This window comes from Stenotrophomonas sp. 17(2023), assembly GCF_030345315.1.
GTDB lineage: Bacteria > Pseudomonadota > Gammaproteobacteria > Xanthomonadales > Xanthomonadaceae > Stenotrophomonas > Stenotrophomonas acidaminiphila.
Genome location: NZ_CP128405.1, coordinates 3,392,942 through 3,449,274, shown reverse-complemented (window position 1 = coordinate 3,449,274; position 56,333 = coordinate 3,392,942). Strand labels below are relative to the sequence as shown.

General features: G+C 70.2%; 50 protein-coding genes (2 of these 50 running past the window's edge). 35 read left to right on the top strand and 15 right to left on the bottom strand.

Annotated elements, in window-relative coordinates; translation table 11 throughout:
* The 6 genes in view from QQA12_RS15610 to QQA12_RS15585 are tightly spaced (at most 50 nt apart) and all read left to right on the top strand, a layout consistent with a single transcriptional unit that may run on beyond the window.
* Nucleotides 1-34, top strand: partial view of a ketosynthase gene (locus tag QQA12_RS15610; protein WP_226049804.1) — the final stretch only. The gene continues 689 nt to the left of window position 1, outside the view; only the last 34 of its 723 coding nucleotides appear in the window; its start codon lies off the left edge, out of view; its stop codon occupies nt 32-34.
* A gap of 50 nt (nt 35-84) precedes the next feature.
* Nucleotides 85-381, top strand: coding sequence for a hypothetical protein (locus QQA12_RS15605; protein WP_226049803.1), 297 nt, complete (start codon nt 85-87; stop codon nt 379-381).
* Nucleotides 378-1,358 (top strand): acyltransferase, encoded by a 981-nt coding sequence (locus tag QQA12_RS15600; protein WP_226049802.1) that lies wholly within the window; start codon nt 378-380, stop codon nt 1,356-1,358. The genes QQA12_RS15605 and QQA12_RS15600 overlap by 4 nt, the downstream gene beginning before the upstream one ends.
* Nucleotides 1,342-1,962: a LolA-related protein gene (locus QQA12_RS15595; protein WP_233324839.1), complete on the top strand. Its 621-nt coding sequence runs from the start codon at nt 1,342-1,344 to the stop codon at nt 1,960-1,962. Before QQA12_RS15600 ends, QQA12_RS15595 begins: the two co-directional genes overlap by 17 nt.
* Nucleotides 1,959-4,298 carry an MMPL family transporter gene (locus QQA12_RS15590; RefSeq protein ID WP_226049800.1) on the top strand — a complete coding sequence of 780 codons (2,340 nt, stop codon included), beginning with the start codon at nt 1,959-1,961 and terminating at the stop codon, nt 4,296-4,298. Before QQA12_RS15595 ends, QQA12_RS15590 begins: the two co-directional genes overlap by 4 nt.
* Nucleotides 4,285-4,734 (top strand): phosphotransferase, encoded by a 450-nt coding sequence (locus tag QQA12_RS15585; protein ID WP_226049799.1) that lies wholly within the window; start codon nt 4,285-4,287, stop codon nt 4,732-4,734. Before QQA12_RS15590 ends, QQA12_RS15585 begins: the two co-directional genes overlap by 14 nt.
* Before the next feature lie 27 nt (nt 4,735-4,761).
* Here the strand turns inward: QQA12_RS15585 and QQA12_RS15580 are convergent, their stop codons facing one another.
* Nucleotides 4,762-5,391 (bottom strand): TetR/AcrR family transcriptional regulator, encoded by a 630-nt coding sequence (locus tag QQA12_RS15580; protein ID WP_226049798.1) that lies wholly within the window; start codon nt 5,389-5,391, stop codon nt 4,762-4,764.
* Nucleotides 5,392-5,524: 133 nt separating this feature from the next.
* Here QQA12_RS15580 and QQA12_RS15575 point away from each other — a divergent pair, with 133 nt between their 5' ends.
* From QQA12_RS15575 to fabG, 3 genes are all read left to right on the top strand, one after another.
* The gene (locus tag QQA12_RS15575) at nt 5,525-7,816 is read left to right on the top strand and encodes a TonB-dependent receptor (RefSeq protein ID WP_226049797.1); all 2,292 of its coding nucleotides are present in this window, start codon (nt 5,525-5,527) and stop codon (nt 7,814-7,816) included.
* 20 nt (nt 7,817-7,836) lie between these two features.
* A complete protein-coding gene (locus QQA12_RS15570; protein WP_226049796.1) occupies nt 7,837-8,964 on the top strand; it encodes a tyrosine-protein phosphatase in 1,128 nt (375 codons plus the stop codon).
* A gap of 113 nt (nt 8,965-9,077) precedes the next feature.
* On the top strand, nt 9,078-9,815 hold the full coding sequence (gene fabG, locus QQA12_RS15565; RefSeq protein ID WP_056930993.1) for a 3-oxoacyl-ACP reductase FabG: 738 nt from the start codon (nt 9,078-9,080) through the stop codon (nt 9,813-9,815).
* A 37-nt stretch (nt 9,816-9,852) separates the two neighbouring features.
* On the opposite strand, the gene QQA12_RS15560 is transcribed toward fabG, so the two are convergent.
* From QQA12_RS15560 to QQA12_RS15550, 3 genes are read right to left on the bottom strand one after another with little or no spacing between them, the layout of a single operon-like run.
* The gene (locus tag QQA12_RS15560; protein ID WP_054668313.1) at nt 9,853-10,638 is read right to left on the bottom strand and encodes a glycosyltransferase family 2 protein; all 786 of its coding nucleotides are present in this window, start codon (nt 10,636-10,638) and stop codon (nt 9,853-9,855) included.
* Complete coding sequence (locus QQA12_RS15555; protein ID WP_226049795.1) at nt 10,631-11,419, bottom strand: beta-ketoacyl synthase chain length factor; 789 nt, start codon at nt 11,417-11,419, stop codon at nt 10,631-10,633. Before QQA12_RS15555 ends, QQA12_RS15560 begins: the two co-directional genes overlap by 8 nt.
* Nucleotides 11,420-11,424: 5 nt before the next feature.
* Nucleotides 11,425-12,624 carry a beta-ketoacyl-[acyl-carrier-protein] synthase family protein gene (locus tag QQA12_RS15550; RefSeq protein ID WP_056930992.1) on the bottom strand — a complete coding sequence of 400 codons (1,200 nt, stop codon included), beginning with the start codon at nt 12,622-12,624 and terminating at the stop codon, nt 11,425-11,427.
* Nucleotides 12,625-12,859: 235 nt separating this feature from the next.
* Here QQA12_RS15550 and QQA12_RS15545 point away from each other — a divergent pair, with 235 nt between their 5' ends.
* Nucleotides 12,860-13,135, top strand: coding sequence for a YcgL domain-containing protein (locus QQA12_RS15545; RefSeq protein WP_054668310.1), 276 nt, complete (start codon nt 12,860-12,862; stop codon nt 13,133-13,135).
* Nucleotides 13,128-16,454: an ankyrin repeat domain-containing protein gene (locus tag QQA12_RS15540; protein ID WP_226049794.1), complete on the top strand. Its 3,327-nt coding sequence runs from the start codon at nt 13,128-13,130 to the stop codon at nt 16,452-16,454. Before QQA12_RS15545 ends, QQA12_RS15540 begins: the two co-directional genes overlap by 8 nt.
* A 94-nt stretch (nt 16,455-16,548) precedes the next feature.
* Here QQA12_RS15540 and QQA12_RS15535 read toward each other — a convergent pair whose 3' ends face one another.
* A complete protein-coding gene (locus QQA12_RS15535; protein ID WP_226049793.1) occupies nt 16,549-18,369 on the bottom strand; it encodes a monovalent cation:proton antiporter-2 (CPA2) family protein in 1,821 nt (606 codons plus the stop codon).
* Between the two features lie 330 nt (nt 18,370-18,699).
* Between QQA12_RS15535 and mgtE the strand changes: the two genes are divergently transcribed.
* The 4 genes from mgtE to QQA12_RS15515 all read left to right on the top strand — a co-directional run bounded on the left by mgtE (nt 18,700) and on the right by QQA12_RS15515 (nt 24,125).
* Entirely contained in the window at nt 18,700-20,070 is a 1,371-nt protein-coding gene (mgtE, locus tag QQA12_RS15530; protein ID WP_226049792.1) for a magnesium transporter, read from the top strand.
* 111 nt (nt 20,071-20,181) lie between these two features.
* Complete coding sequence (locus QQA12_RS15525; protein ID WP_226049791.1) at nt 20,182-20,559, top strand: helix-turn-helix transcriptional regulator; 378 nt, start codon at nt 20,182-20,184, stop codon at nt 20,557-20,559.
* A gap of 97 nt (nt 20,560-20,656) precedes the next feature.
* On the top strand, nt 20,657-23,371 hold the full coding sequence (locus tag QQA12_RS15520) for a bifunctional acetate--CoA ligase family protein/GNAT family N-acetyltransferase (RefSeq protein WP_054668303.1): 2,715 nt from the start codon (nt 20,657-20,659) through the stop codon (nt 23,369-23,371).
* A gap of 25 nt (nt 23,372-23,396) precedes the next feature.
* Nucleotides 23,397-24,125 (top strand): alpha/beta hydrolase, encoded by a 729-nt coding sequence (locus tag QQA12_RS15515; RefSeq protein WP_056930958.1) that lies wholly within the window; start codon nt 23,397-23,399, stop codon nt 24,123-24,125.
* A gap of 362 nt (nt 24,126-24,487) precedes the next feature.
* On the opposite strand, the gene QQA12_RS15510 is transcribed toward QQA12_RS15515, so the two are convergent.
* A complete protein-coding gene (locus tag QQA12_RS15510) occupies nt 24,488-25,444 on the bottom strand; it encodes an aldo/keto reductase (protein WP_226049790.1) in 957 nt (318 codons plus the stop codon).
* A gap of 155 nt (nt 25,445-25,599) precedes the next feature.
* Here QQA12_RS15510 and QQA12_RS15505 point away from each other — a divergent pair, with 155 nt between their 5' ends.
* Both QQA12_RS15505 and QQA12_RS15500 read left to right on the top strand, forming a co-directional pair.
* Entirely contained in the window at nt 25,600-26,469 is an 870-nt protein-coding gene (locus QQA12_RS15505) for a methyltransferase (protein WP_226049789.1), read from the top strand.
* A gap of 158 nt (nt 26,470-26,627) precedes the next feature.
* Nucleotides 26,628-27,170 (top strand): pseudouridine synthase, encoded by a 543-nt coding sequence (locus QQA12_RS15500; RefSeq protein ID WP_226049788.1) that lies wholly within the window; start codon nt 26,628-26,630, stop codon nt 27,168-27,170.
* A gap of 40 nt (nt 27,171-27,210) precedes the next feature.
* Here QQA12_RS15500 and QQA12_RS15495 read toward each other — a convergent pair whose 3' ends face one another.
* Nucleotides 27,211-27,564, bottom strand: a complete 354-nt coding sequence (locus QQA12_RS15495) for a hypothetical protein (RefSeq protein WP_054668294.1) — start codon at nt 27,562-27,564, stop codon at nt 27,211-27,213.
* Between the two features lie 153 nt (nt 27,565-27,717).
* On the bottom strand, nt 27,718-30,219 hold the full coding sequence (gene hrpB / locus QQA12_RS15490; RefSeq protein WP_226049787.1) for an ATP-dependent helicase HrpB: 2,502 nt from the start codon (nt 30,217-30,219) through the stop codon (nt 27,718-27,720).
* A 77-nt stretch (nt 30,220-30,296) separates the two neighbouring features.
* On the opposite strand from hrpB, the gene QQA12_RS15485 reads away from it, so the two are divergent.
* Complete coding sequence (locus QQA12_RS15485) at nt 30,297-31,112, top strand: TatD family hydrolase (protein ID WP_226049786.1); 816 nt, start codon at nt 30,297-30,299, stop codon at nt 31,110-31,112.
* Between the two features lie 49 nt (nt 31,113-31,161).
* On the opposite strand, the gene QQA12_RS15480 is transcribed toward QQA12_RS15485, so the two are convergent.
* The 5 genes from QQA12_RS15480 to QQA12_RS15460 form a co-directional block, all read right to left on the bottom strand.
* Nucleotides 31,162-32,661 carry an OmpA family protein gene (locus QQA12_RS15480; RefSeq protein ID WP_233324838.1) on the bottom strand — a complete coding sequence of 500 codons (1,500 nt, stop codon included), beginning with the start codon at nt 32,659-32,661 and terminating at the stop codon, nt 31,162-31,164.
* Between the two features lie 105 nt (nt 32,662-32,766).
* Nucleotides 32,767-33,669: an NAD-dependent epimerase/dehydratase family protein gene (locus QQA12_RS15475; RefSeq protein WP_226049784.1), complete on the bottom strand. Its 903-nt coding sequence runs from the start codon at nt 33,667-33,669 to the stop codon at nt 32,767-32,769.
* Entirely contained in the window at nt 33,666-34,604 is a 939-nt protein-coding gene (gene panE / locus QQA12_RS15470) for a 2-dehydropantoate 2-reductase (RefSeq protein WP_226049783.1), read from the bottom strand. Before panE ends, QQA12_RS15475 begins: the two co-directional genes overlap by 4 nt.
* Nucleotides 34,605-34,645: 41 nt before the next feature.
* Entirely contained in the window at nt 34,646-35,440 is a 795-nt protein-coding gene (locus tag QQA12_RS15465; protein WP_056930953.1) for an ABC transporter permease, read from the bottom strand.
* A complete protein-coding gene (locus tag QQA12_RS15460; RefSeq protein ID WP_226049782.1) occupies nt 35,437-36,390 on the bottom strand; it encodes an ABC transporter ATP-binding protein in 954 nt (317 codons plus the stop codon). The genes QQA12_RS15465 and QQA12_RS15460 overlap by 4 nt, the downstream gene beginning before the upstream one ends.
* A gap of 99 nt (nt 36,391-36,489) precedes the next feature.
* Here QQA12_RS15460 and QQA12_RS15455 point away from each other — a divergent pair, with 99 nt between their 5' ends.
* The 8 genes from QQA12_RS15455 (at nt 36,490) to QQA12_RS15420 (ending at nt 43,138) form a co-directional block, all read left to right on the top strand.
* Entirely contained in the window at nt 36,490-37,239 is a 750-nt protein-coding gene (locus QQA12_RS15455; RefSeq protein ID WP_226049781.1) for an FAD-binding oxidoreductase, read from the top strand.
* An 83-nt stretch (nt 37,240-37,322) separates the two neighbouring features.
* Nucleotides 37,323-38,504, top strand: coding sequence for a GGDEF domain-containing protein (locus QQA12_RS15450; protein WP_226049780.1), 1,182 nt, complete (start codon nt 37,323-37,325; stop codon nt 38,502-38,504).
* Between the two features lie 118 nt (nt 38,505-38,622).
* The gene (locus QQA12_RS15445) at nt 38,623-38,769 is read left to right on the top strand and encodes a hypothetical protein (protein ID WP_161809395.1); all 147 of its coding nucleotides are present in this window, start codon (nt 38,623-38,625) and stop codon (nt 38,767-38,769) included.
* A 3-nt stretch (nt 38,770-38,772) separates the two neighbouring features.
* On the top strand, nt 38,773-39,354 hold the full coding sequence (locus QQA12_RS15440; RefSeq protein WP_056930949.1) for a hypothetical protein: 582 nt from the start codon (nt 38,773-38,775) through the stop codon (nt 39,352-39,354).
* 10 nt (nt 39,355-39,364) lie between these two features.
* Nucleotides 39,365-39,562, top strand: coding sequence for a helix-turn-helix transcriptional regulator (locus QQA12_RS15435; RefSeq protein WP_054668278.1), 198 nt, complete (start codon nt 39,365-39,367; stop codon nt 39,560-39,562).
* 69 nt (nt 39,563-39,631) lie between these two features.
* Nucleotides 39,632-41,161: an alpha/beta hydrolase gene (locus tag QQA12_RS15430; protein ID WP_233324837.1), complete on the top strand. Its 1,530-nt coding sequence runs from the start codon at nt 39,632-39,634 to the stop codon at nt 41,159-41,161.
* Between the two features lie 31 nt (nt 41,162-41,192).
* On the top strand, nt 41,193-41,948 hold the full coding sequence (locus tag QQA12_RS15425; protein ID WP_054668275.1) for an ATP-binding cassette domain-containing protein: 756 nt from the start codon (nt 41,193-41,195) through the stop codon (nt 41,946-41,948).
* A complete protein-coding gene (locus QQA12_RS15420; protein WP_054668273.1) occupies nt 41,945-43,138 on the top strand; it encodes an ABC transporter permease in 1,194 nt (397 codons plus the stop codon). Before QQA12_RS15425 ends, QQA12_RS15420 begins: the two co-directional genes overlap by 4 nt.
* Nucleotides 43,139-43,233: 95 nt before the next feature.
* Here QQA12_RS15420 and QQA12_RS15415 read toward each other — a convergent pair whose 3' ends face one another.
* Complete coding sequence (locus QQA12_RS15415) at nt 43,234-44,229, bottom strand: energy transducer TonB (RefSeq protein ID WP_056930947.1); 996 nt, start codon at nt 44,227-44,229, stop codon at nt 43,234-43,236.
* 201 nt (nt 44,230-44,430) lie between these two features.
* Nucleotides 44,431-45,012 carry a TIGR00645 family protein gene (locus tag QQA12_RS15410; RefSeq protein ID WP_056930946.1) on the bottom strand — a complete coding sequence of 194 codons (582 nt, stop codon included), beginning with the start codon at nt 45,010-45,012 and terminating at the stop codon, nt 44,431-44,433.
* 107 nt (nt 45,013-45,119) lie between these two features.
* Between QQA12_RS15410 and QQA12_RS15405 the strand changes: the two genes are divergently transcribed.
* The 9 genes from QQA12_RS15405 to QQA12_RS15365 all read left to right on the top strand — a co-directional run.
* Nucleotides 45,120-45,809, top strand: a complete 690-nt coding sequence (locus QQA12_RS15405) for a glutathione binding-like protein (RefSeq protein ID WP_226049778.1) — start codon at nt 45,120-45,122, stop codon at nt 45,807-45,809.
* A gap of 305 nt (nt 45,810-46,114) precedes the next feature.
* A complete protein-coding gene (locus QQA12_RS15400) occupies nt 46,115-46,333 on the top strand; it encodes a hypothetical protein (protein WP_226049777.1) in 219 nt (72 codons plus the stop codon).
* Nucleotides 46,330-47,871, top strand: coding sequence for a hypothetical protein (locus QQA12_RS15395; protein WP_226049776.1), 1,542 nt, complete (start codon nt 46,330-46,332; stop codon nt 47,869-47,871). The genes QQA12_RS15400 and QQA12_RS15395 overlap by 4 nt, the downstream gene beginning before the upstream one ends.
* A 12-nt stretch (nt 47,872-47,883) precedes the next feature.
* A complete protein-coding gene (locus tag QQA12_RS15390; RefSeq protein ID WP_226049775.1) occupies nt 47,884-50,934 on the top strand; it encodes an RHS repeat-associated core domain-containing protein in 3,051 nt (1,016 codons plus the stop codon).
* Nucleotides 50,935-50,949: 15 nt separating this feature from the next.
* Nucleotides 50,950-51,240 (top strand): hypothetical protein, encoded by a 291-nt coding sequence (locus tag QQA12_RS15385; RefSeq protein WP_226049774.1) that lies wholly within the window; start codon nt 50,950-50,952, stop codon nt 51,238-51,240.
* A gap of 205 nt (nt 51,241-51,445) precedes the next feature.
* Nucleotides 51,446-52,453, top strand: coding sequence for a hypothetical protein (locus QQA12_RS15380; protein ID WP_226049773.1), 1,008 nt, complete (start codon nt 51,446-51,448; stop codon nt 52,451-52,453).
* Between the two features lie 69 nt (nt 52,454-52,522).
* Nucleotides 52,523-54,748, top strand: coding sequence for a S9 family peptidase (locus QQA12_RS15375; RefSeq protein WP_226049772.1), 2,226 nt, complete (start codon nt 52,523-52,525; stop codon nt 54,746-54,748).
* A gap of 19 nt (nt 54,749-54,767) precedes the next feature.
* Entirely contained in the window at nt 54,768-55,256 is a 489-nt protein-coding gene (locus tag QQA12_RS15370; RefSeq protein ID WP_226049771.1) for a cytochrome c oxidase assembly factor Coa1 family protein, read from the top strand.
* 38 nt (nt 55,257-55,294) lie between these two features.
* Nucleotides 55,295-56,333, top strand: partial view of a DUF885 domain-containing protein gene (locus QQA12_RS15365; RefSeq protein ID WP_056930940.1) — the 5' portion only. 752 nt of this gene lie beyond the right edge of the window; only the first 1,039 of its 1,791 coding nucleotides appear in the window; it begins with the start codon at nt 55,295-55,297; its stop codon lies off the right edge, out of view.

Below are 56,333 nucleotides of genomic sequence, written 5' to 3'. Positions count from 1 at the left end.
GGGCCCGGCGTTCTGGCGCGACCTGCTGCGCTGAACCGGCGGGGCCGCGGGTATCCTGTGGCCCCCGCCGCCACCCACCCTGCCATGCTGTTCAGCATCCGTCCCGACCATCCCTGCCTGCCCGGCCATTTCCCGGGGCGGCCGCTGGTGCCGGGCGTGGTGGTGCTGGAGCAGGTCATGCGCGCCGTCGAGGCCGCGGCCGGGGGACCGCTGGGCGCGCTGCGCCTGCCGCAGGTGAAGTTCATGGCGCCGCTGCTGCCCGGGCAGGAGGCACGGATCGAACTGGACGGCGGTGCGCCGCACTGGAAGTTCCGGGTGTGGCGTGGCGACGAACTGCTTGCACGCGGTGAGCTGGTGGCCGGCGGCGGACCGGCGGCATGAGCGATGCCGACTGGAAGCGCCGCCCCGAGGGCGGTGGCCGCGCCGCTATCCGCCTGATCGCGGCCATCGCCCGCCACGGCGGGCGCGGCATCGCCCGGCTCTGCCTGTATCCGATCACCGGTTACTTCCTGCTGGTACGCGCCAGCGAGCGCCGCGCCTCGCGCGCCTACCTCGGCCGCGTGCTGGGCCGCCGCGCCCGGCTGCGTGACGTGGCGCGCCACATCCACACCTTCGCCGCCACCATCCTCGACCGGGTATTCCTGCTCGGCGGGCGCATGGACCTGTTCGACATCCGCACCGAAGGCACCGGCGAGCTGCTTGCGCGGCTGGACGAAGGCCGCGGCGTGCTGCTGTTCGGCTCGCACCTGGGCAGCTTCGACGCGCTGCGCGCGCTGGGCCGGCAACGGCCGGACCTGAAACTGCGCGTGCTGCTGGACCGTGGCCACAATGCCGCCATCACCGAACTGCTGGCCGAGCTCGACCCCGGCCTGGCCGCGGGCATCATCGATGCCGGGCAGGGCGGGCCGGCCGTGGTGCTGGCGATCCAGCAGGCGCTGCAGGAAGGGGCGATGGTGGCGTTGCTGGTGGACCGTGCGCGGCCGGGCGAAACCGCGCTGGCCGCGCCGCTGCTGGGCACGCCGGCGCCGTTCCCGACCGCACCGTGGCTGATCGCCAGCGTGCTCAAGGCGCCGGTGATGCTGGCCTTTGGCCTGTACCGCGGCGGCAACCGCTACGATCTGCTGTTCGAGCCGTTCGCGACCGCGGTCGACGTACCGCGCGCGCAGCGGGCCGAGGCCCTGTCGGCGCTGGTTCACCGTTATGCCGGCAGGCTCGAACACCACCTGCGCGGCGCTCCCTGGAACTGGTTCAATTTCTATGATTTCTGGCATTCCCAAGCCTCACTTCCTGCGCCGCCTGACGGCAGCGGCGCTGCTGGGCGCCTGGACCAGCGCGCCGGCGATGGCGGCCGACGTTGACGCGGGGTGGATCCTGCGCCGGTTGGCGCAGCCGGCGCCCAGCCAGACCGGCTTCGTCGAACTGCGCGGCTCGGCGCTGCTGAAGGAACCGTTGCGGGTCGAAGGCCGCTACCGGCGCCCGGACACGGCCACGCTGGTGCGCGAAGTGCGCGTGCCCTATGCCGAAACCACCACGATCGCCGATGGCAAGGTCAGCATCGCTCGCGCCGGCAAGCCGCCGCGGGTGTTCTCGCTGCAGCGCGTGCCGGAGCTGTCGGACCTGCAGGCCAGCTTCGGCGCGCTGCTGTCCGGCGACCTGGCCGCGCTCGAACAGGCCTACCGCCTGCAGGCGTCGGGCACCGCGCAGCGCTGGCAGCTGGTGCTCACGCCCAGGGCCCAGGCGCTGGCGGTGCGGGTGCGTGCGGTGACGCTGCGGGGGCGCGACGGCGAGCTGCGCTGCATCGAAACGCAGCCGGCGCGGGGCGAACTGCAGCGTACCCTGCTGGGCACGGCGGCCACTGCCGCCGATGGCGTGCACCAGGCCGATGCCCTGGCCGCGCTGTGCCATGACGGCGCGCAGGCCGGTTCCGTCGCCGCTCCGGGCCTGGACGGGAGCCGGCGTTGAAGCTCACCCCGCGCCTGCGCATCGGCCTGGCGATCACCTGGTTGCTGCTGCTGGGCCTGCTCACCGCCTGGCTGAGCGGGCGCATGCAGGTCAGCGGCGACCTGCGCAAGTTCATGCCCGATGCGCGCACCCCGGCACAGAAGCTGCTGCTCGACGAACTGGGCGAAGGCCCGGGCGCGCGGCTGCTGCTGCTGGCGCTGTCCGGTGCCGCGCCGGAGCAACTGGCCGAGCAGTCGCGGCAACTGCACCAGGCGCTGGCGGACGACCCGCAGTTCGAGCTGGTCGCCAATGGCGGCCAGGCCGGGCTGGAGGCCTTTCCCGAGCGACTGCTGCCCTATCGCTACCTGATCGACGCGCTGCCACCCGATGCGTTCAGCGCCGATCGCCTGGGCGAGGAACTGCAGGCACGGCTGCAGGACCTGGGCTCGCCGGCCGGGGCGCTGGTCGAGCCGCTGCTGCCGTCCGATCCCACGTTGCAGGTGCTGCGCGTGGCCGAGGCGCTGCAGCCGGCCAACGCGCCGCAGCGCATCGACGAGGTCTGGTTCGACCGCAGCGGCCGCCAGGCGCTGCTGCTGGTGCAGACGCGCGCGGCCGGTTTCGACCCCGGCGCGCAGCAGCAGGCGGTGGACACCATCACGGCCGCGTTCGCGGGCATCGCCGGCGACAGCGGCAGCCGCCTGGAGATGAGCGGGCCGGGCGCGTTCTCGGTGAAGATCGGCAACCGCACCGCGCGCGAGGCCGGCACCATCGGCACCATCGACACGCTCGGCATGATCCTGCTGCTGTGGATCGCCTACCGCAGCTGGAAGATGCCGATCCTGGGTTTCCTGCCGCTGGCCAGCGCCGGCCTGGCCGGGTTGTCGGCGGTGGCGCTGGCCTTCGACGGCGTGCACGGCATCACCATCGCCTTCGGGTTCACCCTGATCGGCGTGGTGCAGGATTACCCGATCCATTTCTTCAGCCACGAACGCCCGGGCCGTTCGCCGTGGGACAACGTGCGCGCGCTGTGGCCGACCCTGGGTACCGGGGTGGTCGCCACCTGCATCGCCTACCTCACCTTCCTGTTCTCCGGCGTCGATGGCCTGAAGCAGTTGTCGGTGTTCACCATCACCGCGCTGGCCACCGCGGCGCTGGCCACGCGTTACCTGCTGCCGGCGCTGGTCGACCCGGCCACCCGCGACTTCGCCGATTCGGCGCGGCTGGCGCGGCTGTGGCGCCATACCCGGCGGCTGCCGCGCCCACGCCGGTCGCTGGCGGTGCTGGCGGTGGCGGCGCTGGCGGTGCTGGTGTGGGCGCCGGGGCCGTTCTGGCAGAACGACCTGGGCAAGCTGACGCCGGTGGATCCGGCCGACCTGCAGCGCGATGCGCAGCTGCGCGGCGAACTCGGCGCGCCCGACGTGCGCTACGTGATCACCGTGCGGGGCGCCGATGCGCAGGCGGCGCTGGCCGCCAGCGAAGGCCTGCGGCCGGTGCTGGAGCAGCTGGTCGCCGACGGCGCGCTGGACCGCTACGACATGGCCGCGCGCTACCTGCCCAGCGCCGCGCTGCAGCGCCAGCGGCAACAGCGGTTGCCGGACGAAGCCACGCTGCGCGGCGCGCTGGCCACGGCGGTGGCTGCAACCCCGTTCCGCGACGACGCCTTCGAGCCGTTCATCGCCGACGTGCAGCGTGCCCGCGGCGCACCGGTGCTGCAGCCGCAGGACCTGCACGGCACGCCACTGGCCACCGCGGTCGATGGTCTGCTGCTGCAGGGTCATGGCCACGCCACCGCGCTGGTGTCGCTGAGCGGACTGCACGACGTGGCCGCGGTGGCCACCAGCGCGCGCCTGCATGGCGCCGAACTGCTGGACCTGAAGCATGCCTCCGAATCGCTGGTGGCCGAGTATCGCGGCCGCGTGCTGATGGCGCTGGCGGTGGCGGTGCTGCTGTTATCGGCCACGGTGTGGGCGGCGCTGCGCTCGCCGCGGCGCGCGCTGCGGGTTCTGCTGCCGATGCTGCTGACCACGCTGGTGGTGCTGGCGCTGCTGCGCGCCAGCGGCGTCGAACTGAACCTGTTCCACCTGATCGGGTTGATCCTCGCCGCCGGCCTGGGCCTGGACTACGGCCTGTTCTTCGAGCACGCCGGCGACAGCCTCGACGACCAGCTGCGTACCCTGCACGGGCTGCTGGTGTGCAGCGCGATGACGCTGCTGGTGTTCAGCCTGCTCGGGCTGTCCTCGATCCCGGTGCTGCGTGCGATCGGCACCACCGTGGCGCTGGGCGTGGTGTGCAACTTCGTGCTGGCGCTGCTGATATCACGCCATCCCTGGCAGGAGGCCGCCGATGCTGGCGCGTGAGGACATCCTGCAGCTGGTGCCGCACCAGGGCGACATGTGCCTGTGGGACGAAGTGCTGGCGTGGACCGCCACGGACATCGTCCTGCGCGCGCGCAACCACCGCGACCCGGCGCATCCGCTGCGCAGCGACGGCCGGCTGCGTGCGATCCACCTGTGCGAGTACGGCGCCCAGGCGATGGCGGTGCATGGCGGCCTGCGTGCGCGCCAGCGCGGCGGCGCGGTGGTGCCCGGGGTGCTGGTGGCGCTGCGCGACGTGCAGCTGCACGTGGCACGCATCGACGATCTCGATGGCGCCATCGAGGCGACCGCACAAGTGCTGGCCGAGACCGAAAGCAGCCAGCAGTACGGCTTCCGAATCACCCATGGCAGCCGCGTGCTGGCCGCAGGCCGGGCCGCGGTGATGCTGCAGCCGCGGCCGCTTCCCGGACAGGACTGACCCAGCCGCGGTCGCGGCGGTCGTGCCTCAGTCGCGCGCGTCGTCGCCCAGTCCCAGGGCCAGGGCCCGTGTCAGCAGCGCGCGCAGCCGCGCGGTGTCCATGTCCGGATCGTGGATCGCATGCACGGCCAGGCCGTTGATGAAGCAGCGCATGAACACCGCGCGCAGCGCCGCGTCTTCCGGGTCGAGGGCCACGCCACGGGCATCGGCCCGGCGCCGCAGCCACTGCGCCAGGTCTTCGCATGATTCGCGCTCGAACCGGTTCAGGACCTCCGCCACCTGCGCGTCGCGCAGCCCCAGCGCGCTGATCTCCGACAGCAGACCGGCATGCCGCATGTCCGCCGCGCCGCGGCCCCACGCCGCGTAGGCGGTGATGAGTTCGCCGACGAAGTCGGAGGTGACCGGCACCTTGTCCAGGCCCTGCCGGTCCTCGTCCAGCTGCATCTGCACCATCGCCAGGATGATGGCGCGCTTGTTGGCGAAATACCGGTACAGCAGGCTGATGCTGATTCCCGCTTCGGTGGCGATGTCGGCCATCGAGGTGGCTTCCAGCCCATTGCCGATGCAGCACCTGCGCGCGGCCTCGAGGATGCGGCGGCGTTGCTGTTGCGCGTACTCGGAGGGCGGCCTGGCGGCCGGAGGTGCGGTCGGACTCATCGGTTCTGCATGGCCCCGGGATGGCTCTGGCCGCGCAGGGTAACCGAATCCACGACAGGTGAACGGTCATTCACCTGTCATTTCCGGCCACCAGAATCCGTCGCGCCTCCTACCTACGACGAGTACCCAGACCATGACCCATCCTCTTTCACGAGCGGTGGCCGGCGTGCTGCATACCCGTGCCGCGGTGCTGTTGGCCGTTGCCTCGGCGGCGCTGCCGGCGTTCGCCGACGACCGCCCGGAAGACGCGCCCGCCGCCGGCCTCGAAGCGATGGCGGCCACCACCCTGGATTCGGTGGTGGTCAGCGCGCAGAAGCGCGAGACGAACCTGCAGGAAACGCCGATTTCGGTATCGGTGGTCGGCGCCGAAGCGCTGGCCGACCGCCATGCGATCTCGCTGGCCAGCCTGGCCGACGGCTCGGTGCCCTCGCTGCGGGTGGCGCCGTTCGCCACCCGCTCCTCGGCGCTGAACATCGGCATGCGCGGCATCGGCGCTTCGGGCGATGCCAACCAGCCGGCACGCGACGCCGGCGTCGGCGTGTACGTGGACGGCGTGTTCCTGGGCCGCTCGCAGGGCCTGGGCATGGCGCTGTACGACGTGGAGCGGATCGAAGTGCTGAAGGGCCCGCAGGGCACGCTGTTCGGGCGCAACACCGAGGGCGGGGCGATCAGCGTGATCACCCGCCAGCCGACCGGCGAATTCGGCCTGAAGGCGACCGCCGGCGTGTCCAACTACGGCGGCTACAACGCCGGCGCGCACCTGGACCTTCCGCGCGTGGGCGATTTCAGCTTCAAGCTGGACGGCGTGCTCGACTCGCGCGGCGGCACCACCGACAACCCGATGCGCGGCCAGCGCGACTTCAACGCCTACGACAAGCGCGGCCTGCGCTTCACCACGCTGTGGCAGCCCAGCGCCGACTTCCAGGCGACCTATGCCTACGACTACTCCTACGACGCGACCACGCCATACCACGCGCAACTGCTGGTGGCCGGCCCGTATGCCAGCCAGGCGCAGCGCGAAGGCGCGTCGACCGGGCGCCGCGACGGATCCATCTTCGGCGGCCCTCAGGAAGACAGCGTCGGCAAGACCGACGGGCACCTGCTGGTGATGGACTGGATGCTCTCGGACACGCTGCAGCTGAAATCGATCAGCTCGTACCGCGAGCTGCGGCAGAGCCAGTTCGACCAGGGCCTGGTCGATGCGATCTCCACCTTCGCGCCCAATGGCGAGTTCGGACGCTACAGCCTGGCCCAGCTGTGGCAGCACCAGTACAGCGAGGAACTGCAGCTGATCGGCAACACCGACACCCTGGAATACGCGGTGGGCGCGTTCTACTACAAGGAAGCGGTGGCCGACAACGCGCAGACGCCCAACACCCTGCGCTGGAACGCGGACGGCAGCAGCTACACGGTGATCAACGCGCCGCTGGACCTGGGCAAGGTCCGCATCGACCGCGCCAGCAAGGCGTGGACCGACAGCCTGGGCATCTTCGGCCAGGCGACGTGGACGCCGGCCTCGTTCGACAGGCTGCACCTGACCGCGGGCGGCCGCTGGACCCGCGACAAGAAGGAAGGCGTGCTGCGCACCCTGAACGACGCGCCGTCGGACCTGGGCTTCGACGGCAAGTGGAGCCGTTTCGACCCGATGGTCAACATCGCCTACGACCTGGGCAAGGAGGTGATGGCCTACCTGCGCTACAGCACCGGCTTCAAGGCCGGCGGCGCGAACTCGCGCTCGTTCAGCTACCGCGCCTTCGCGCCGGAGGAAGTGAGCGCGTTCGAGCTCGGCCTGAAATCGCAGTTCTGGGACAACCGCGCGCGGCTGAACCTGGCGCTGTTCGATTCGCGCATCGAGAACAAGCAGATGGATTTCTACCTGCCGCTGGCGCCGGGGCAGAGCCGTACCGTTTCCGACACCACCAATGCCACCACCACCGGTACCTCGCGCGGTGCGGAAGTGGAGCTGAACATCGTGCCGCTGGACTACCTGACGCTCAGCCTGAACTACGCCTACACCGACATCGGCGCGCTGCAGGCACCCAATCCCTATGTGGAGGGCAACCCGGTGGTGACCGTGTTGCCGCTGTACGCGCCGAAGAACGCCGGCAGCCTGGCGGTGGACTACCTGCTGCCGCTCGGCGCCGCGGCGCTGAAGTTCCATGTCGATGGCAACTGGTCCGACGGCTTCTACACCAGCGAGATCGAGCAGACGCTCACCGACAGCTCGTTCGTGGTCAACGCGCGCGTCGCGCTGATCGACGTGCCGCTCAACGGTACCGGCGCGACCGCCGAGTTCGCGTTGTGGTCGCGCAACCTGCTCGACGAGCAACACCTGTTCTACAAGAGCAGCAGCACCTCGCTGGGCACCTACGGCATTTTCAACGACCCGCGCACCTTCGGCGCGGAAATCAGCATCCGCTTCTGACCGACGGGAGAACCGACCCCATGCAATGCAGGAAAACCGCCCTGGCGCTTGCCCTGGCCTCGCTCGCCTCCGCCGCGCACGCCCGCCTGCCGGCCGACGTACAGATCGAGCGCCTTTCGCCGACGCGTATCGCCGTGGTCTGGAGCGGTGCGCTGGTGCCCGCCGAGAAGCTGGACGTCGGCCTGGCTCCCGCACCGGGCAAGCCGGTGGACGGCGCCACGCTGCGCGATGACGTGGCCGGCAGTGCCGGTCGCGTCGAACTGGAGCACGCCAGCGGGGTACGTCCCTACGTGTGGATCGGCGACAACAGGGGCAACGAGACCACCCTGGGCGAGCGCGTACTACCGCTGCAGGGCGGGGTGAACTTCCGCGACCTGGGCGGTTACCGCACCGATGATGGCCGCAGCGTGCGCTGGGGCCGGCTGTACCGCAGCGGGGTCATGGCCGACCTGACCGACAGCGACTATGCCTACCTGCAGCGGCTGGGCATCACGGCCATCTGCGACCTGCGCGACAGCCGCGAGCGCAGCCATTCGCCGACGCAGGCCGGGCGCATCGCCCGCGGCGGGCGCTACATCGCCTGGGATTACCAGCAGGACTTCGACATGAAGGCGTTCGCAGGCGCCTTCGCCATGGGCGGCGACCCGCAGGAAACCGCGCTGCGGTTGATGGCCGCTTTCTACCGGCAGATGCCGGCCGCGTTCGCCGCGCGCTACCGCGAGGCGTTCGACGTGCTCAAGCAGGGCGACGGACTGCTGTTCAACTGCAGCGCCGGCAAGGACCGGACCGGCCTGCTCGCCGCACTGGTACTGACCGCGCTGGGCGTGGCCCCCGACGTGGTGGTCAACGACTACGCGATGAGCCAGCGCGTGCCCAGCCTGCAGCGCCTGCGTACGCGCATGGATGCCTCCGGCACGCAGGACCCGGGCATGAGCGCGTTGTCGCGCCTGCCCGAGCCGGCGCTGCGTGCGCTGATGGGCACCGATCCGATGTACCTCAGCGCCGCCTTCGACCAGATCCGTGCCGACCATGGATCGATCGATGCCTACCTGGAACAGCAGCTCGGGGTCGGCGCCGCCGACCGGGCGCGGCTGCGCGCGCTCTACCTGGAGCCTGCACCGGCATCGGCCGGGACCGCCGCGCGCTGACCGCCGCTGCATCCATGCCCCCGTGCGCGCGGCGCCGGGGGCGTCCGCGCCGGCTTGCCCTGCCCGCCGCTTTGCGACAGGCTGCGCGCTCGCAGTGGAAGTGGAACACCGGCATGGCCGACATCGACAACAAACGACGCGCGCTGGTGACCGGCGGCAGTGGCGACCTGGGCGGGGCGATCTGCCGGCGGCTGGCAGCGGCCGGCGCGCACGTGATCGTGCATGCCAACGGCAACCTGGCGCGCGCGCAGGCCGTGGCCGCGGAGATCGCCGCCGCCGGGGGCAGCGCGCAGGCGGTTGCCTTCGACGTGGCCGACGGCGAGGCCACCGCGGCGGCGCTGGACGGCCTGCTGGCCGACGGCCCGATCCAGATCGTGGTCAACAACGCCGGGGTGCACGACGACGCGCCGATGGCCGGCATGGATGCGGCGCGCTGGCGGCGGGTGATCGACGTGTCGCTGCACGGTTTCTTCCACGTCACCCAGCCGCTGCTGCTGCCGATGGCGCGCACGCGCTGGGGCCGCATCGTCAGCGTCTCGTCGGTGGCGGCGGTGCTCGGCAACCGTGGCCAGACCAACTACGCGGCGGCCAAGGCGGCGCTGCACGGGGCCTCGAAGTCGCTGGCGCGGGAGATGGCCAGCCGCGGCATCAGCGTCAATGTCGTCGCCCCGGGGGTGATCGAAGGCCGGATGGCCGGCGATGCGTTCCCGCCGGAGCTGATCAGGCAGACCGTACCGGCCGCACGCGCGGGCCGCCCGGAGGAAGTGGCGGCGCTGGTGGCGTTCCTGTGCAGCGACGACGCCGGTTACATCAACGGCCAGGTGATCGGCGTCAACGGCGGCATGGGCTGAGCCGCCGGCGGATGCGGCCAGCGGCCGGCGGCGCGGTTCACCCGCTCGGGGTGTCGTCGATGAGCGGCGGGTTGGCGCGGATGCTGCGGTGGACCCTGCGCACGTCGCCATGGCGCAGCGCCAGCCGCACGATGTGCACGGTGATCCGGGTGAGGTCGCGCAGCGGGCGGAAGTGGCTGGGGCGGAAGCACTCGTCGCGGTCGGCGCTGCGGTAGCGCGATTCGATCGGCACCGACACGCAGCGCGTGCCCAGTTGCCGTGCCGCCGAGATCAGCACCTGCGCCTCGAACACGAAGTCCTCGCCGGGCACGTCGCGCATGGCGATCACCCCGGCCGGGTAGAAGCGCTGCCCGCTCTGGCTGTCGGCGACCTGGTAGTGCGTGCCCCAGGCCACGCCCCAGTCGCCGAACTCGTTGGCCAGGCGCCGCAGCAGCGGCTGCGAGGCGCGCTTGCGCAGCCGCGCGCCGATGATGATGCAGCCGGGGTGGCGGTTGGCGCTGGCCAGCAGCCGTGGCAGGTCGGTCGCCGCGTGCTGGCCGTCGCCGTCCATGGTCAGCACGCCGCGCAGGCCGCGCCGCACGGCTTCGGCGAACCCGCTGCGCAGCGCCTGGCCCTTGCCGCCGCGGCGCGCGTGGCGCAGCACGGTGACCGGCAGGTCGGCGATGCACTCGACGGTGCCGTCGTCGGAGCCGTCGTCGACCACGATCACGTGCGGGCAGAACGCGAGCGCGCCGCTCACGACCTCGCGGATGCGCAGCGCTTCGTTGAGCGCCGGGATCACCACCGCCACGTCGTCCGGGCGCAACATGCGGGAATCAGCCATGGCCGATGTCGATCCGCAGCGCCTGGTCCGGGCCGGCCGGCAGCAGCACCTGCGTGCGTTCCAGCGCCAGCGCCTCCAGCAGGGGCAACGCCGGCTGCATCGCATTGCCGGCCAGCCGCCGCGACAGTGGCCCGGCATCATCGGCGGCGTCGGTGCCGGCGCATGGCTCCAGCGCCATGCGCAGCGTCGGCAGCCCGGCGCAGGGCGTGCCCGACAGCACCAGGGCGACGCCGAGCAGGCCTTCGCTGGGGGCCACTTCGCCGAGCGGCCCGCACGCCGGGCCGTCGTAGGCGACCAGCAGCACCGCCTCGCTGCCGGCGGCCAGCTGCGCCATCGCCTCGACCAGGCCCTGCGCGAAGCTGGCGCGGCCGGCGCTGATCGCGGTGGCCGGTACGTGCGCGCCGGTGCCGATGGTCCAGTAGCCGGCGGCGGCGTTGTGCACCGAGTTGTGGAAGCGGGTCGGCGATATCGCGCGCGGGTCGCTGGCCAGCGTCGTGCACATGTAGTCGCTGATCGACATCTCGCCATGGGTGGAGGTGAACACCGACGGCAGCTGAGCCGCTTCGCGCCCGGCCGCCTCGCAGGCGGCGAGTGCCGCTTCCAGCGCCACTGCGACGGTGGCCGGTGCGCGGCGGCGCTCGTTGGCGGCCAGCAGCATCGGCGCCGGCCGCGCCGGCACCTGCGCCGGCTGCACGCCCACCCGCGCCCAGGCGCACGCCGCGTCCCAGTCGGGCAGCCCGCTGCCCCAGAATCCGATGCCTTCGACGACCGCTTCGCGCATGCGCCTCATCCCACCTTGCCGAACACCAGCGAGCAGTTGTTGCCGCCGAAGCCGAAAGAGTTGTTCATCGCATGGCGGATATCCGCCCGCGCATTGTCGAACCGGATCTGCGGCCCGCAGGCCGGATCGGGAACCGTGCTGTTGAGCGTGCCCGGCAGCAGCCCGTCGGACAAGGCCAGCAGCGCGAACACCGACTCGACGATGCCGGCTGCGCCCAGGGTGTGGCCGGTCCAGCCCTTGGTCGAGCTGGCATGCAGCGACGGCGGGAACAGCGCCGCCACCGCGGCGGCCTCGACGCCGTCGTTGGCCGGGGTCGAGGTGCCGTGCAGGTTGAGGTAGCCCAGCTGCGCGGGCTCGAGTCCGGCGCTGTGCAGCGCCTGCTGCATCGCCAGGCGCGCGCCCAGCCCCTGCGGATGCGGCGCCGACATGTGGTGGGCGTCGCTGGATTCGCCGTATCCGCTCAGCTGCAGCGCGGTCTCCGGGCCGGCGCCGGCGCGTTCCAGCACCGCATAGCCGCCGGCCTCGCCCAGCGACAGCCCGCTGCGGCGCGCGTCGAACGGCTGGCACGGCGCAGTGGCGACCAGCTGCAGCGAATGGAAGCCGAACAGCACGCTGCCGCACAGGGTATCGACCCCACCGACCAGGGCGGCATCGGCGAAGCCGGCATGGATCAGCCGCGCAGCCTGCGCGAACACCTTGGCGCTCGACGAGCAGGCGGTGGCCACGGTCACGCAGGGTCCGCGCAGCCCGGTGGCGGCGCGGACGAAATCGCCCAGCGCATGCGGGGTGTGGATGCGCGGGCGCTGCAGCTCCGGCGGGAAATGCGCCACGCCGGCGCTGTCGGTGTGCAGGCGCGCGTACGCCTCCTCGGTGGCGCCGATGGCGGAAGTGGAGGTGCCCATCACCACCGCCACGCGGCTGGCGCCGTGGCGGGCGACGACCGCGGCCACGGCGTCGAGCAGGCCGTCCTGCTGCAGCGCCAGCCACGCCAGCGCGTTGTTGCGGCATTCCAGGCCGGCCAGTGCCGGCGGCAGCGCCACCTCCTCCACGCCGTCGACGCGGCCGATCCAGCAGTCCAGCGGGTCGGCGCCGAAATCGTTGCGGCGCAGGCCGCTGCGGCCTTGTGCCAGCGCCTGGCGCTGCGCATCCAGCCCGGCGCCCAGCGCGGTGGTGGCGCTGTGCGCAAGGATGTTCAGCGGGAGCAGGCGCGGTGGCGAGGCGGCGGTCACGCGGTCTTCCGGGCATTGGGCGGGGCGCGAGTATATCGGGGCGCCCGTCCACCGTACGGTGTCCCGGCAGGGTGATGGCGTGCGCGTTTCTTGATGAAAATGAATGAAGCCCCGGCAAAGATGCGGACGGCGGCGTACGGCAATGCCTTTCACCGGCGTCGGGTTTCCGACACAATCACTTGGATTCCCAAGCAGGGCAACGCCCGCGGGCATGCAAGCCTACGTCTACAAAAGCCAACGCAAGCAGGACACCTACGTCTACCTTGCCAAGCGCGACAACTTCGATGCGATCCCGGCCACGCTCGGCGCCGCCCTGGCGCCGTTCGCGTTCGTGCTGGAAGTCGCGCTGACCCCGGAACGGCGGCTGGCCCAGGCCGACGCCGCGCAGGTGCGTGCCAACCTGGCCGCGCACGGGTTCCATCTGCAGCTGCCACCGCAGCCCCTGGCGCCGGTGAAGATCGCCCGCATCGACGGCCGCGATGACTGACGCCCGCCGTACCCGTGCCCTAGGCGCGCTGGCGCTCGGCGCGCTGCTCGCGCTCGCCGCCGGGTTCGGTGGCGTGGCGGCTGCCGCGTGCGGCCTGCTGGCGCAGCCCGCGTTCGCGCTGGGAGTGTCGTGGTGGCGGCGCACGCGAGCCCCTGCGCCGCTGTCCGCGTTGCCACGGCAGGACCTGCCGGGCCTGCTTGCGGTGTGGACCGCCGGCACGCTGTTGCTGGCATTGCTGGTGTCCTGGCCACTGGCGGCGCTGCACGACAGCGGCAGCCTGCAGGCGGTGCTGGCCCTGTGCGTGGCGCTGAGCATCGCGGTGGCCGCGCTGTGGCGCACCTGGCCGCTGTGGCAGGCGCTGGAACGCGAGGGCGGCACCCTGCGCGCGCAGGGGCAGGCACTGTCCTCGCGGGCCATGGACTCCTGGCATGGCGTCGGCGCGGCGCTGGTGCTGTGCCTGCTGTGCGCGGCGGTGGTCGCGCCGGCCTGGCCTGGCCTGGTCGGCGACAGCCTGCGCTGGCCGCTGGCCATCGCCGTCGCCCTGTTCTCGCCGCTGCTGCACGCCGCGCTGCAGGCGCTGCCGGCCGCGGCGCCGGCCGCGCCGGTCGTGGCGGTGCAGGCCTTCGATCCGTTTGCCGAGGCGCTGGCCGAACCGGCACCGCTGGAGCCGATGGCACAGCACGAATGGGTGCCGCAGCTGTACGAGGCCGCGCGCGCCGGGCGCGTCGACCGCGCCCTGCAGCTGCTCGATGCCGGCGCCGATCCGCACGCGCCGCCGCCGGCCGATTCGCGCGACCAGCGCAGCCTGGTGGTACTGGCCGCGGTGCTGCCGGACCTGCGCCTGCTGCGCGCGCTGATCGGCCGCGGCGTGGACGTGAACCTGGCCCATCGCGGCATGACCCCGCTGCTGGCGGCGACCCGCGACAGCTGGCATGGCCGCCCCGAGGCGGTGATGACCCTGCTGGCCAACGGCGCCGATCCGCGCGCCACCGACGCCGACGGCAACACCCCGCTGCACCACGCCGCGCGCAGTTCCGACCCGGGCGTGGCCGCGCTGCTGCGCGATGCCGCCGCCGAGATCGACGCGCTCAACCATGAAGGCCACAGCCCGCTGGCGGTGGCCTGCCAGGCCGGCAACTGGCGGCTGGCGCGGTTCCTGCTCGAACGCGGCGCCCGGGTCGAACCCGCCGACGGCGTACCGGTACTGATTCCCGCCGCCGCCACCGAAGACGACGATGCCGCCGGCGTGCAACTGCTGCTCAAGCACAAGGCACGGCTGGACGCGCGCGACCGCCGCCGCCGCAGCGCGCTGCACGAGGCCGCCGCGGCCGGCCACGGCGACATCGTCGATGCGCTGCTCGCGGCCGGCGCCAATGTCGAGCCGCGCGATGCCGCCGGCCGCACGCCGTGGCTGGATGCCGCCGCGCATGGGCATGCCGGCGTGCTCGAGCGCCTGCTCGCGCACAAACCCGATGTCACCGCGGTCGATGGCGAGGGCTGCAATGCCGTGCTGCTGGCCTGCCGCGCCGAGAACGTGACCGCGGCGCTGGTGCGCCGCCTGCTGGAGCTGGGCGTCGCCGCCGATGTGGTTGCCGCCGATGGCCGCCGTGCCATCGACCATGCCGCCGCCGCCGGCCGCTGGAGCATCGTCTCGCTGCTGGATCCGGCGTATCCGCTGCCGGCCGCGGTCAGCGACGCGCTTGCCGGCGCTGACGCCGGCGATGGCGCGGCCACGCCACCACAGCTCAACGACCGTCCGCCGCTGGCACTGCTGCGCGAGGCGCTGGCCTTCGGCAACACCGAGGGCATGGCACCGCTGGCGCGGCTGTGTTCGGCACGGGAACTGGGCACGCTGCTGCACGACGTGGAGCTGGCGCTGCAGCCGCGCGTGGTCGACTGGCTGCTGGCGCACGGTGCCGATGCCGAGGTGCTCGATGCCTGCGGCGACACGCCGATGTTCGCGCTGCTGGCGCGCGGCGTGGATGCCGTTCCCACGCTGCAGGTACTGCTGCGGCACGGGGTTTCGCCCGCCGGCCGCGGCGGCCTGGGGCGCCTGCTGGCTGCCTGCGTGCAGCACGACCAGGGCTCGCGCGGTACCGAGCAGTTCGTGCTGGAGCTGCTCGAACAGGGCGCCGACCCGTTCGGCGCATCGCCCGCCGGCGATCCGCCGCTGGCGCTGGCGGTACGCCTGGGCTGGCTGAAGGTGCAGCATTGGCTGCTGGTGCACGGGGTCGACCGCGAGGCGCGCGACAGCCACGGCATGACCGCGCTGCACCTGGCCACCGCGCTTGCGCGCGAGGCTTCGCTGAAACAACTGGTGATGCATGGTGCCTCGCCGGACGCCCGCGCCGCCGACGGGCAGACGCCGCTCGGTGTGGCCCTGTCCAGTGGCCGCCGCGACCTGGCCGACTGGCTGGACTGGCGCGGCTGGCCGTTGCCGCTGCGCGCACTGCGCGAATCCGACGTGCCGGCCGCGGCGATGGCCGGCGACGCCGACGCGGTGCGCCGCCTGGTCGAACTCGGGCTGCCGGTGGATGCGGTCGATGCCCAGGGCTGCACCGGCCTGCTGCGTGCGGCCGGTGGCGGGCACGTGGCCACGGTGGACCTGCTGCTGGCGCGCGGTGCCGACCCGCAGCACGCGGCCGCCAGCGGTGCCACGCCGCTGTCGGCGGCGGTGAGCATGCGCCAGGCCGCGATCGTCACCGCCCTGCTCGACGCCGGTGCACGCATCGACCACCGCCTGCCGGGCGGCGTTACCGTGCTGATGCTGGCCGCGGCGCTGGGGCTGCCGGACATCGCCGCCAAGCTGCTGACCGCCGGCGCCGACGTGCATGCCTGCGACGACCAGCAGCTGGCGCCGCTGCACTGCGCCGCGCTCTACGGGTTCACCGCACGCGACCGCACGCGGCTGCTGGCGCTGCTCGACACCCTGCTGCTGGCCGGCGCCGAGCCGGACCAGCCCTCGGCCGGTACGGTCACCCCGTTGCTGCTGCTGCTGGGCGCGCGTGCCGAGCCGGGCACCGCCTGCGACGAGCACGTGGTGCTGGCCGCGGTCGAACGCCTGCTCGATGAAGAAGTGGCGCTGGACGTGCGCGATCCGCGCGGCTTCGGCCCGCTGCACCTGGCCGCGCTGCATGGCCTGCCGTTGCTGGTGCAGCGCCTGCTGCGCGCCGGCGCCGACCCCGACCTGCGCGACGCGCTGGGCCGCAGCCCGCGCGAGATCGCGGTCATGCGCGGCTTCATCGACGTGGCCGGCGAGTTCGAACCGGCGGTGCCGGGCGTCTCGTCGATGGCCCGGTTCCTGCGCGACCGCGGCTGACCGCGGTCGCCTTCCTCACCTGCCGGCAGCGGCCGCTGCCGGATGCATCAGCGATGCCGTGGCTTCAACCCATGGCGGTGCCGCATGCACGCCGTCACTCGCGGTTCGCCGCCGGCCGCTGCGGCGAACCGTCGTCCTCGTCGTCGCCGGCGTCGGCCTCGAACAGGTGCATCAGGTCGGCGCGTGCGTCATGCGAGGTCTGGATCACCGCCGCTTCGTCGTCGTAGACCAGGTGCTGGGCCTTGAGCAGCTTCTCGTCATGTTCGCGGAAGCGGCGCACGTGCTCGCGCGCGGTGTTCTCGGCGATGCCAAGCGCGGTCAGCACCCGTTCGCTGATCTCCAGGCTGGAGCCGAATACTTCGCGGAACGGCTCGGCCGACATGTCCATCAGCTTCCACGCGTGCTGGCGGTTGCGCGCGCGTGCCAGCACCTTGGCGTTCGGGTACAGCCTGCGTACCAGCCGCACCGCGCGCAGGTTGGTATCCGGGTCGTCCATGGCCATCACGAACACCCGGATCTGGTCGCCGCCTGCAGCGCGCAGCAGGTCGGGGCGGGTGGGATCGCCGTAATAGAGGTGGTTGCCGAAGCGGCGCAGGTCCTCCACCGTGCCCGGGTCCGCTTCCAGCGCGACGAACGGGATGCGCTGCGCGGTGAGCAGGCGCGCGACGATCTGGCCGAAGCGGCCCATGCCGGCGATCAGCACCTGCGGATGCTGGGCCTGGGCGTCGTTCATGTTGTCTGGGGCGCGCTCCGGGCCCAGGTTCGGGGTGCGCGGCCGCACCAGCTGCTTGAGCCCGATCATCAGCAGCGGGGTCAACGCCATCGACAGGCTGACGATGGCCACCAGGCGGTCATGGTTGATGCGCCCCAGCAGGTTGACGCGCTCGGCCTCGTTGAACACGACGAAGGCGAACTCGCCGCCCAGCCACAGCACGCTGCCCAGCATCAGCGCGCTGCGCAGCGGCATCCGCGCGGCCAGGCCGATCAGCACCAGCAGGCCGAACTTGACCGCCAGCAGCACACCGACGCCGATGGCGATCACGGTCGGTTCGGCGGCGATGCGCGCCAGGTCGATGCTCATGCCCACGGCGATGAAGAACAGCCCCAGCAGCAGGCCCTTGAACGGCTCGATCTGCGACTCGATCTCGTGGCGGAACTCGGAGTCGGCCAGCAGCACGCCGGCCAGGAACGCGCCCAGGCTGGGGCTCAGCCCGGCCGTCTGCATCAGCCACGCCGTGCCCAGCACCACCAGCAGCGCGCTGGCGGTGAACACCTCGGGCATGCGCGTGCGCGCGACCATGCCGAACAGGTGGCGCAGCACCGGCCGGCCCAGCAGGATCACCACGGCCAGCGCGCCGACGGCGGTGGTCACGTTCTGCCAGGTCAGGGTTTCGTTGCGGATCCCGCCCAGCAGCGGGATCGCCGCCAGCAGCGGGATCGCGACCAGGTCCTGGAACAGCAGGATGGCGAAGCCGAGCCGGCCGTAGTCCGTGTTCAGGGCCTTGTGCTCGGACAGCAGCTGCAGGCCGATGGCGGTGGAGGACAGCGCCAGTGCGGTGCCGATCACCAGCGCGCTCTTCCACTGGAAGTGGTAGAGCAGCAACAGCCCGCCGAGCACCCCGGCGGTGACCAGTACCTGCAGCGCGCCGCCGCCGAACACCGTGCGCCGCATCACCATCAGCCGCGATGGCGAAAGCTCCAGCCCGATCACGAACAGCAGCATCACCACGCCGATTTCAGCCGCATTGAGGATGCGGTCGGCGTCGTGCACGAACGCCAGCACGTGCGGGCCGAGCACCACGCCGGCGGCGAGATAGCCCAGCACCGCGCCCAGCCCGAAGCGCTTGAACACCGGCACGGCGATGACGGCCGCCAACAGCAGCACCAGGGCCAGTTCCAGACCGCCGCCATGCATCGGGATCACGCTCGGAGAAAGTGAAGGGGAAAGGCGGAGCCGTGGCCGGGGTGGGCGCATGCGGGTGCCTGTACGAAAGAGTACCGCGCGCCTGCGGCCTTGGAAAATTTCACGGTACGCCGCTTGACCCCGCCGGGCGCCGGTCGCAGACTCGCGCAGCCGCCGGCCCGTGCCGCGCGGTACTTCCCTCGGAGTCCCACCCATGCCCAGCGACAGTAGAAGTCGATCTCGTCCGACGTCGGTGACGGCCAACGCCTGAGTGGGTGTTTCGCCGCTGCCGGCGTTGCGCCCGCAACCCAGCAGCCGACCCGGTCGGCAAGGCGAAACACGATGAACCAGAAGCAACTCCTGCGTCCGGCAGCGGACGCCAGCGCCCTTGGCGCACCCCTGGCCGAGTTCAACACCGCCGACGCGGTGGTCCATCTCAACCAGCTCGAACAGGCCGCTGCCGGCGCGGTGCTGGCGGCGTTGCCGTTGCCGCGCGCGGTCAAGCTGCTGGAAGCGCCGGAGCTGCAGCATGCCGGCGAGCTGGTGGCGGCGATGCCGCCGGCCCGGGCCGCCGCCCTGCTCGGGCTGATGGCCGACGACCGCGCCACCGACATCGTCCATGAGCTGGACGAGGCGCAGCGCGCGCGGCTGATCCCGCTGCTCGACCCGGAGGCGCGCCGCTCGATCCAGCTGCTGCTCAGCTACCCGCCCAACACCGCCGGCGCGCTGATGACCACCGAGTTCGTCAGCGTTCCTGCCGACTGGACCGTGGCGCGGACGCTGCAGCACATCCGCGAGGTCGAGCGCACCCGCGAGACGGTCTACGCGATCTACGTGCTCGACCCGCGCACCCGGCAACTGCTGCAGGTGGTGACCATGCGCCGGCTGATCACCGGCGCGCCGTCCGACTCGATCCTCGACGTGGCGCAGGTCAACCCGCCGGTGAGCGTCGGCCCGGAGCTGGACCAGGAGGAAGTGGCGCAGCTGATCCGCCGCCACGACCTGCTGGCGATCCCGGTGGTCGACGCGCAGCAGCGCATGCTCGGCATCGTCACCGTGGACGACATCCTCGATGCCCTGATCGACGAGTCCACCGAGGACGTGCACAAGTTCGGCGGCGTCGAGGCGCTGGACCGTCCCTACATGCATATCGGCTTCTTCGACATGATCAGGAAGCGCGCCGGCTGGCTGAGCGTGCTGTTCCTCGGCGAGATGCTCACCGCCAGCGCGATGCAGCATTACGAGGACGAACTGGCGCGCGCGGTGGTGCTGACGCTGTTCATCCCGCTGATCATGAGCTCGGGCGGCAACTCGGGCTCGCAGGCGACCTCGCTGCTGATCCGCTCGCTGGCGCTGCACGAACTGCGCCTGCGCGACTGGTGGAAGGTGGCGCTGCGCGAACTGCCGACCGGCGCGGTGCTGGGCGCCATCCTCGGCCTGCTCGCCATCCTCCGCATCAGCGTCTGGCAGCTGGCCGGCCTGCACGACTACGGCGAGCACTGGAAGCTGCTGGCGGTGACCATCGGCGCGGCGCTGGTGGGCATCGTCACCTTCGGCTCGCTGTCCGGGTCGATGCTGCCGTTCGTGCTCAAGCGGCTGGGCTTCGACCCGGCCAGCGCTTCGGCGCCGTTCGTGGCGACCCTGGTGGACGTCACCGGCCTGGTCATCTACTTCAGCATCGCGGCGATGATCCTGGGCGGAACGCTGCTGTAGCGCGGTGGCGGCCGGTTGGCGGGCGCCTGGCGCGCGGCTGGCGTGGCATCATCGACCGCGCGCCCTACAGTCGTGGCTCCCCGGCACAGGTGCCACAGCATGGAGCAGGACATGAAACTGAATCCGTCGATCGTCCGCCGCCTGCGCGAGGCCAGGCACTGGTCGCAGGAGCAGCTGGCCGCCGCCGCGGGCCTGGGCCTGCGGACCGTGCAGCGGGTGGAGGCCGACGGCGTCGCCTCGCGCGAGACCCGGGTCTGCCTGGCGGCGGCGCTGGATACCGACGTGAGCGCGATGCTGGACGCCGGTCCCGGTCCCGGTCCCGGTCCCGGCCCGGTCGCCGCGGCCCGCTGGCAGCCATGGATGCTGCTGGTCGTGGCCGGCGTGCTGGTGTTCGCCGCCGGCACGACGCTGGGGGCGCCGAGGGTCGTCGATTACGTCGCGATCCTGCTGGTTTCGGTCGGCATGCTGGGCCGTTCGCTGGCGCGCTGAGGGCCGCGGCATGGCCGCCGCGGCCGCTTGATCCTGCTCATGCCGCGGGCACCGCGACGCGTGTACCTTTGACCGCGTTCCCGTTGCCGGCATCGCGATGAGCACCTATCACCTGCAGACCGTGTTCCGTCCCCGTTCCGTGGCCGTGGTCGGCGGCAGCCCGCGCGAGCGCTCGGCCGGGCGCGCGGTGGTGCGCAACCTGCGCGCGGGCGGCTTCGCCGGGCAGATCGGCTGGGTCAACCCGCGCCACGCCGAGATCGACGGCATGCGCACGGTCAAGCGGCTCAAGGACCTGCCGTGGATACCGGACCTGGTGGTGGTGACCACGCCGGCGGCGATGGTGCCGCAGGTGGTGGCCGCCGCCGCCGACCTGGGGGTGGCCGCGGCCATCATCCTCACCGCCGGGCTCGGCCGCGGCCCCGGCTCGCTGGCCGCGCAGGTGGAGGCGGCGGCGCGGCCGAAGGGCATGCGCATCCTCGGCCCGCACTGCCTGGGGGTGATCGCGCCGCACGCGCGGCTCAACGCCTCCATCGCCGCGCATACCCCGCAGGCCGGCGACCTGGCGCTGATCTCCGAATCCAGCGCCATCGCTGCCGCGCTGGTGGAATGGGGCGTGGCGCGTTCGATCGGGTTCTCCGCGGTGGTGTCGCTGGGCGATGCGCTGGACGTGGATTTCGGCGACCTGCTCGACTATTTCGCCGCCGACTACCGCACCCGCGCGATCCTGCTCTACGTCGACCAGATCAGCGACGCCCGCAAGTTCATGTCGGCCGCGCGCGCGGCGGCGCGCGCCAAGCCGGTGGTGGTGGTCAAGTCCGGGCGCCAGCCGCGCAGCGCCGGGGCGCGCGCCGAGACCCATGCGCAGACCCTGGCCGCATCCGATGCGGTGTACGGGGCGGCGTTCAACCGCGCCGGCCTGCTGCGGGTGAACGCGCTCGACGAACTGTTCACCGCCGCCGAGACCCTGGGCCGGCTCGGCACGTTTCCGGGCAACCGGCTGGCGATCCTCAGCAACGGCGGCGGCATCGGCCGGCTGGCGGTGGACCAGCTGCAGGCCCTGGGCGGCACCCTGGCGGCGCTGTCGCCGGCCACCGTGGCGCACCTGGACCAGGCATTGCCGCAGGGCTGGTCGCGCGACAATCCGGTGGACATCATCGTCGATGCCGGCGGCGACCGTTACGCCGCCGCGGTCGAGGCGCTGCTGGCCGACGAGGCCAACGACGCGCTGCTGGTGGTCAACGTCCCCACCGCGTTCACCTCGTCGGCCGATGCGGCGCAGGCATTGACCCGCACCCTGGGGCTGCGCTCGCGGCAGCTGCGCGACAAACCGGTGTTCGCGGTGTGGCTGGGCAACGACGAGCAGGCCACCGCCACCCTCAATACCGCGCGGGTGCCCACCTATCCCAGCGAGGCCGAGGCGGTGCGCGGGTTCCAGCACCTGGTGCGCTACCGCCAGGCGCAGGCGGCGCTGATGGAGACGCCGCCCAGCCTGCCGGCCGATTTCGTGGTGGACGCCGCGGCCGCGCGCGCACTGGTGGAGTCGGCGCTGGCGCGCGGCCAGCAATGGCTGGACCCGGTGGCCACGCACGCCCTGCTGCAGGCCTATGGAATCCCGTCGCTGGCGGTGATGGTCGCGCGCGACGCGCACGAGGCGATGGAGCTGGCGCAGCCGCTGCTCGAGCGCGGCGCGACCGTGGCGGTCAAGGTGCTGTCGCCGGATATCCCGCACAAGTCCGACGTCGATGGCGTGCGCCTGAACCTGGGCACGCTGCAGGCGGTGCACATGGCGGCGACCTCGATCCTGCAGCGCGCGCGCGAACTGCGCCCGGAGGCGCGCATCGAGGGCGTGCTGCTGCAGCAGACCCTGGTGCGGCCCAAGGCGCGCGAGCTGATCGCCGGCATCGCCGACGATCCGGTGTTCGGGCCGGTGCTGGTGTTCGGCCGCGGCGGCACCGCGGTGGAAGTGATCGACGACAAGACCCTGGCGCTGCCGCCGCTGGACCTGCGCCTGGCGCACGAGGTGATCGGCCGCACCCGGGTCTCGCGCATCCTCAAGGCCTACGGCGACGTGCCGGCCGCCGACGAACGCGCGGTGGCGCTGGTGCTGGTCAAGCTGGCGCAGCTGGCCGCCGACATCCCCGAGATCCGCGGCCTGGACCTCAACCCGCTGCTGGCCGACCGCGACGGGGTGATGGCGCTGGACGCGCGCATCGCCATCGCCCCGGTGCGGCGGCTGCACAAGGGCCGCGGCCATCCGCGTTTCGCGATCTTCCCGTATCCGACCGAATGGGAGCGCACCATCGAACTGTCCGACGGTGCCCGGGCCTTCGTGCGCCCGGTGCGGCCGGAGGACGATGCGCTGTTCCGCACGTTCTTCGCCCGCGTCACCGACGACGACCTGCGCCTGCGCTTCTTCCAGTCGGTCAAGCACTTCAGCCACGAGTTCATCGCGCGCCTGACCCAACTTGACTACGCCCGCTCGATCGCGCTGGTGGCCATCGACCCGAAGAGCGGCGACATGCTCGGCGCGGTGCGCCTGCACGCCGACGCCGACTACGACCGCGGCGAGTACGGCATCCTGATCCGCTCCGACCTCAAGGGCCACGGCATCGGCTGGAAGCTGATGCAGATCATGATCGAGTACGCCGGCTGGCAGGGCCTGAACGTGGTCGAGGGCCAGGTGCTGCGCGAGAACAGCACCATGCTGGCGATGTGCCGCACGCTCGGCTTCAAGGTCAAGCCCGATCCGGACGACCCGGCGATCATGAGCGTCACCCTGCCGGTGCATTGCAGCGGCGACGGTACCGGCTGAGCGCCGGCGGCGCGACAATGGCGCCATGCAAACCGCCACCGCCGGGAATCCGCCCGGGAAAATCCCGCTGCTGTTGCTGCCGGGCCTGCTCAACGACGCCGAGCTGTGGCGCGCGCAGATCGCAGACCTGTCCGACGTCGCCGACTGCATCGTCGGCGACCAGACCCGTGGCCAGACCCTGCAGGCGGTGGCCGCCGACGTGCTGGCGCAGGCGCCGCCGCGGTTCGCGCTGGCCGGGTTCTCGCTGGGAGGCTTCGTCGCCCAGCAGATCCTGCGCGTCGCACCCGCGCGGGTACAGCGGCTGGCATTGATCGGCGCCTCGATCCACGCCGATTCGCCGGAGCGCGCAGCGCAGCGCCGTGCCCAGCGCGCCAGCGTGCGCCTGCCCGGCACCTTCCACGGGTTCGGCGACCGGCTGATGCGCAGCTACATCGACGCCTCGCGCCTGCACGACCAGGCGCTGGTGCACCGCGTGCGCGCGATGACCACGCGCCTGGGCGCGGAGGTATTCCTGCGCCAGAGCGCGCTGGAGCGGCTGGACGGCCACGACGTGCTGGCCGCCTACCGCGACCCGCTGCTGATCGTGTGCGGCGCCAACGACCGCATCACCCCGCCGGCGGTCAGCGAGGAAATGCACGCGCTGGCACCGCATTCGCGGTTGCTGCTGCTGCCCGGCTGCGGGCACCTGGCGCCGATGGAAAAGCCGGCCGAAGTCAGCGCGGCGCTGCGCGACTGGCTGCTGGCACCGGCCTGATCCTGGGCGCTCGAACGCAGGGAACGCGCCTGTCCGGGGTGATGCCAGCAGGGCGTACCCGCCGGCGCGCCGCGTCCCATGGCATCGCCAGCGCATGCCGGTGATGGTGGCCCCGAAGCACGCGCTGGCGCTGCTCCTGGCTGGCGCGCGGCCATGCCGGCCAGGCCTCGGAGCGCATCTGCCGCACGGCGCCGAGACTGGTCGAAGCCGTGCCGGCCGATGGCGTGGACGCCGCGACAGCACGCCATCTCCGCGTCCCCATCGAGGTTGCGACGGTCGGCAGTGTGCGGGTGTGCGCGAGCGGCCGCCGTTCGCGGTTCGTCCCCTGCAGGTTGGACTTCGCTTCCGGGCCGGCGCCGCGTTCAGTCCCCGGCGCTGGCCGCGTCGAGCTGGGCGATATCCGCTGCCGACAGCGACAGCCGCGCGGCGTCGAGGACTTCGCGCAGCTGCGCCACGCTGGTGGCGCTGACGATCGGGGCGGTGATGCCGGGCCGTGCGATCTGCCACGCCAGCGCGACCTGCGCCGGTGTCGCCCGGTGGCTGGCGGCGATGTCGTCGAGCGCGCCGAGGATGCGCCGCCCGCGCGGGTTCAGGTAGCGCGCGACCACCCGTGCGCCCCGCGCGCCGCTCTTGCCGGCGTCGGCGGCGTCGCGGTACTTGCCGCTGAGGAAGCCGCTGGCCAGCGCGTAGTAGCCGATCACGCCCAGCCCGTGTTCGCGTGCCAGCGGTTCGAGCGCGGCCTCGTAGCCGGCGCGGTCGTAGAGGTTGTACTCGGGCTGCAGGCTCTCGTAGCGCGGCAGGTGGTAGTCGGCCGATACCTTCAGCGCGTCGCGCAGGCGCGTGGCGCTGTAGTTGGAGGCACCGATCGCGCGTACCTTGCCGGCTTCGACCAGGCGCGCGAAGGCGCCGAGGGTCTCCTCCAGCGGCACCGACTCGTCGTCCTCGTGCGCCTGGTACAGGTCGATCACGTCGGTCCGCAGCCGGCGCAGCGAATCGTCCGCGGCGGCGTGGATGTTGGCGGCCGACAGCCCGGGGCGTTCGGACCATTTGCCGACCTTGCTGGCGAGCATCACCTTGTCGCGCCTGCCGCCGCGCCTGAGCCAGCGGCCGATGATGGCTTCCGATTCGCCGCCGCTGTTGCCCGGCACCCATGCCGGGTAGACGTCGGCGGTATCTACCAGGTTGAAGCCGGCCTCGACGAACGCGTCGAGCAGGGCGAAGGCGGTCTTCTCGTCCACGCTCCAGCCGAAGACGTTGCCGCCGAAGGCGATGGGACCGACCTGCAGGCCGGAACGGCCGAGTTCGCGTAACCGGGTCATGCGCAGCTCCTTGGCATCGGCGCCCCAGCATAGACGCAGCGCCGTCCGGTTCCGTTGCGCAGCGGTAAAAACAGCGTTCCGCATGCCCTGTGCGCGGCGCCGGGGCGCGGCGTGCGCATGCTAGGCTCGCCGGACTCCAACCGTGGAACCTCCCGATGAAGACGACTGCCCCGCTGGTTGCCGCCTGTCTGTTGTTCGCCACCCTGCCTGTCGCCGCGCAGGACCCTGCGCATGCCGGCCACGACCATGCCGCCATGCACGGCGCACCGGCCGCCTCCGCCTCCGCGCAGCTGCAGGCCGCGGTGGCCGGGGACTGGCGCAGCCCCGCCAACACCGCGCGCGATGGGTACCGGCATCCGCTGCAGACCCTGGAGTTCTTCGGCGTGCAGCCGCAGCACACCGTGGTCGAGATCACCCCGGGCGGTGGCTGGTACGCCGAGATCCTCGCGCCCTACCTGCGTGGCCATGGCCATTACGTGGCCGCGGTGGTCGACCCGATGGCGCTGCCGGCCGGCAAGGGCCGCGACTACCAGCAGCGCACCCGCGATGGGCTGGAGAAGAAGTTCGCCGCCGCGCCGGCGCTGTTCGACAAGGCCACCGTGGTCGCCTACGACCCGGCGGCCCCGGTGCTCGGCAAGCCGGGCTCGGCCGACGTGGTGCTGACCTTCCGCAACGTGCACAACTGGCGCGCCGCCAACCAGGCCGAAGGCCTGTTCCGTGCGTTCTTCGCGGTGCTCAAGCCCGGTGGCACGCTGGGCGTGGTCGAGCACCGCGCCAAGGCCGACGTCGCGGCCGACGACAAGAGTGGTTACGTCGGCCAGGCGCAGGTCATCGCCATGGCCGAAGCCGCCGGCTTCAAGCTGCAGCAGAGCAGCGAGATCAACGCGAACCCGCGCGACACCAGGGATCACCCCAATGGCGTGTGGACGCTGCCGCCGTCCAACAACCACGACGCCGCCGATGCCGCCAGGTACAAGGCGATCGGCGAAAGTGACCGGATGACGCTGCGCTTCGTGAAGCCCTGACCGGGGCCGAACGCAGGGCGGGCGCGTGGACGCCCGCGCGGCGCGCCCTGCCGGCGGCCGCGCACCCTGCCGTTGCGGCCGGTTGCACGGCGCGGGGATGACGCCGCGGCTGCGGCCATCCCCGTTCGCCGTCGTCATCATTGTTTTGCCCGGCTGCCATGCTCATCGCCTTCAACAAACCCTTCAACGTGCTGTGCCAGTTCACCGACCGCAGCCAGCCGCCGCGGGCGACACTGGCCGGCTTCGGCCTGCCCGGGAACGTGTACCCGGCAGGGCGCCTGGACTATGACAGCGAGGGCCTGCTGCTGCTCACCGACGACGGTGGCCTGGCACACCGCCTGACCGATCCGCGCCACAAGCAGGACAAGACCTATTGGGTGCAGGTGGAAGGCGTACCGGCCCCGGACATGCTGCAGGCGCTGCGTGACGGGGTGCTGCTCAATGACGGGCCGACGCTGCCGGCGCGGGTGCAGCTGCTGGAGGCGCCGCCAGCGCTGTGGCCACGCGATCCGCCGGTGCGGTTCCGCAAGACCGTGCCCGACGCCTGGCTGGCGATCACCCTGCGCGAAGGGCGCAACCGCCAGGTGCGGCGCATGACCGCCGCGGTGGGCCTGCCGACGCTGCGGCTGGTGCGCGCGGCGATGGGCGCGCATGCGCTCGATGGCCTGCAGCCCGGGCAGTGGCGGGTGTTGCAGGGCTAGGAAAAGGGCGGGCGCGCACCGCGGCGCGCGCCCGCAGGCATCAGGCGTCGCTGCCGATGTCGCTGGTCTCGTCGACCGTGGTCTGCGCGCGGCGGCGCTGGGCGATCTGCTGCGACTTGGCTTCCAGTGCGGCGTTGTCGCGCTTGTTCTTGCGATAGACCGCGTAGCCGATCAGCCCCAGCCCGACCGCAGCCACGGCGATGGTGGCGGTCGGGTTGCGCCGCGCCACCCGGCCCACGGCGCGGCCGCCGGTCTTCATGGCGCCGATGGCAGCCCCGGCCTTGAGCCAGTCGGCGGCGTTGGAGCCGCCGTGCTTGAGGCTGTCGCCGGCATGGCCGGCCAGTTCCATGGCCCGTTCCAGGGCCGATCCGGTGATGTCGCTGAACTTGCTCATGGGGGAATCCTCGGTTGCGGGGACAGGCATGCAGTGTCGCGGGACGCGCGTGCAGGAAATGTTAGTCGCGCGCCACGCATTGCATCATGCAGCAATGCCGCGCCACTTGGGGTGGGCCGTCCGCGCCGGGGCAGTGTCACGGGCGGTGGGCGTTCACGTCCCGCGGGGTTTTGCGCGGTGCGTGGCGGTTGCGCTCCAGGGGTCGTCCGGCCATGGATGCCGGGGATACCGGCCCTTCATCTCCTTCCGCACTTCCGCATAGGTGTTCTCCCAGAAGTTGCGCAGGTCGCCGGTGACCTGCAGCGGCTTGCCGCCGGGCGAGAGCAGGTGCAGCAGCAGCGGCACGCGGCCATCGGCGATGCGCGGCGTGTCGGCCAGGCCGAACAGCTCCTGCAGCTTGACCGCCAGTACCGGCGGGCGCGGAGTCAGTCCATCGTCGTCCATCGCGTAGTCGATGGCGCGGTCCATGCCCGACGGTACGCTGATCCGTACCGGCGCATGGCGGTCGATCTGCTGGCGCAGGTTCCAGTCGATGCCCGACTTCAGCGCTTCGCCCAGCTCCGGTTCGCCGAGGGCATCGAGCCGGGTCTTGCCGGCGAAAGCCGGCAGCAGCCAGGTGTCGAGCGTGTCCAGCAATGCCGCGTCGGACAGGTCCGGCAGGCCCAGTTCCGGCATCCACTGGCGCAGTCCCTGCACGCGGTGGCGCCACTGGCGCAGCGCGCCGGTCCATGGCAGCGCGTCCAGCCCCAGTGCGCGCACGGCGTCGGTGAGTGCGCGCGCGGCCTGTGCCGGATCGACCCTGCCGGCCGGGCGGCTGTCCAGCACGATGCGGTCGAAGCCGGATTCGCGCCGTGCCTCCAGCGCGCGCCGCTCGCCGTTCCAGCGCACCACGTCGCGCTGGTGGAAGCGCTGCGGGAAATCGGTACGCAGGCGCGCCTCGTCCACCGGCGCGGCGCGCAGCAGCAGCGCGTCGCGTGCCTCGAAGCGCAGCTCGCTGATCACCAGCCAGGGCTCGCCGCGCAGGTCGCTGTTGTCGTGCAGGCGCGCGCTGCGGCCGTTGGCCAGCTGGTAGCGCAGCGGGTCGGACGGATGGCGTGCGGCGATGCGGTCGGGAAAGGCATGGGCGAGCAGGTCGCCGAGCGCGTGCGCCTCGACGTCGTCCGGGGGCGTGGCGTCGCAGCGCAGGCGCCGCCGCCACTGCCGGCTGGCCGCATCGATGGCGGCCAGCGCGCCGCGGCTGGCATCGTGCGGCACGTGGCCACCGCGCATCGCCGCCAGTGCGCGCCAGCGTGCGGCCAGCGCGTCGCCGCCCTGGCGCAGTGGGTCGCGTGCCTCCAGCAGCGCGGCCAGGTCGGCAGCCAGCGCCTGCTCGCGCGGATCGGCCGCGGCGATCAGCATCGCCGCCAGCCGTGGGTGGGTACCCAGCGCCAGCATGCGCCGCCCGGTAGCGGTGATCGTGTTGCCGTCGAGCGCACCGAGCCGCTGCAGCAGTTCCCGCGCGGCAGCCAGCGCACCGGCCGGCGGTGGATCGACGAAGCGCAGCGCGTCGCTGCCCCAGGCAGCCAGTTCCAGCGCCAGCGCGGCCAGCTCCACCTGCGCCATCTCCGGGCGCCGCTGCGGCTCCAGCCGTTGCGATTGCGGCCACAGGCGCAGCGCCCAGCCAGAGGCCACGCGCCCGGCGCGGCCGGCGCGCTGGTCCGCCGACGCCTGCGATATCGGCACCGCATCCAGCCGCGGGAAACCGCTGTTGGGGTCGTAGCGCGGCTCGCGCGCCAGGCCCGCGTCGACCACCACGCGCACGCCGGGCAGGGTCACCGAGGATTCGGCGACGTTGGTCGCCAGCACCACGCGGCGGCGCCCGTCGGGGTCGGGTTGCAGCACCCGCGACTGCTGTTCCACCGGCAGTTCGCCATGCAGCGGCAGTACGTCGGTACCGGCCGCGCGCACCGCGTCCAGCGCGGCCTGCACACGCGCGATCTCGCGCTGGCCCGGCAGGAACACCAGCACGTCGCCCGGATGCGTCGCCAGCGCGTGTTCGACCGCGCGCCGCGCCTGCGCTTCCAGCGTCTCCTCGCGCCGTGGCGGGAAATGCGCGACCTCCACCGGAAACCCGCGGCCCTCGCTGGACAGGCGCGGCGCGTCGAGGAACGCGGCCAGGCGCTCGCCGTCGAGGGTGGCCGACATCACCACGATGCGCAGGTCCTCACGCAGCCCGGCCTGCACGTCCAGCGCCAGTGCCAGGCCGAGGTCGGCCGACAGGTGGCGCTCGTGGAACTCGTCGAACAGCAGCGCGCCGACGCCGTCCAGCAACGGGTCGTCCTGCAGCATGCGGGTGAGGATGCCTTCGGTGACGACCTCGATGCGGGTACGCGCGGAGATCCTGTTCTCGAAGCGGATGCGGTAGCCGACGGTCTCGCCGACCGGCTCGCCGAGCTGCCGCGCCATGAACTGGGCGGCACTGCGCGCGGCGACCCGGCGCGGTTCCAGCATCACGATCCGGCCGCCCTGCAGCCACGGCGCATCGAGCAGCGCCAGCGGCACCTGGGTGGTCTTGCCGGCGCCGGGCGGGGCTTCGAGTACCAGCCGCGGGTGCGCGGCCAGGCTGTCGGCGATGGCCGGCAACAGCGGGGAAATGGGGAAGTCGGGGCGTGCCATCGCGCAAGGATAAGGGTTCGCGCCGGCGCGACCGCCTACAATGCGCGGTTTCCGTATCCGCATCCCTGCCCACGGCCATGCAACTGATCGACATCGGCGCCAACCTCACCCACGAATCCTTCACCCGCGACCTGGACGCGGTGCTGGAGCGCGCGCGCGCGGCCGGCGTTGTGCAGATGGTGGTGACCGGCGCCAGCCGCGAGCACTCGCCGATGGCGCTGGCGCTGGCGCAGCAGCACCCGGGCTTCCTGTACGCCACCGCCGGGGTGCATCCGCATCATGCGGTCGAGTACACCGACGAATGCGACGCGCAGATGCGCGCACTGCACGCGCACCCGGAAGTGGTCGCGGTGGGCGAATGCGGGCTGGACTACAACCGCGACTTCTCGCCGCGCCCGGCCCAGCGCCGCGCGTTCGAACGGCAGCTGCAGCTGGCGGCGGACCTTGCCGTCGATGGCGTGGGCAAGCCGCTGTTCCTGCACCAGCGCGACGCCCACGACGACTTCCTGGCGATGATGCGCAACTTCGATGGCCGGCTGGGCCCGGCGGTGGTGCACTGCTTCACCGCCGATCGCCGCGAACTGTTCGACTACCTGGACCGCGACTGGCATATCGGCATCACCGGCTGGCTGTGCGACGAGCGTCGCGGCGCGCACCTGCGCGAGCTGGTCAGGCACATCCCGGCCGGGCGTTTGATGATCGAGACCGACGCGCCCTACCTGCTGCCGCGCACGCTGCGGCCGTTGCCCAAGGACCGCCGCAACGAGCCTGCATTCCTGTCGCACATCGTCGAGGAGCTGGCACGCGACCGCGGCGAGGAGGTGACGCTCACCGCGGCCAATGCCACCGCCGCCACCCGCGCGTTCTTCCGCCTGCCCGATCCCGCCGCCTGAGCGGCGGCACCGGCCACGGCCCGGTGGCTGCCGGGCCGCGGGCCGCGCATCAGCGCTTGACCAGTTCCACCCGGCGGTTGCGCGCGCGGCCTTCTTCGCCGGCGTTGTCGGCGACCGGCTTGTCGGCACCGAAGCCTTCCGGTTGCAGGCGGCCGGCATCGATACCCTTGCCGGCCAGGGCCGCGACCACGGCCCGGGCGCGCGCCTGCGACAGGCTGCGGTTGTGCGCGGCGTCGCCGGTGGCGTCGGTGTGCCCTTCGACCGCCAGCTTCAATGCCGGGTCGGCGCGCAGCAGGTCGAGCACCTGCGCCAGCTGCGGTTCGGAGCTGGGCAGGATGTCTGCCTTGTCGGTGGCGAAGTTGACCTGGATGGCAACGCGTCCGTCGCTGTCCAGCTTCTGCTTCAGCGCCGCGGCGGGCAGCAGCATGGCGGTCTGCACGAAGCCGGTGCGCTCGCTCACCACCCAGCCGGCGCTCAGGTACTCCAGCCGTGCATGCACCCAGACCTGGCGGCCATCGGGCAGGTCGGCGCGATAGACGACCAGGTCGAAGTCGTCCCAGCTGTAGCCGGCGGCCTGCGAGTAGGCCGAACGCAGCGCTTCGGGCACGGATTCGGCCTGCTCCTTGGGGATGCGCCCGTCGAACACCTTGGTGGCGTCGACCGTGGCCATCATCGCTTCGAGATTGCGGCGTACCTCGTGCATCGAGTACTCGCGCTCGCCCTTGTCGAAATCGGCCGCCCAGGTGCGGCCCTCGACCTGCTCGAAGCGATCGCCGGTCCAGAACGGGAAGCGGTCGAAGTCGCGCTGCTGCGGCTTGTTGCGGTCGCGGTAGCCGGCCGGCAGCGACAGGTGCGGGAAGGCGTCGTTCCAGTGCGCGCTGGGCTGGAACGGCACTTCCTCCAGTACCGTCATGCCCGCGCCGTTGGCGTCCATCGCCAGCTGCACCCAGACGTTGCGCTGTGCCTGGCGTACCACGTACACCGCGGTCGGCGCGTCCTGCCCCATGTTGACCGCATCGATGAAGCCGCCGCCGATCTCGTCCTCCAGCTGCGGGCCGTAGTAGATGTCGCGATGCAGCGGGCCTTCGAACACCTTCCTGCCGCCGGCCGCGTCGATCAGGTTCTCCAGGTTGCGCTGCAGCTCCAGCGCGGAAAACCCCTTGTCGCCCTCGGCGACGATGCGCGCCGACCAGCTCGGGCCTTCCACCCAGTGGATGCCGTCGCCGATGCGGAACGGGAAGCGCGCCCAGGCGCGCGGATAGGGACGATTCTGCGGCGCGTAGCCCTGCGGCAGGCCGAAGAACGGCATGGCGCCGAGCGTGGCCTGGCTGGTCGGGATGCTGGCGATATCGAACGGCAGTACCGCCACCGGCTTGCCGTCGCGGTCGACGATGGCGCCTGCCGCCGGCTGTGCGGCCTTCGCCGCGGGTGCGTCCGCGACGGGAAGCGTGGGTTGCTGGGCGTCACCGGCCGCGGTGGTGGCGGTGTCCGTGTCGGGTGCGGCGCCACACCCGGCCAGCAGCAGCGCCGCCATGCCGTAGCCCAACATCCTGCCGTTCCTGCGCACGCTGATCTCCTGGGTCGGGGGAGCGCCAAGCATAACGGAGGCCTGCTGCCGCATCCCACTCAGGCGCGGTGGCGGCCGGCCCGGTCGTCAGTGCGCGGGCATGACGCCGTCGCCGGCTTCCCAGGCATCCGCCAGGCCTTCGCGGTAACTGCGGAAGCGCGGTTGCCACTGCAGTGCCTGGCGCGTGCCGCGGCTGTCGATGCGTTTGTTGCTGGCGTGGAAACGGCGCAGCATCGGCTCGAGCCCCGGATCGTCCCAGGCCACGGCTGGCGGCAGGGTGAAGCCGCCGAGTCGCGCGGCATGCGCCAGCACGTCCTGCGGCGGTGCCGGCTCGTCGTCCGCCGGCAGGTACAGCGCGTCGCGGGCCGGACGGCGCATCGCCGCCACCACCGCTTCGGCCAGGTCATCGACGTGCAGCCGGTTGAACACCAGCCCGGGCCGCACGACATGGCGCGCGTTGCCTTGCGCCAGCCGTACCAGCGCGTTGCGGCCACGGCCGTACAGGCCGGGCAGACGCAACGTCGCCGAGGCGATGCCGCGCGCATCGGCCAGCGCGCGCCACTGCGTTTCGGCCAGCAGCCGGCGCAGGGCGACGGGGTCCCGGGCATCGGCATCGGAGTGCGCGTCGACCCAGCCGCCGCCGCGGTCGCCATACACCCCGGTCGAGGACAGGTAGCCGACCCAGCGCAGCGCCGGGCTGGCCTGCAGGGCGGGGCCGAGCAGGCGCAGCGCGGGGTCGCCTTCGGCATCGGGCGGCACGCTGCACAGCACCGCATCGGTTCGGGCGATGGCTTCCAGCAGCGCGGTGTCGGGGGCGTGGTCCGGATGCAGGCGGTGGCGCGCGATGCCGTCGCCGGGCGCGGCGGTTGGATCGCGCACCGTGCCCGCCACGGCGACACCCAGCGACTGCAGGTGCAGCGCAAGCGCGCGCCCGGCAAAGCCCAGCCCCAGGATCAGCACCCGCTGTGGCAGCTCCGCGGCGGTGGTCATGCGCCCCGCTGCGCCTCGTAGGCCTGCAGATGGCAGTACGCAGCGTGCAGGTGCGGCGCGGGGTGTCCGGCGGCGAGTGCGCGGTCGAGCATGTCGCCGACGATGTGCACCGCTTCCACCCGCTGCCCGGCCTCCAGGTCGCGCAGCATCGACGCCTTGATCGGCGAGCCGGCCCTGGTCAGCGCGGACAGGGCGGTCTCCTGCGCCTTGGCCGGTATCGGCTGGCCGGCGTGCACGGCCGCGGCCAGGCATTCGCCGTACAGCGCCTGCAGGAACGCGACGCCATGATCGGTGGCGACGATGTGGCCGATGCCGGCGCGCATCAGGCAGGTGGCGGCCGCCAGCGTGGCCAGGAAGGTGTACTTGATCCACTGCTCGCCGGCGATGTCGTCGGTGGCGAGATGGTCGATGCCCGCGGTTCCGCAGGCAGCCGCCAGTGCGGCCACGCGTGCGCTGGCACTGGTACCGTCGCGCTCGCCGAAGGTCAGCCGCGCCGGCCGGTCCAGGTGCACGATGGCGCCATCCGCGGCCTTGGTCGCGCTGATGAAGCACAGCCCGCCGAGCACCGCCCCGCGGCCGAAACGGGCATCCAGCGCAGGGTAGTGGCGCAGGCCGTTGAGGATCGGCAGCAGCGTGGTGCCCGGGCCCATCGCCGGTGCGATGGCCTCGATCGAGCTGTCCAGGTCGTAGGCCTTGCAGCTGAGCACCACCAGGTCGAACGGCCGTGCCGCGGCCAGTGCCGGCAGCGCATCGGCGGTGACATGCGCCACCGGGAACGCTGCGTCGCCGAGCGGGCTGCGGATCACCAGCCCGTCGCGCTGCAGCTGCGCCGCGCGGGCCGGCCGCACCAGGAAGGTCACGTCGATGCCGGCCTGGGCCAGGCGGCCGCCGAAGTAGCCGCCGGTACCGCCGGCGCCGAGGATCAGGATGCGCATGTTGCCGGTTCCATCGGGATCAGGGGAAAGAGCGGCCGCGCTCAGCTGCGCAGGCCGACGCCGCGCCGCAGCAGCCACAGCGACAGCGCGGTAAGCGCGGCGACGAAGCCGAGCATCAGCGCGTAGGACACCCACAGCGGCACGTCGCTGGTGCCCAGCAGGCCATAGCGGAACGCGTTGACCATGTAGAAGATCGGGTTGGCCTTGGTCAGCGCCTGCGCCCAGCCGGGCAGCAGCGTGACCGAGTAGAACACCCCGCCCAGGTAGGTCAGCGGGGTCAGGATGAAGGTCGGCACGATGGCCACGTCGTCGAACTTCTTGGCGTACACCGCGTTGATGAAGCCGGCCAGCGAGAAGATCGTCGACCCCAGCAGCACCGTGCTCAGCGTCACCAGCGGATGCGGCACGTGCACGCGGGTGAAGAACATCGCGATCATCAGCACGATGGCGCCGACCATCAGCCCGCGCAGCACCGCACCGGCGACGTAGCCCCACAGGATCACCCAGTTCGGCATCGGGCTGACCAGCAGCTCCTCGACATGGCGGCCGAACTTGGCGCCGAAGAACGAGGAGCTGATGTTGCCGTAGCTGTTCTGGATCACGCTCATCATCACCAGCCCGGGCACGATGAACTGCATGTAGCTGTAGCCGCCCATGTCGCCGATCTTCGAGCCGATCAGGCCGCCGAAGATCAGGAAGTACAGGGTCATGGTGATGGCCGGCGGCACCAGGGTCTGGCCCCAGATGCGCAGGATGCGGTTGACCTCGCGGCGGACGATGGTGCCCAGCGCCACCCGGTTGCGGGCGCTGTCGGTCAGGGGAGCGGGCGTGCTCATGCGGCGGTGTTCTCCAGGTTGCCGGTGAGGCGCACGAACAGCTCCTCCAGGCGGTTGCTCTTGGTGCGCATCGAGCGCACGCGGATGCCGGCGGCACCCAGCGCGTCGAACACGCGGTTCAGATCCATCGCCCGCGGCATGTCCAGGTCCAGGGTGTGCGCGTCGACCGCGGCCAGCTGCGCGCCGTCGATGTGCGGCAGCTGCGCCGGCAGCTCGCCGTCGATGTCGAGCACGAACCCTTCCACGTCCAGCTTGGCCAGCAGCGCGCGCATCGGGCCCTGCTCGACGATGCGGCCGTGGTTGATGATGGCCAGGTTGCGGCACAACTGCTCGGCCTCTTCCAGGTAGTGCGTGGTAAGGATGATCGTTGTGCCGGCGGCGTTGATCTCCTGCAGCGTCTTCCACATGTCGCGGCGGATCTCGATGTCCACGCCGGCGGTGGGTTCGTCCAGGATCAGCAGGCGCGGGCGGGTCATCATCGCGCGGGCGATCATCAGCCGCCGCTTCATGCCGCCGGACAGCGTGCGGCTCATCATCTGCGCCTTGTTCCACAGGTGCGCGCGCTTGAGTTCCTGCTCGGCGCGGGCCTCGGCCTCGGCGCGCGGGATGCCGTAGAACCCGGCGTAGTTGACCAGGATGTCGAAGGGTTTCTCGAACAGGTTGAAGTTGATCTCCTGCGGCACCAGCCCGATCAGGCGCATGGTCGCGCTGCGCTCGGTCACCAGGTCGGTGCCGAACACCTGCACGTCGCCCGCGCTCAGGTTCACCAGCGACGAGACGATGCCGATCAGGGTGGACTTGCCGGCGCCGTTGGGGCCGAGCAGGGCGAAGAAGTCGCCCGGGGCGACCTCCAGCGAGACGCCCTTGAGCGCCTCCACGCCGTTGTCGTAGGTCTTGCGGAGATCGTGGACGCGCAGTGCCGGCGCGACGGGAGGAATTCGGGAGTCCAAGCTCGGGCCTTCGCGCCGGGGTGACGGCGCCGGATGAGTGCGAGCGGCTATTATAGGAGGCCCCGTGGCGCCAGCCCGGCTACACACTGTTTCCCGTTCGTGCCTGTCCAATTCCCCCTCAAGCTGGTCGGTCGCCGCATGCTGGCGCCCACCGTCGGCCACTACCAGTTCGTCCGCGACGACGGCCAGCCGCTGGATTTCCAGCCCGGGCAGTTCATCCAGGTGCACTTCGACTACGCCGACGGCACCGCCACCAAGCGCAGCTACTCGCTGGCGACCATCCACGACCACGCGCTCGGCCCGGGCGACGCGGTGGACATCGCGGTCAGCTTCGTGCCCGGCGGCGCCGCCACCGCCCTGTTCGAGGGCCTCGAGACCGGCCAGTGCATCACCGCCAGCGGCCCGTTCGGGCGCTTCTGCCTGCAGCCGGGCGACCATAACGGCCGTTACCTGCTGATCGCCACCGGCACCGGCGTCACCCCGTACCGCTCGATGCTGCCGCTGCTGGCCAGGGCGATGGCCGGGCGCGGCGTGGAAGTGGTGCTGCTGCAGGGCGCGCGCACCCCGGCCGAGCTGCTGTACGCCGATGATTTCCGGGCTTTTGCCGATGCCCACCCGGGCTTCCGCTACATGCCGTGCCTGTCGCGGGGGTTGCCGGCCGACCCGCATCCGGACGTGCGCAGCGGTTACGTGCAGCAGCAGCTGGCCGAGATCGCCCCGGACCCGGCCCGCGACATCGCCTACCTGTGCGGCAACCCGGTGATGGTCGATGCCTGTTTCGAGGCGCTCCGGGCGGCCGGCCTGGCGTTGCCGCAGCTGCGCCGCGAGAAGTACGTCAGCAGCAAGTAGGCTTGCCCCCCGCGCCACGGGGCGTGATGATCCGGCAGACTGCTCCACACGTGGCGATGCCGCTCGACGCAAGGACCCCGGGCATGACTGCGCTGGACTTCCCCACCATTGCCGCCGTCGGCCTGCTGCTGAACATCGGCCTGGCGGCGGGCTTCTCGCTGATCCTGCTGGTGTTGCGCAGCCAGCCGGTGCCCAGGCTGTGGGCCGCCAGCCTGTGGGCCGGGGCGGTCAGCACGGTGCTGGTCAGCGTGCCGCTGCCGCTGCCGGCCGCGGTGGGCATCCTGGTGCGCAACGGGTTCGCGGTACTGGGCAGCGTGCTGATGCTGTTCGGCGTGGCCCTGCATGTCGGCCGTCGCGTGCCGCTGCGTCCGGCCCTCGTGCTGGGCGGCGGCTACCTGCTGGCGATCGCCTGGTTCAGCGTGGCCCGGCCCGACCTTGGCATCCGCCTGGCGCTGTACAGCGTGCTGATCATCATCTGGAAGACCTGGGAGGCCTGGCTGCTGCTGCGCCACGCCCCGCCCGACGTCCGCCGCAGCTGCCGGCTGGCGGCGGCGGTGTTCCTGCTGGATGCGGCGCTGTTCCTGGTGCGGGCCCTGATCCCGGTCGCGCCCGGTGCCGACGGCGACATCCTGCGTGCCGGCCTGTCGATGAACGTCACCTACGTCGGCGGCATGTTCGTGATGCTCGGCCACACCTTCGCCCTGGTGCTGATGATCGTCGAGCGGCAGATGGTGGACCTGCGCCGGCTGGCCCGCCGCGATGGCCTGACCGGCCTGCTCAACCGCACCGCGCTGATGGGCGACGGTGAGCAGCACCTGGCGCAGAGCCTGCACCAGCAGCGGCCGTTCGCGGCGATGCTGCTGGACCTGGACCACTTCAAGCGGATCAACGACACCCGCGGCCACCCGGTCGGGGACGAGGTGCTGCACCACGCCGCGCGGACCCTGCAGCGTTCCCTGCGCGGGCGCGACCGGCTGCTTGGCCGTTATGGCGGCGAGGAGTTCGTGCTGCTGCTCCCGGACACCGGCATGGAACAGGCGATGGCCCTGGCCGAGCGCCTGCGCGCCACCCTGGAGGCCAGCCCGCTGCACCGCGAGGGCGGCACGATCGGCATCACCGCCAGCATCGGCGTGGCCGTTGCCGATGCCGCGCCGGGGCTGGAAAGTCTGCTGGCGCGTGCCGACGCGGCGCTCTACCGGGCCAAGGCCGCTGGCCGCAACCATGTCGCCTGCGACCTGGGAGTGGAGCAGGCACCGGTGGCTTGAGCGCCGGGCCGCATCGTCCGGGCGATACCCGCCTGTAAAGCATGCTTGACAGATGGCGGCGGCGCCCGCATCCTCCTGTAAAGCTTGCTTGACAGGGTGGGTCATGGGAGACGGGGACATGAACGAAGCAGGAAGCCGGATGCGTGCGGGTGCCGCATGGCCGGGAATCGGTGCGGCCTTCATGGGCGTCGCCGCGACCGGCCAGGCCGCGATCGTCCTCGCGCCGGGTCTGGTCGTGCTGGCGCATGCGCGCGGAGGGTGCTGAGCCATGGCGCGCGCACTGGACCGCTGGATCATCGCCGCCGCCTTTGCCACCGCCGCGGCCGGTCTGGCGCTGCTGCGGCTGGTGCCGGGCGACAGCGCCGACATGCTGGGCGGGATCTGCATCGGCGTGGCCGTGGGCCTGTCGTTCGTGCTGCTGCTGCGGCGGCAACTGCCCAATGCCTGCGACACCGCGCCGTTGGCGCTGCGGCGGCGCTACAGCCGCGAGATGATGATCGCGATGGGCGCCTACGTCGTGCTGCTGGTGCTGTCGATCCTGCTGCTCAAGCGCGTGGAGGGCACCGCGCTGCGCGCCTGCATCGCGCTGCTGCCGGTGCCGCCGATCGCGATGACGCTGCGGGCGATGATCCGCTACATCCGCGACGCCGACGAACTGCAGCAGCGCATCGAGCTGCAGGCGGTCAGCTTCGCCGCGGCGTTCGTCTCGCTGCTGTATCTCACCGGTGGCCTGCTGCAGTCGGCGCGGGTGCTGGACGTGGCGGCCAGCGCGGCGATGATCTGGGTGTTTCCGCTGGTATGCCTGGCCTACGGCCTGGCCAAGATCGTCGTTTCGCGCCGCTACGGTTGAGCCCGCATCCATGGACAACCGCCTGCGCGAACTGCGCGAAGCCCGGGGCTGGTCGCAAGGTGAACTGGCCGAACGGCTGGAGGTCTCGCGGCAGACCGTCAACGCGCTGGAGACCGGCAAGTACGATCCCAGCCTGCCACTGGCGTTCCGCATCGCCCGCCTGTTCGACGCCAGGATCGAGGATATTTTCTTTCCCGCTGTCACATGACGCCGCCAGCCGCGTCTTGGGCTGGCAGGACCCAATCCGTTCCATCAACCACAAGGGGCTGTTCCGATGATGTCCCGCAAGACCCGTACCCTCCTGGCGGTGGCCGCGCTTGGCGCCGTGCTCGGCTACCGTGCGCTCAAGCCCGCACCCGATCAGGCGGAGTCCGCCAAGGCACCGCTGCCCGCCGCCGAGGCGGAGGTCAAGCCGCTGATGCTCGGCAGCCTCGCGTTCCGCCCGTGCACCCTCGATTCGCCGACCAGCCGCGACAGCCTGGAAGCCCAGTGCACCACCTTCGAGGTCCCCGAGGACCGCGGCAACCCGCAGGGCCGGAAGATCGCGCTGAACATCGCGCTGCTGACGCCGGACAAGCCCGAAAGCGCGCAGCCGGACCCGGTGTTCTTCCTGGCCGGCGGCCCCGGCCAATCGGCGACCCAGAGCTATCCGCAGATCGACCCGGCCTTCGCCGAGGTGCGCAAGCGCCGCAACGTGATCCTGGTCGACCAGCGTGGCACCGGCAAATCCAACCTGCTGTCCTGTGAGCCGCCGGAGGACGACGACGCCAGCATCGAGGCGATGCAGGCCAGTGCCGCCGCCTGCGCGGCGACGTTGTCGGGCAAGGCCGACCTGCGCCACTACACCACCACCGACGCGGTGGCCGACCTGGACGCCGTGCGCCAGGCCATCGGCGCGGCGCGCATCAACCTGATCGGCGTCAGCTACGGCACCCGCGTCGCGCAGCAGTATGCGATGCGCCACCCGGACAGCACCCGCAGCATCGTGCTCGACTCGGTGGTGCCCAACACCCTGCAGCTGGGCAACATCTTCGCCCGCAACCTGGACGATGCGCTGGCGCTGCAGTTCGCCCAGTGCACCGGCAACCCCGCGTGCAAGGCCGCGCTGGGCGATCCGCGCGCCGAACTGGATGCATTGCTGGCCGCACTGCGCGCCACCCCGGTGACGGTGCGCTACCGCGACGCCAGCACCGGGCAGGAGCACGAGGACGTGCTGCGCGCCGATACCGTCGCCGGGCTGGTGCGCATGTACGCCTACATGCCGGAAGCCGCCGCGCTGCTGCCCAAGCTGATCCACGAGGCGCGCAATGGCCGCTACGGCGACCTGATGGCGCTGGCGAAGATGCTGCAGGGAGGCATGAAGGACAGCATGGCCATGGGCATGCAGCTGTCGGTGATCTGCAGCGAGGACGACGAGGGCATGGTCGCGCGCGCCGAGGACGCGGACACCGTGCTCGGCAACCGCATGGCCGATGGCCTGGCGGCGATGTGCAGCACCTGGCCCAAGGGCAGGATGCCGGCCGATTTCCACAAGCCCCTGGCCACCGCGGTGCCGGCGCTGGTGCTGGAAGGCGAGTTCGACCCGGTCACCCCGCCGCGTTATGGCGAGGAAGTGGCCAAGAGCCTGCCCAACGGCCGCCTGTTCGTGCTGCGCGGCCAGGGCCACGCGGTCGTCGGCGCCGGCTGCATGCCCAAGCTGTTCGCCCAGTTCGTCGACACCACCGACGCCGCCGCGCTCGATGGCACCTGCCTGGAAAAACTGAACTACGTGCCGCCGTTCACCAGCTTCAATGGCTGGGAACCGTGACCGTCCACGCATCACTGAGGAATCCGCTTCCATGATCGTTGCAGAACGACTCCGCAAGACCTTCCCCGGCAAGGGCAAGGACAAGACGCCGGTGATCGCCGTGGACGACGTCGGCTTCACCGCCCACGACGGCCAGATCACCGGCCTGCTCGGCCCCAACGGCGCCGGCAAGACCACCACGCTGCGCATGCTCTACACGCTGATGACGCCCGAGACCGGCAAGGTCGTGGTCGACGGCGTGGACGCCGCGGCCGACCCCGACACGGTGCGCCGCAGCCTGGGCGTGCTGCCGGACGCGCGCGGCGTGTACAAGCGCCTGACCGCGCGCGAGAACATCGAGTACTTCGGCCAGCTGCACGGCATGGATGCGGCGGCGATCGCGGCGCGCATCGCGCGCCTGGCCACGGCGCTGCAGATGGAGGACTTCCTCGACCGCTCGACCGAAGGCTTCAGCCAGGGCCAGCGCACCAAGACCGCCATCGCCCGCGCGCTGGTGCACGACCCGAAGAACGTGATCCTCGACGAACCGACCAACGGCCTGGACGTGATGACCACCCGCGGCCTGCGCGGCTTCCTCAAGGAACTGCGGGCCGAAGGCCGCTGCGTGATCTTCTCCAGCCACATCATGCAGGAGGTGGCGGCGCTGTGCGACCGCATCGTCATCGTCGCGCATGGCCGCGTGGTGGCGCAGGGCACGCCGGACGAGCTGCGTGAGCATGCCGGCGAGAGCAACCTGGAAGACGCGTTCGTCAAGCTGATCGGCAGCGAAGAGGGCCTGCACGCATGAACAAGACCGGATTCATTGGCAGCATGTTCACGGTGATGCGCAAGGAGCTGCGCGATTTCGCCCGCGACCGCCGTACCTTCTTCCTGACCCTGTTCATCGCGCCGCTGCTGTACCCGCTGCTGTTCCTGGGCATCGACAAGCTCAGCAACCTGCGGGTGTCCAACCAGCTGGAAAAGGACATGGCGTTGTCCGTGGTCGGCATGGAACGCGCGCCCAACCTGATGGCGTTCCTGGCCAGCCAGGGCATCACCCCGCGCGAGGCACCGGACGACTACGAGGCCCGCATCCGCGCCCAGCGCGAGGACGTGGCGCTGGTGGTCGCGCCGGATTTCGCCGACGACTGGCACGCCGGCAAGCCGGCCAAGGTCGAGGTCGTCGCCGACACCACCCGCCGCACCAGCGACGTGCAGGTGGCGCGCGTGCGCAAGGTGCTGGCGGCCTACGGCCAGCAGGTGGGCGCGCTGCGGCTGATGGCGCGCGGCGTCAATCCCGCGGTGGCCATGCCGGTCAGCGTGGGCACGCGCGACCTGGCCACCGCCGAGGCCAAGCGCGGCATCCTGCTGTCGGTCATCCTGCCGATCCTGCTGATGATGTCCGCCTTCATCGGCGGCTCGCACCTGGTCATGGACACCACCGCCGGCGAGCGCGAGCGGCAGTCGCTGGAACCGCTGCTGGCCACCCCGGCGTCACGCGGCGCCCTGGTCAGCGGCAAGATGCTGGCGTCCACGCTGGTCGGGTTGACCGCGATCCTGCTGATCCTGCTGTCGTTCAAGTTCAGCGCCAGCATCGGCCGTGGCGTGGGCAGTTCGCTGGACGTGAGCTTCATGGCGATGGGCAAACTGCTGCTGGTGCTGCTGCCGCTGGTGCTGATCGGCACCGCGCTGCTGACCTGCCTGGCTGCCGGCGCCAAGAGCATGAAGGAAGCGCAGAGCCACATCGTCTGGCTGATGATGATGGCGATGATGCCCGGCTATGCGCTGATGGCCTATCCGCTGAAGGACACCCAGCTGTGGCAGTACGCGGTTCCGTTCCTGTCGCAGAACCAGATGCTGGTGAAGGTGACCCGCGGCGAAATGCCGGTTGCCGAACAGTGGGGTGTCTACCTGGGTGCCTCGCTGCTGCTCACCGTGGTGCTGTGGGCGATGGCGGTGTGGCGCTACAAGCAGGAAAAGCTCGCGATTTCGGGCTGAGCCCCGGGTCGTCACGCTGGTAACGAAAAGGCCCGGAGCGATCCGGGCCTTTTCCTTTTTGCTGCAGGTACGCAGTGCGGCGCGCGTGCGTGCCGTTACTGGTTGGGCTCGAACGCCAGCGTGCGACGGGTGGTGGTCGGGCTGGAGATCGGCTCGAAGCGCCAGCGCCTGACCGCGTTCAACGCCTCGCGGTCGAACACCCGCGGCGGGTTGGCGCGCAGCACGCGGGCGTCGGTCACCGAACCGTCGGTACCGACGGTCAGCTCCACCAGCACTTCGCCGGAAGTACCGGAACGCAGCGCGTCGGCGGGGTAACGCGGGGCCGGCGTGCTTACCGCGCGCAGGCTCGGCGCGGCCGCGGCCGGCTTCGGTGCGGCGGCGACCTGCTGCGCGGCGGCACGGGCGTCGGCCTCGCGCTTGGCCGCGGCCTGGCGTTCGGCTTCCAGCCGCTCGCTTTCCTTGCGTGCCGCCTCCTGTCGTGCCGCCAGCTGCTGCGCGGCGGCAGCCTCGGCGGCCTGCTGCTGGGCCAGGCGCTGCTGCTCGACCAGCTGCTTGGCGCGGTCCTCGGCATTCTTCTTGACCTGGTCGGTCTCTTCCTGGGTGCGCTTGACCGCCACTTCCATGCCGCGGGTGATGCCCTGCTTCAGGCGCGGCAGCGCCGGCGCCGATGGGTCCACCTTCTCGATCAGCGCGACCAGGCGCTGCGCCTCGGGGAAGTCCTCGCGTGCCAGGCTCTGCTCGGCGGCGATCAGGGTGTAGGGCTGCAGGTCGGTCAGCGCGCTCTTGACCGCCGCATCGTCGGGCAGCTTGTCGCGCAGGGCCAGATAGTACTCCATGGCGTTGTCGCCGGCCGGCGCGTACATGCGGTTCTCGCGCAGCGCGGTACTGGCAGAGTCGCGCAGCTGGTCGGTGCCCATCGACTGCACCTTGGCCGAAACCGCAGGTTCGGGCGCGGTGGCAGCGGGGCTGGCGGGCGTGCCGGCGGCAGCCGCCGGGGCGGAATCGTCCTTGCCCGAACAGGCCGCCAGGGCGACGGCCAGCAGGGTGGGCGCCAGCAGGCGCGCTTTGCCGTGGATCGTGACGTACGACATCAATCTTCCCCTTGAATCGACGAACGCGAATGGTTGGTCGCCCGGGCCGTCATGGATGCGCGGCGTTTCCCCACGCCGGCCGGATCCGGGCGAAGGGAGAATCTAGCATTGCCGCCCCCGGTTGCACGAGGCGGGGGCGGCTGGCGCCGCCCGCGTTGCCGGCCACCACGCGATGATGGCCAGCGGTCCCGCGTGTGTGGATCAGTGCCCGTTCTGCTTGGAATGCCCGTTGGACATCAGTTTGTCGGTCCAGGCGATGCCGACCGCCGACAGGATGAACACGCAGTGGATGATGGTCTGCCACATCACCCCGGTGGAGGTGAACTTGGTACACGCAACGCCCGTGGCCGCTTCCGACCCGCACAGCGGCAGCCCCAGCTGCCCGGCCTCGATGAAGGTCTTGAGCAGGTGGATCGAGGAGATGCCGATGATCGCCATCGCCAGCTTCACCTTCAGCACCGAGGCGTTGACGTGGCTCAGCCACTCCGGCTGGTCCGGGTGACCCTGCAGGCCCAGGCGCGAGACGAAGGTCTCGTAGCCGCCGACAATCACCATCACCAGCAGGTTGGAGATCATCACCACGTCGATCAGGCCGAGCACGATCAGCATGATCTGCTGCTCGCCCAGTGCGTTGGCGTCGTGGATCAGGTGCCACAGCTCCTTGCCGAACAGGAACACGTAGACGCATTGGGCGACGATCAGGCCGAGATAGAGCGGCAGCTGCAGCCAGCGCGAGGCGAAGATCAGGGCCGGGAGGGGGCTGAGCGGTTTGTGTTCGGACATGGCAGGAATGCTGCGTTGCGGGAAGGAGGCAGGTTAACGGTCGTCCGTCAGGCTGCCAAGCGTTACCGTATCGGTCCCGGTGACCGTTCCCCCACGGAGACGCATTCATGATCGACCTCTATTACTGGCCCACTCCCAATGGTCACAAGATCACCCTGTTCCTGGAAGAGGCCGGGCTGCCGTACCGCCTGGTGCCGGTCAACATCGGCAAGGGCGACCAGTTCCAGCCCGATTTCCTGGCCATTTCGCCGAACAACAAGATGCCGGCCATCGTCGACCATGCACCGGCCGACGGTGGCGCGCCGCTGAGCGTATTCGAGTCCGGCGCGATCCTGCTGTACCTGGCCGAGAAGACCGGCCGTTTCCTGCCGACCGACCTGCGCGGCCGCGCCGCCGCGCTGGAATGGTTGTTCTGGCAGATGGGTGGGCTCGGGCCGATGAGCGGGCAGATGGGCCACTTCAACGTCTATGCGCCCGAGCGCATCGCCTACGCCATCGAACGCTACGACAGCGAGGTGCGGCGCCTGCACCGGGTGATGGACAAGCGCCTGTCCGGATCGGCGTACCTGGGCGGCGACGAGTACGGCATCGCCGACATGGCCAGCTACCCGTGGATCGGCGCCTACAGCAAGCTCCCGGCCGACTTCGACGCCTTCCCGCACCTGCACCGCTGGCACCAGGCCATCGCCATGCGCCCGGCCACGCAGCGCGCCTACGCGCTCGGCCCGACGGTCAACCCGGACGCCGGCAAGCCACTGAGCGAGGAAGAGCGCAGGCAGCTGTTCGGCCAGAGGTGAATGGCGTTACCGATTGAGTGCTGGCCTGCATCAGGCTCATCGCCTGATGTGGGAGTCAGGAATTGAGGCCCGTTTTCTGAAGGATTGTGTCCGCATGAGAAAAGTGGATGGCGACTTCTCAGGCGCCAATCCGTCAGTGGCAGCCCGTACAGGGTGTTGGTCCATATTTGTCAGTGGATAAAAGAGAGCCCATAGGGAGCGTGACGTGGTCCTGGCTTTCGATCGGCGTTTCGGCCGAGGTATTGCTTTGCATTCGATAATAGGAGAGGGTGCCCCTACATGGGCCGTCACACAGGGAGGTGATTATGTCGGTACGCAGAATTTTACCGTTTTGTTCAATTTTTCCACTGCTTTTGATGTGGCATCTGGCTTCTGCTCAAGAGCCGGATGGCATGCAGCCCGAGTCCAATGGGGCTTTGGCGGCTCTTGCCAGTGATGCAATGCAGCCTTATCAGGAGTACGACAAGAAAATAAAGGCGGCGGAGCTCGTGCCCGCATTGACATCCGATCTGGTGAAGCGGTGAGCCTTTACGACCAGACGGTGGCTTTTCATCACGTGGACGTGGATATCCCCGGATCGAACGGACTGCCGGTACGATTGTCGCGCAGCCTTGCCGTCAGGCCGGTTCCCTTCTACGGAACTCCCCCTGAAGTATACGGGGGTGCAGGAGACTGGGACGTGGATGTTCCACGCATATCAGGAGTGTTCGACTCGATGTATGGGTGGAACATCAGTTATGGCGGAAATGCTCCCCGTTGCTCGAGCAGCTTTTTCCCCCGTACAGATCCGCCGCATGATATCTCCGAGATATGGTCCGGCTATGTTTTGAGCATTCCGGGCCAGGGTAGCCGCAGCTTGGTGGGCCTTCCGCCAGATCAATTCAAGAAGCCCGACTCCAAGACCCGCTTGTGGACCACCACGGCCTTGGATGCGGTGTCCTGCACGCCGATGATCTGGGGATATCCCGGTGAGGGCTTCGTCGTGGAAACGACGGCCGGGCTGGTTTACACCTTCAATGTCGGAACCCAGCGGTCCGCGGGCAAGATGGGAAGGGACAATGCTGGTCCAGCTTCGCGGTTGCGTCTGGAGGTGTCGTTGCTGGCGAGCAGGGTCGAAGACCGGTTCGGAAATTGGGTGGAGTATTCCTACAATTCTGCGGGCCATCCTGTGAGTATCAGCAGCAGCGATGGGCGTCTTATTTCATTGACATACAGTGATGGCCGCCTTTCCGGTGCAACTGCCCACGGCCAAAGTTGGAGCTATGCATACAACGGGTCGACCCTCCAGCGGGTAACCCTGCCGGATCAGTCCTACTGGGAGTTCACACATTCGTCTGACAGGCGGATTCGTTATGAACGTTGGACCGAGGATCCCGGTGTTGGATGCGGAACCACCGCGCCGTTGGCGTTGAAGAACTACACGCTGCAGTTGCGTCATCCCTCTGGTGCGCTGGGTGAGTTCGAATTCGTTCATCAACGGCTTTACCGTGCAGGTATTCCATCCACTTACTGCGAGGCCGAGACGGTTGGCGGTACATCGATCGTGCACAGGCTGGCTTTACCGAACTACTTCGACGTATTGGGCCTCTCCACGAAGAGGATCACGGGTCCGGGCATTCCCGCCGGGCAGCTCTGGAGCTATTTCGACCTTGGCAGCTACCAGGGGCTCTGGTCAGGGATGATCCCACCTTGCATGACCTGCACGCAGTCGAAGCGAGTCCGGATTGTGCAACCGGATGGGAGCAGGGTGGAGGAAGAGTTCGGTATCGTTTTCTCGCACAATGAGGGGCGTCTGCTGAGCAAGCGGCACGTTTCGGGAACGGGTACCACGCTCCGTTCCGAATACCTGAGTTACGTATCCAATGCCGAAGCAGCCTCGGCTCCGTTTCCGGATAGATACGGTTCATTGTGGGGAGGCAATGACGAGTCGTCGGTGCTGGTAAGGCCGCTGCGCCGAAGGGAAACAATCGAAAATGGCTTCGGATTCATCTGGGAGGCGACGGCGTTCGATGCTTTTGCCCGCCCGGTAAACGTCACGCAGTCCAGCGCCCCATCGCCCTAAAGGACCCAGGACATGAGCAAACAAGGGATCTGTTTCCGTCCGCTTCCCCTGCTGGCGGCGCTATTGGCCGCCCTGTTGCCAGCAGCCGTATCGGCACAGAGTTACAGCCGTACGGAAGTCATCACGTACCACGACAACACCAATAAATGGGTACTGGGCCAGGTGGCCAGCCGCGCGATCAACGGTACGGTTGTCGAATCGACGACCTTCAGCGCCACCACCGCGCAGCCGCTGACGTATTCCTCATACGGCAAGCTGCAACAGACCCTGACCTACAACGCTGACGGCACGGTGGCCACGGTCAAGGACGGCAACAACTACCAGACCACACTGTCCTCTTGGAAACGGGGCATTCCGCAGTCGATCGGGTATCCGGACGGCAAGAGCCGCTCGGCGGTGGTCAACGACAGCGGCTGGATCACCCAGGTTACCGACGAAAACGGCTACGCGACCAGCTACAGCTACGATGCGATGGGCCGGCTGGCCAGCATCGCCTACCCGAGCGGCGACAGCACCGCGTGGAACAGCACCACGCAGGTGTTCCAATCGGTGAACGTGGCCGAGTATGGGATCCCGGCCGGGCACTGGCGGCAGACGGTAAGCACCGGCAACGCACGCAAGCTGACTTACTACGACGCACTGTGGCGGCCACTGCTCACCCACGAGTACGACACCGCCAACGTGAGCGGTACCCAGCGCTTCCAGCGCTTCACCTACGACCATGAGGGCCGGGTCACCTTCGCCTCGTATCCGGGCAGCAGCGATGCGCTCACCAATGGGACCCGGACAAGCTATGACGCGCTGGGCCGACCGGTCGCGGTGTCGCAGAACGCCGATTCGGGCTTGTTGACCACGACCACCGAGTACCTGACCGGCTTCCGTACCCGCACCACCAACCCGCGCGGGTACCAGACCGTCACCCGCTACATGGCGTGGGACCAGCCGACCACCGATTATCCGGTGGCGGTGGAGCAGCCGGGCGGGGTGTACACCGACATCGCCCGCGACGTGTTCGGCAAGCCCACCGCGATCACCCAGCGCAACAGCTCCGGCGGCGTGTCGGTGACGCGGCGCTATGTGTATGACGGCTACCAGCAGCTGTGCAAGAGCATCGAGCCGGAGACCGGAAGCACGGTGATGGCTTACGACAACGCCGGCAACCTGGCCTGGTCGGCCAGTGGCCAGGCCCTGCCCTCGGCCAGCAGTTGCGATACGGCCAGCGTGGCGGGCAGCCAGAAGGTGAGCCGCAGCTACGACGCACGCAACCGGCTGGCGACCCTGACGTTTCCTGGCAGCAACGGTAACCAGAGCTGGATTTACACGGCTGACGGTCTGCCGGACACGGTCACGACCTGGAACGAGGGCGGCAGCACCTATGTGTCCAACAGCTACGCGTACAACAAGCGGCGGCTGCTGACCGGGGAGAGCCAGTCGCAGACGGCCGGGCAGGGCGTGTGGTCGATCGGTTATGGCTATGACGGCAATGGTCACCTGGCCAGCCTTGTGTATCCGCAGAACCTGACGGTGCATTACCAGCCCAACGCGCTGGGCCAACCGACCCAGGCGGGCACTTTCGCTACCGGGGTGCAGTACTACCCGAACGGTGCGATCAAGCGGTTCACCTATGGCAACGGCCTGGTGCACACGATGTCGCAGAACGCGCGGCAGCTACCGGCACGGAGCACCGACAGCGGTGGCCTGCTGGATCTGTTCTACAGCTATGACGCCAACGGCAACGTCTCGGGGATCACCGACTACACGCCGGCGGCGCGGCAGACGCGCAGCATGGGCTACGACGAGCGCGACCGGCTGACCTCGGTGAGCTCGCTGCTGTACCCGGGCGGAGCCAGCTATACATACGACGCATTGGACAACGTCACCCGGGCCACGGTCGGCAGCCGGGACCATGTGTACTGGTATGACGCGAACAATCGCCTGACCAACGTGCTCAATGGCCCCGGTGGTCCGAGCATCATCGGGCTGGGCTATGACGTACGCGGCAACGTGAACAACAAGAACGGCAACCTGTTCGTGTTCGACCACGGCAACCGGCTGCGTACGGCACAGGGGACGGACACCTACCGTTACGACGCCCAGGGGCGCCGGGTGCGCACGGCCGGCTCGGACGGACTGCTGTACGAGATGTACAGCCTGGACGGCAAGCTGCTGTGGCAGCGCGACGAGCAGCTGGGCCTGCGCTTCCAGCACATCTACCTGGGCGGCAGCCTGGTGGCGTCGCGACGGATGCCGATCGGGGAGACGGTATACGGAACGATCTACCGGCATACCGACGCGCTGGGCAGCCCGATCGCGGCGACGGACGAACTGGGCAATACGCTGCAGACGACTGAGCATGAGCCGTACGGAAAGATGCTCAACCGGACCAACGACAACCGTCCGGGCTACACCGGGCACATGATGGACAAGGCCACCGGTCTGGTCTACATGCAGCAGCGCTACTACGACCCGCTGATCCCGCGCTTCCTGAGCGTTGACCCTGTCACTGCTTACGACAGTGGCGACATGCGGTTGTTCAACCGCTACGCGTACGCATTCAACAATCCGTACAAGTTCACTGATCCAGACGGGCGTTGCCCCTTCTGCAATGCATTGAACCTGAAGAATCAATTGGTTAATGCAGCGGAGTGGACGTCCGACAAGGCGAATGCAGTGTCCGAGAAGCTGGATAAGGTGGACGTTCGGCTTGAGGCTGGCGTTGCACTGGGTCCAGGCATTGAGAGCTCAGTTAGCCTCTTGCATGGTGATGGTCAGATTGGGTTTATTCCAGTTGGTGAAGGCGCGGACATGAATATCTCGCTTCAACCGAAAGAAGGGTTTGAAGTTAGTTTTGCGAATAGGCCGGTTGATGCGCCAATTCAATTCAGTGGTGCCTTGGAAGCAAGCGGAGGCGCGATTCTCCACGGAGGCGCGGAAGTTAATTTCAATCCGGGAGGCACAGCTGAAGTGGTGCCTAAAGTGGGTGTCGGTGCAGGTGAATTGGTGAAGTATTCGCCAACAATTAATTTCATCGAGTGGAAACCCTTGGACGAAAAGATCAAATAGCTGAGAGGGTCATGCGTGGACGCTAAGGTGGTGATTGCGATAGGTGCGGCTTATGCCGGTATTTACTATTTGGCAGCGCGGCGTTTGTTGTTCGAGTTGAAGGATGCAGATCAGGAATACTTCAAGTACTTAGGAGCCAAGGGAGGCGTTGGGCAGAGCAACTCTTCGGCTGTGATAGCGATGATTCTTGACAGTAGCGTGCCGAAGGAGTTTTGGCCGAAAAGCTTTAAGCGTCGGCTTATTGCAGTACGTACAATGCTCGCGCTGTCTCCATTTGTCCTGGTTGTTATTTTCTTCTTGCTCTAAGGCGAGGGAAATGGACGGAGGAAAACCTGAAGAACGGTTCCAGGTTCACTTCCAGATCGCCCATGAAGCATAAGGCCCGCGTTCGCGGGCCTTGTCGTTGTTGCGGTGAGACTTAAAGGGGACGGAGGCAATTAATCCGCACATTGGTTACGGCTACAACGGCAATGGCCACCTGGCCAGCCTGGTGTGCCCGGGCAGCCTGACGGTGGACTATCTGCCCAACGCGCTGGGCCAGCCGACCCAGGCCGGTACCTTCGCCACGGGGGTGCAGTACTACCCGAACGGTGCGATCAAGCGGTTCACCTACGGCAACGGCCTGGTGCACACGATGGTGCAGAACGCGCGGCAGCTGCCCGAGCGCAGCGCCGACAGCGGCGGGGTGCTGGACCTGGGCTATGCGTATGACCGCAACGGCAACGTATCGGCGATCACCGACTTCACGGTGGCGGGGCGGCAGAGCCGGAGCATGGGCTACGACGCGCGCGACCGGCTGACCTCGGCCAGCTCGCTGTTGTACCCGGGCGGGGCGACGTACACCTACGACGTGCTGGACAACGTCACCCGGGCCACGGTGGTCGGGCGGGACCATGTGTACTGGTACGACGCGAACAACCGGCTGACCAACGTGCTCAACGGTCCGGGCGGAGCGAGCATCATCGGGCTGGGCTATGACGTCCGCGGCAACGTGATCAACAATAACGGCAATCTGTTCGTATTCGACTACGGCAACCGGCTGCGCACGGCGCAGGGCATGGAAACCTACCGCTACGACGCGCAGGGGCGCCGGGTGCTCACGGCCAGCGCGGACGGACTGCTGTACGAGGTGTACAGCCTGGACGGGAAACTGCTGTGGCAACGCGACGAGCAGATCGGGCTGCGCTTCCAGAACGTTTACCCGGGCCGCGCTCTGGCGGCATCGAGGCGGGCGCTGATCGGGGGGCAGGCATCCGGGATCCCGGCCGGTGCGATCCCACCGATTGATCCTGCGCAAGGCCGGCCGCGGCCGGTACCCCTACGCTGCGTGCATCGACAAACGGCACGGGGAGGGGACGATGCATCCGATACTGCGCGACATGCTGACGCAACCGGTGGGCTGGCTGACGATCTGCGGGGCGTTGATCATCCTGGGGATTCCGGTTTTCACGGTGTTCTTCATCCGCCGCCGACTGCGCGAGGAGCAGCGCAACCAGCGCTGAGCCGCGGGCGGGACTGAAGGCAGGGGGCAGGCGCGGGCGGGCTCGGCTAGGATGGTGCGATCCATTCTGTCCATGACAGGAAGCCCATGCGTCCCTTGTTCCTCGCCCTTGCCATGATGCTCGCCACGCCCGCCGTCCACGCCGAAAAACTCACCCTGGAAGCCATCACCGGCAGCGCGCCGCTGTCCGGGCCGACGCTGATGAAGCCCAAGGTGGCGCCGGATGGTTCGCGGGTGACCTTCCTGCGCGGCAAGGACAGCGACCGCAACCAGCTGGACCTGTGGGAATACGACATCGCCAGCGGCCAGACCCGGCTGCTGGTCGATTCCAAGGTGGTGCTGCCCGGCACCGAGACCCTGAGCGACGAGGAAAAGGCGCGGCGCGAGCGCCAGCGCATCGCGGCGATGACCGGCATCGTCGATTACCAGTGGTCGCCCGATGCGAAGACCCTGCTGTTCCCGCTCGGCGGCGAACTCTACCTGTACGACCTGGGCAGGCAGGGCCGCGACGCGGTGCGCCAGCTCACCCACGGCGAAGGCTTCGCCACCGACCCGAAGATCTCGCCCAGGGGCGGGTTCGTCAGCTTCGTGCGCGAGCGCAACCTGTGGGTGATCGACCTGGCCAGCGGCAAGCCGCTGCAGCTGACCCGCGACGGCAGCGTCACCATCGGCAACGGCGTGGCCGAATTCGTCGCCGACGAGGAAATGGACCGCCACACCGGCTACTGGTGGGCGCCGGACGACTCGGCGATCGCCTTCGCCCGCATCGACGAATCGCCGGTGCCGGTGCAGAAGCGCTATGAGATGTACGCCGACCGCGTGGAGATGATCGAACAGCGCTACCCGGCGGCCGGCGACCCCAACGTGCGGGTCAAGCTCGGCGTGGTCGCACCGCGTGCCGGTGCCGCGCCGAAGTGGGTCGACCTGGGCAGGGAGCAGGACATCTACCTGGCCCGCGTCACCTGGCGCGACCCGCAGCGCCTGACCTTCCAGCGCCAGAGTCGCGACCAGAAGACGCTGGAACTGATCGAGGCCACGCTGGCCGACGGCCGCCAGCGCACCCTGGTCACCGAGACCAGCCCGACCTGGGTACCGCTGCACAACGACCTGCGCTTCCTCAAGGATGGCCGCTTCGTGTGGTCGTCCGAGCGCAGCGGCTTCGAGCACCTGTACCTGGCCAGCGAGGACGGCGCCACGCTGACCCCGCTGACCTCCGGCGCCTGGCCGGTGGACGAACTGCTGGCGGTGGACGAGGACGCGGGCAAGGTCTATTTCCGCGCCGGGGTCGAGTCGCCGCTGCGCAGCGAGATCCATGCCGTGCCGCTGGCCGGCGGCGCGCCGGTGAAGCTCTCGCGCGCGGCGGGCATGCACAGCGCCGCGTTCGCCAACAACGCCAGCGTCTACGTGGACAGCTGGTCCAACAGCACCACGCCGCCGCAGATCGAGCTGTACCGCGCCAATGGCGAGAAGATCGCCACGCTGCTGGACAACGACCTGGCCGACCCGGCGCATCCGTACGCGAAGTACCGCGACGCGCAGCGGCCGGTAGAATACGGCACGCTTGCCGCCGCCGATGGCCGCACCGAACTGCACTACAGCCTGATCAAACCGGCGGGCTTCGACCCGGCGAAGAAGTATCCGGTGGCGGTCTACGTGTATGGCGGCCCGGCATCGCAGACGGTCACCGACAGCTGGCCCGGCCGCGGCGACCACCTGTTCAACCAGTACCTGGCGCAGCGTGGTTATGTGGTGTTCTCGCTGGACAACCGCGGCACGCCGCGCCGCGGCCGCGATTTCGGTGGTGCGCTGTACGGCGTGCAGGGCACGGTGGAAGTGGCCGACCAGCTCAAGGGCGTGGAATGGCTGAAGCAGCAGCCGTGGGTGGACGGCGCGCGCATCGGCGTGCAGGGCTGGTCCAATGGCGGCTACATGACCCTGATGCTGCTGGCCAAGGCGTCGGACCATTACGCCTGCGGCGTGGCCGGCGCGCCGGTCACCGACTGGGGCCTGTACGACACGCACTACACCGAGCGCTACATGAACCTGCCGGCGGCCAACCCCGACGGTTACCGCGAAGGGCGCATCCTCACCCACATCGATGGGCTGACCTCGCCGCTGCTGCTGATCCATGGGATGGCCGACGACAACGTGCTGTTCACCCACTCGACCAATCTGATGAGCGCGCTGCAGAAGCGCGGCCAGCCGTTCGAACTGATGACCTACCCGGGTGCCAAGCACGGCCTGTCCGGCAGCAATGCGCTGCACCGCTACCGCGTCGCCGAGGACTTCCTCGCGCGCTGCCTCAAGCCCTGAGCCGGACAGGAGGACACGGATGTCGTCACCGCCACCTCCCTTGCCGGGCGCGCGTCCGCCCGGCCTGCGGCCACCCCGCAACTGGCTGCAGCGCAACCTCAAGTGGGCGTTGCCGCTGTTCGTGCTGCTGATCGTCGGCGGCTGGTCGCTGACCTCCTGGATGGGCCTGCGGCAGATGTCCGCGCCGCTGGAAAGCAGCGAGCCCTACCGCGAGGCGCTGGCGCGCGCCGGCCGCGACCCGGAAGTGGCCGCGGCGCTCGGGCAGCCGCTGCGGGCCAAGCCGTTCCCGTTCGGCAGCATCAACCAGTTCGGCGATGGCGGCGGCGCCGACATGGTGATCCGAATCCAGGGGCCGCACGGCAGCGGCAAGCTCGACGTGCGCGCGCAACGCAGCCAGGGGCGCTGGTCCTATCCGCGGCTGCAGGCCGAGCTGCCGGGCCGGCATGTGCCGGTGGACCTGCGCGACGAACGCGACCGCGACTGCGCGATCTTGCCGGGTTGCCGCTGACTGCGTAGGGTCACGGCTCCACCCCCGGAGCCGCGCGCATGAAACCGATCGTCCTCGCCGTCGCCCTTGCCCTGGCCGCGCCGTTGCCGCTGGCCGCGGCCACCACGCCGCCGTCCCCGGCATCCGCGCCCGCTCCGGCCTGGGTGGCGCACAGCAACGCGCTGGCGCAGATCCTGCTGCGCGCGCAGGCGCCGTTCCGGCCGGAAATGGCCAGCTTCTTCGGGGTGCCGGGTTACGACGACAAGGTCGTCGACCTGGGCCCGGACAATGCCGCGCGCTACCGCGCCGCGCTGGACGCCGCACGTGCGCAGCTGCGCGGGAAGCTCCAGCTCGAACGCGATCCCAACGTGCGCCAGGACCTGGAGATCATGATCGCCGCGGCCGGCCGCGGCATCGAGGGCAGCACGCTCGAGGAACAGCACCTGATGCCGTGGGTGGACGTGCCGCAGAGCGTGTTCGGCGGCCTCAACGGGCTGCTGTCCGACCAGGTGCCGCCGGAACGCCGGGCCAGGGCGCTGGACCGGCTCAAGGCCTACATCGGCCAGGCCCCCGGCAGCCAGCCGCTGGCTACCCTGGCGCGGCAGCGCTATGCCGAGAAGAGCGGCACCCCGGGCCTGCTGCAGCCGACCCGGATCGAGGTCGAACAGGCGCTGGCCAACGTCGACACTTACATCGACGGCATCGGCAAGCTGTTCGCAAAGTACGACATCAAGGGCGCGGACGCCGCGCTGGCCACCCTGGCCACGCAGATGAAGGAGTACATCGAATGGACGCGCCGGGACGTGCTGCCACAGGCGCGCACCGACACCCGCCTGCCGGCCGAGTTGTATGCCTTCCAGCTCAAGGACGTGGGCGTGGACATCGACCCGGCGCTGCTGGTGCAGCGCGCGCAGCTGGAGTACATGGAAACCCGCGCGATGATGCGCCAGCTGGCGCCGCTGGTGGTGCAGGCCAAGGGCCTGAAGGTGGATGATGCCAACGACTACGCCGCGGTGATCCGCGCGCTGAAGCGGGACACGATCGGCAACGACCGCCTGGAGGCGCACTACCGCGGCATCATCGACGCCATCGATCCGA

Bases quoted from the DNA above. Each gene is read 5' to 3' on its own strand.
- QQA12_RS15505 (WP_226049789.1), top strand. From the start codon at position 25,600: ATGAAGACGACTGCCCCGCTGGTTGCCGCCTGTCTGTTGTTCGCCACC.
- QQA12_RS15600 (WP_226049802.1), top strand. From the start codon at position 378: ATGAGCGATGCCGACTGGAAGCGCCGCCCCGAGGGCGGTGGCCGCGCC.
- QQA12_RS15410 (WP_056930946.1), bottom strand. From the start codon at position 45,012: ATGTCCGAACACAAACCGCTCAGCCCCCTCCCGGCCCTGATCTTCGCC.
- QQA12_RS15375 (WP_226049772.1), top strand. From the start codon at position 52,523: ATGCGTCCCTTGTTCCTCGCCCTTGCCATGATGCTCGCCACGCCCGCC.
- mgtE (WP_226049792.1), top strand. From the start codon at position 18,700: ATGAACCAGAAGCAACTCCTGCGTCCGGCAGCGGACGCCAGCGCCCTT.
- QQA12_RS15605 (WP_226049803.1), top strand. From the start codon at position 85: ATGCTGTTCAGCATCCGTCCCGACCATCCCTGCCTGCCCGGCCATTTC.
- QQA12_RS15450 (WP_226049780.1), top strand. From the start codon at position 37,323: ATGACTGCGCTGGACTTCCCCACCATTGCCGCCGTCGGCCTGCTGCTG.
- QQA12_RS15440 (WP_056930949.1), top strand. From the start codon at position 38,773: ATGGCGCGCGCACTGGACCGCTGGATCATCGCCGCCGCCTTTGCCACC.
- QQA12_RS15585 (WP_226049799.1), top strand. From the start codon at position 4,285: ATGCTGGCGCGTGAGGACATCCTGCAGCTGGTGCCGCACCAGGGCGAC.
- QQA12_RS15510 (WP_226049790.1), bottom strand. From the start codon at position 25,444: ATGACCCGGTTACGCGAACTCGGCCGTTCCGGCCTGCAGGTCGGTCCC.
- QQA12_RS15595 (WP_233324839.1), top strand. From the start codon at position 1,342: ATGGCGGCCGACGTTGACGCGGGGTGGATCCTGCGCCGGTTGGCGCAG.
- panE (WP_226049783.1), bottom strand. From the start codon at position 34,604: ATGCGCATCCTGATCCTCGGCGCCGGCGGTACCGGCGGCTACTTCGGC.
- QQA12_RS15420 (WP_054668273.1), top strand. From the start codon at position 41,945: ATGAACAAGACCGGATTCATTGGCAGCATGTTCACGGTGATGCGCAAG.
- QQA12_RS15540 (WP_226049794.1), top strand. From the start codon at position 13,128: ATGACTGACGCCCGCCGTACCCGTGCCCTAGGCGCGCTGGCGCTCGGC.
- QQA12_RS15430 (WP_233324837.1), top strand. From the start codon at position 39,632: ATGTCCCGCAAGACCCGTACCCTCCTGGCGGTGGCCGCGCTTGGCGCC.
- QQA12_RS15465 (WP_056930953.1), bottom strand. From the start codon at position 35,440: ATGAGCACGCCCGCTCCCCTGACCGACAGCGCCCGCAACCGGGTGGCG.
- QQA12_RS15575 (WP_226049797.1), top strand. From the start codon at position 5,525: ATGACCCATCCTCTTTCACGAGCGGTGGCCGGCGTGCTGCATACCCGT.
- QQA12_RS15535 (WP_226049793.1), bottom strand. From the start codon at position 18,369: ATGCATGGCGGCGGTCTGGAACTGGCCCTGGTGCTGCTGTTGGCGGCC.
- QQA12_RS15495 (WP_054668294.1), bottom strand. From the start codon at position 27,564: ATGAGCAAGTTCAGCGACATCACCGGATCGGCCCTGGAACGGGCCATG.
- hrpB (WP_226049787.1), bottom strand. From the start codon at position 30,219: ATGGCACGCCCCGACTTCCCCATTTCCCCGCTGTTGCCGGCCATCGCC.
- QQA12_RS15560 (WP_054668313.1), bottom strand. From the start codon at position 10,638: ATGGCTGATTCCCGCATGTTGCGCCCGGACGACGTGGCGGTGGTGATC.
- QQA12_RS15475 (WP_226049784.1), bottom strand. From the start codon at position 33,669: ATGACCACCGCCGCGGAGCTGCCACAGCGGGTGCTGATCCTGGGGCTG.
- QQA12_RS15370 (WP_226049771.1), top strand. From the start codon at position 54,768: ATGTCGTCACCGCCACCTCCCTTGCCGGGCGCGCGTCCGCCCGGCCTG.
- QQA12_RS15435 (WP_054668278.1), top strand. From the start codon at position 39,365: ATGGACAACCGCCTGCGCGAACTGCGCGAAGCCCGGGGCTGGTCGCAA.
- QQA12_RS15515 (WP_056930958.1), top strand. From the start codon at position 23,397: ATGCAAACCGCCACCGCCGGGAATCCGCCCGGGAAAATCCCGCTGCTG.
- QQA12_RS15480 (WP_233324838.1), bottom strand. From the start codon at position 32,661: ATGTTGGGCTACGGCATGGCGGCGCTGCTGCTGGCCGGGTGTGGCGCC.
- QQA12_RS15520 (WP_054668303.1), top strand. From the start codon at position 20,657: ATGAGCACCTATCACCTGCAGACCGTGTTCCGTCCCCGTTCCGTGGCC.
- QQA12_RS15500 (WP_226049788.1), top strand. From the start codon at position 26,628: ATGCTCATCGCCTTCAACAAACCCTTCAACGTGCTGTGCCAGTTCACC.
- QQA12_RS15570 (WP_226049796.1), top strand. From the start codon at position 7,837: ATGCAATGCAGGAAAACCGCCCTGGCGCTTGCCCTGGCCTCGCTCGCC.
- QQA12_RS15415 (WP_056930947.1), bottom strand. From the start codon at position 44,229: ATGTCGTACGTCACGATCCACGGCAAAGCGCGCCTGCTGGCGCCCACC.
- QQA12_RS15555 (WP_226049795.1), bottom strand. From the start codon at position 11,419: ATGCGCGAAGCGGTCGTCGAAGGCATCGGATTCTGGGGCAGCGGGCTG.
- QQA12_RS15485 (WP_226049786.1), top strand. From the start codon at position 30,297: ATGCAACTGATCGACATCGGCGCCAACCTCACCCACGAATCCTTCACC.
- QQA12_RS15425 (WP_054668275.1), top strand. From the start codon at position 41,193: ATGATCGTTGCAGAACGACTCCGCAAGACCTTCCCCGGCAAGGGCAAG.
- QQA12_RS15580 (WP_226049798.1), bottom strand. From the start codon at position 5,391: ATGAGTCCGACCGCACCTCCGGCCGCCAGGCCGCCCTCCGAGTACGCG.
- QQA12_RS15445 (WP_161809395.1), top strand. From the start codon at position 38,623: ATGAACGAAGCAGGAAGCCGGATGCGTGCGGGTGCCGCATGGCCGGGA.
- QQA12_RS15525 (WP_226049791.1), top strand. From the start codon at position 20,182: ATGAAACTGAATCCGTCGATCGTCCGCCGCCTGCGCGAGGCCAGGCAC.
- QQA12_RS15545 (WP_054668310.1), top strand. From the start codon at position 12,860: ATGCAAGCCTACGTCTACAAAAGCCAACGCAAGCAGGACACCTACGTC.
- fabG (WP_056930993.1), top strand. From the start codon at position 9,078: ATGGCCGACATCGACAACAAACGACGCGCGCTGGTGACCGGCGGCAGT.
- QQA12_RS15400 (WP_226049777.1), top strand. From the start codon at position 46,115: ATGTCGGTACGCAGAATTTTACCGTTTTGTTCAATTTTTCCACTGCTT.
- QQA12_RS15405 (WP_226049778.1), top strand. From the start codon at position 45,120: ATGATCGACCTCTATTACTGGCCCACTCCCAATGGTCACAAGATCACC.
- QQA12_RS15390 (WP_226049775.1), top strand. From the start codon at position 47,884: ATGAGCAAACAAGGGATCTGTTTCCGTCCGCTTCCCCTGCTGGCGGCG.